Genomic DNA, 57671 nt, shown 5'->3' on the forward strand with positions numbered 1-57671 from the left:
CGGAGACGTCTTACAGCCCGGAGGGGTTGCGGAAGGTCGCGAAGGAGATCCGGGCGTTGGTTCAGGGTGATGCGATGCGCCCGTTCAACAATTTGAAGCGGGTGTTTCCGGAGTGTGGTGATTTTCCGCTGGCGAATTGGCTGGATCGGCGGGTGCTTGACCGGGCGGACGGGTGTGCGTTGCATGCGGAGCGGTTCAAGGCGGCGCTGACGGCGATGGCGGACAGGCTGAGTCTGATTGCCGACGAGTTCGAGCGGGTCGACGGTGAGAATGCCGCGGAGGTCGCCAAGCTGCTGGGCGAGATCAAGGCGACGGCCGAGGACAAGTATCCGACCAGCCTGGTCAGAAACCCTGACGACGAGAAGGACGACGACAAGAAGGACGACGAAGACGACGAGAAGGACGACGACTAGAAGGACGACGAGGACGACGAGAAGGACGACGACGAGAAGAAGGACGACGAGGACGACGAGAAAGACGATGACGACAAGAAGGACGACAGCGACGACGACGAGGATGACGACGAAGACGAGGAGAGTGATGGTCAGGGACTGATCGAGTGTTGTTGTGGTGGCCCCCGGGACGCCATGTGCAGGTGGAGGCGAGAAAGGCGCGACTGCCTTGAATTCGACAACACATGACACGGCCGGCGCATGGATCGTACCCGTATTCTGGCGGCCCGAAGTCATGTCGTCAAATCGGTGAACCGGCCGTTTCCTGCGATGGTCGCGATCGTAAGATGATCGCACTGCCGATGTGCGAAGTAGTGATTCGATATGTCCGCTTTGTCATGCGCTGAGGATCGCTCCTTCTTGTCTTTCTCAACCCCTGTCGGTGGATCTTGCCGGCAAGACCCACCGAACGTCCGGAAGAACGCACCGGAATGAACCAAACGTGATGAGTGCACGTGTTTGCCTGTGAACCCTGGCCCTTGGTGACCTGGGTGGGAAGGCAGCGCAAGGTGACCGACTGACCGAGGTAGAACGATGGCGCGAGACCCAGGATCGTTGAACGAAGTGCCTCCTCAGCTGACGGCTGGGGAGAACGACACGTTCGAGGAACTGACCAGGCTCGTCGCCCGGATCGTGCTGCAGGACGACGGCAGCATCCCGGACTTGTCCAGTCACAAGCTCGCCGAGCAGTGGTACCGCTTGGAGAGCGAGATGAACAAGGCCGTCTCCGCGCTCAACGACATGAACGATGGTTTCGAAAAGGCCATCAAATCCTTGCGCGACCAGTTCTCCGGGGTGTCCGCGGATGCCTTTCATGAATGGGCCAAGGATGTCCTGCGGTCAAGCCAGCAGGTGCACACCACGCTCAAGGAGAACCAGTACCCGCTGACCATCGGCAACGTCGGTCACGCCATGCAGTGGTTCGCCAACGAATGGTGGAAAGCCCTGGACGAGTGGGACAAAGAGGACAAGAATGCGCGCAGCAGGATCGCCGTCAAGTACATGGCGCAAATCGAGCTCGCCCAGACGCAGGACGACATCGACAGCGCCGTCAAGAGCTTTCTCGAAGAGATCGAAGTCGTCGACAAGGAGCTGGAGTGGAAGTACATCCAGCGGTTGCAGGGACTGGTCAACGAGCTGGGCAGGCAGTACACCGAGCGCGGCCAGGACATGGTGCCGTTCGACATCTTGAGGTCGGACAAGATCGGCAGCGGCAGCGGCGGCAACAACAAGGGCACCGGCGGCAACAACAAGGGCACCGGCGGCAACAACAAGGGCAGCGACGACAACAACAAGGACAGCAGCGGCGGCTACCAGCCCAGGGGCGGAGGATCCAACGAAGGCTCCGGCGGCGGTGGCGGNAACAACAAGGGCACCGGCGGCAACAACAAGGGCACCGGCGGCAACAACGAAGAAAGCGGTGGCAACATCGAGGTGCCCGACCTGAGCGGCCTGGCCGGAGGCGGGGGGCCCGACCTGGGCGGTAGCTCGGGCGGTGGCGGCGGAGGCGGCAGGAGTCCCTCGGGCGGCGCCGACTCCGGCGGAGGTGCCGGCGGGGTCAACGGGGCGCTGGACGAAGCGAAGAAGGCCGCCCAGGACGCCATCGACAGCATCAGGAACAACACCGGGGACCCGGAGGCACAGCAAGCGCTCGACGAAGCCAGGCAGAAGGTCGGCGACGCGATCGACCAGCTCAAGAACACGGGCGGCGGCCCCGACCTGTCCGGGCTTGGCGGTGCGGGCTCCGGCGGCGCTCCCGGCGGGCTCGGTGGCCTCGGCGGGCTCGGCGGTGACAGCGGCTCGCGATCCCCGTCGGGGCGGAGCGGCCCGGGCAGCGCCTTCGACCCGGAGGAAGAGAAGCGGCGCGCCCTGGAAGACGCGAAGAAGGCCACGCAGGATGTCCTCGACGACCTGGCGAACAACACCGAGGATCCGGAGGCGAAGCGCGCACTCGAGGAAGCCAAGCAGGCGGCCCAGGACGCGATCGACGGGCTCACCGGCGGAACCGATCCCGGCAACCTGCACAGCCGTGGCAGCGGAGATGCGGAGCAGAAGGAGGCGCTCGACCGGGCACGGCGGGCGACCCAGGACGCGCTGGACAAGATCTCCGAGGCCACCGACAACCCGGCGATCAAGGAGGCGCTGGAGAACGCCAAGAAGGCCGCCCAGGACGCCCTCAACCAGTTCGACCCCGACCTCACCGGGATGCGGGACGCGGCGAAGCAAGAGGCGCTCGACGTGCTCGACGAGCTCGCCGAGAAGGCCGACGACCCGAAGGTCCGGGAGGCGCTGGAAGACGCCAAGGAGCAGGTCAAGAAGGCCATCGAGAACGCCGAGCTGGGCAACACGCCGCAGGAGACGCTGGAGAACGTGCGCGAGGCGGCGCAGCAGGCGCTGGCGGACGCGATCAAGGACAGCGACGACCCGAAGATCGACAAGGCGCTGGAGGACGCCAAGGATCGGCTCGAGGAGGCGCTGGAGGACGTCGAGCTGAAGAACGACGACGTGGTGCAGACCTCCTCCGACGGGCCTGCGGAGGATCCCGAGGCGAAGGAAGCGCTGCGGAACGCCAAGGACCAGGTCAGCAAAGCGCTCGAGGACCTCATCGAGCAGACCGACGACCCGGAGGCGAAGCAGGCCCTGCAAGAGGCCAAGAAGGCAGTCGTCGACGCCATCGACAACGTCGAGGTGCCGCGCACCGGGGCCGGGTCCGACCTGGCGAGATTCCTCGAGGGCGACTCGCCCGGTGGTGCCGGCGGTGGGGACCCGGTCGGTGGCGACGGTCGTCGCCGTGCCCAGTTCGACACCGACGTCGCTCAGCAGCGCGGCTACATCCCGCCGCAGACGGTGAGCAGCGTGCCTTCGGCCATGACCCCGGCCTCGCCGACGCTGCCCTCCATGATGGGCGCCATGGCAGGCAACATGCCGGTCGGAGGCATGCCCATGGGCGGCATGCCGATGGGCATGGGCGGCATGGGCATGGGCCAGCAGAACGGCGAGCGTGAGCCGCAGATCTGGCTCAAGGCGGACAAGGAGGCCTGGGCCGACGGCGACGACGACGCCTCTTCGGTCGTGGGAAGGACGGTGGAGACGTAACAGATGGCGGTCAACACTTCCCCGGACAACCCGCAGCCGAGCACCGGCGATCCCTGGGTGCAGTCCCTGTCGTTCGAGCAGGTCGGTCAGCTGATCCAGCAGGCCCAGCCGGACACGTTCTACCAGCAGGCCGAGGCGTTCGAGCGGGCACGGGGCGGGCTGCAGGATGCATTGGACGACGTCCGAGCCCAGATGAATGTGCTGCGTTCGGAATGGAAAGGCCTGTCCGCGGACGACTTCACGGACATCGTCTCCGGGGTCACCGGCAAGGTCGACTACGTACTCGCGATGTCGTCCAACTACGGAACGGCGCTGCGTGCGGCGGGCGACCTGCTCGCGGAGTACCGGCGGATCTACGACCACCTCGCCAGACAGCGGACGGAGATGCTGAGCCAGGCCAACGAGAAGGTGGCCAAGCAGATCGAGGAGTTCGCCAACCAGGCCGCGCGGCAGATCATGGACGGCCTGCGCACCACCTATTGGCAAATCGGGAATGCGCTGCCGGGGTTCGACTACAAGCTGCCCCCTGGTTTCGACCCCACCATCGTCGACCCCGGGGCGAACGGCGCGAACAACCTGTCGACGAACGGACTGAGTGGACGCCTGAGCAGTCAGCCCGACGGCAGCGGGGATGTGCATGGGGTGGTCGGCGGCGGAAACGGGAGCGGCACCGGGGTCGACAACAGGAGCTTCGTCCCGCACGTGCCCAATCTGTACGAGCTGTCCGGGGGCGACCGATCCCGCACCGGCTTCGGTGGCAATGGAGCAGGCCGTGGGGACAACGGCTCGGGCCTCGACGCGCTCGGCCGGGGCAACGGCAGCGGTGACCGATCCGGCCCGGACGCCAACGGCACCGGAAGCGGCACCGGTGCGGCCGGCCGTTCCGGCAACGGCAGCGGCGACGTGCTCGGACGCAGCGCAGCCGACGACACCGGGGTGAACGTTCCGGCGGGTTTTTTCGCCCCCATGCCCCGGTTCCCGGACGGCCTCGGCGGCCGTGGTCCCGTCACGGCCGCGCAGAACTTCGTGGGTGGCATCGACGGCCTCGACGGGGACCGGAACGGGATCGGATCGAAGAGCTCGTTCGACGTCACCACCGGGATCGACCTACCGGGCGTGCTCGGCAAGAGCGACCCGTCGGACGTCCACGGTGTGATCGGCCCGTTCTGCGGGCCGTTGGGAGCAGGGAACGGTCACGGCACGAACGACCGTCGGCAGACCGACCCCGGCAAGTCGGACTGGCTCGATCTCGACGGCCTGTACGCGATCACCGACGCGCTCGGACGCAACCAGGGCTGCGGCCCGTCGGACCGGCTGCCCGACGACCTGCGCACGTCGACCAAGCATGCACCAGGGACCGGTGGAGCTCGGCCGAACGGCGGCGACGTGCACAGCTCCGAACGACGCGACACCGAGACTCCGGAGACGTTCGAGTTCGGTCAGGACGATCTCGAGCAGATCGATCTGCTCAGCGGGAGTGCAGGGAACTCGTCCGATCAGACCCGCACGACGAAACGGGTGCCGACGGAAATTCTCGACCCCCAGGTGCGGGACAAGGTACGCGACCAGATCGGCGAACTCCGGAACACCGGCAACGGATTGCCGCAGGGTTCGAGCACACAGGGGCCGTCCGGCCCGCCGCGGACCATCAAGACGACGGTCACGCCGCCGTCGTCGTTCGCGCCGCCACCCCCGCCCGGGCCCACGCCTTTCGACCGGGAGCAGCACAAGACCAGTGCGTTCGCGGTGGCCGGGGACGTCGTCTGGCAGCCGGACGAAGACGAGGAGACACGGCTGCCCGCCTCCTCGCCGAGGCCGCCGGCTGACGGGCCGAAGCCGAATTCGCTGCAGTCGTCGAACACGCCGTCCGGCCCGGGAGACGGCTCCCCGTTCGTGCCCGCGGTGAACCAGGGAGACAAGGGCCGGGTGGTGCACGCTTTCACCCCGCACCAGGACCCGCGCGGCCCGGTCGGGCCCGGGGTGCCTCCCGACCCCTGGGGCCCGGTGCCGCACATCCCGTCGGGCACGGGGGTTCCGCATGTCCCGGCGCGTCCCGACGCCTACGGGCCGTCCGGCGGGCACATGCCGATGGCTCCGATGTGGTTCGGCGGAATGGGCGGCTCGAACCCCGTCGGCCGAGTGAGCGGGTTGAACAACGACCGGCCGGAGGTCTGGTCGGGCAAGGCTGACGACGAGTCCGGCGCGCTCGGCAAGCCGGACAAGAAGGACCAGGAAGCCAAACGCAGGCTCGCGGAAGACGCGCTGGCCGGTCGGATGGCCGAGCGGCTCAGCGAGCTCGGCGAGGCGCTCAAGGACCGGGACAGGAGCGGGAGGAAATCATGACCGACTGGAAGGCTGCCGAGCCGGGCGGGGTGCAGGACCCGAGCAAGGCACTCGACGAAGCCTTGGCGTCGTTCCAGCAGGAGGCCAAGAAGCTGGGCGAGCTGACCAAGCTGTGGCAGGAAGGCGAGACGACGGTCCGGGCCAAGGACCACTCGCTGGAGATGACGTTCGACGGCCGCGGCGAGCTGACCGGCTTGACCTTCAACTCGTCGAAGTACCGGAAGCTGCCGCCGGCTCAGCTCGCCTCGGTGATCCTGGAGACCTACCGCGCGGGACGGGCCAAGGCCATGCAGGAGGCCTCGAAGGTCATGGCCGGCTCGGAGATCCCCGGCGTCGACTTCGACGGCTTGCTGACCGGCAAGGTGAAGCCGGACGAGGTGATCGGCTCGCTCATGGCGCCGATGAAGGAGATGTTCGACAGCTTCGGCCTCGACCTGGATTTCCCGATCACCGACGGCGACGGAAAGGAGCGTCGTCGTGGCTGACAGCGGCGATTTCTACCTGGCCGAGGAAGAGGCGGACCGGGCGGCGAAGAAGATCGTCGACGCCGGCAACGAGCTGACCGACGCGTGGGACAAACTGAAGGAGGTGCTCGACGCCCTGTGGGGCTGCTGGGGCACCGACTCGATGGGACAGACGTTCGAGCAGAACTTCGGGCCGAATGCCGTCACGTTCGCGGAAAGCATATCGGACGCCGGGGAGAACATCGCCGAGGCGGGCAAGAGCCTGCGGAAAAGCATCGAGTCCTTCGGCGACCTGGATCGCCAGTCGGCCGCGTACATCGACAAGCACGATGCACCACCGCCGTGGTGGAACAACGACAGCTCCACGACCGGCGACGGTCCGGTCGTCGTCTGGACGGACAGCGGGGGCGGGTACGACGGGAGCGGCAAGCACAAACTTGAGATTCGCGACCCCTCGGAGGTCTACGGCGACCTGGACGCCGCCGACTTTTTCGACCAGCTGGGGTTGTCCGGCGGTGCTGGCCCCGACGGTGGCAGCGGGGGCAGTGCTGGGTCCGAGGGAGGCCGGGTGCCCGTACCCGACCTCGGCGGCCTGGGCGGTGGCGGTGGCACCGGGACAGGCGGCGGCACTGGGACAGGCGGTGGCACTGGGACGGGCGGCGGCACTGGGACAGGTGGCGGTTTCGGTTCACTGACCGGATCGGGCACTGGCGCGGGCTCCGGTGTCGGCCCGGCCGACGGCACCGGCCGTGGACCCGTCGGAGTTCCCGGCCCCGATCTCGGCTCCGGGACAGGGCCAAATGGCTCGGGTTCCGGCGCCTCCGGTGCGCCGGTCGGGAGTTCGGGCAGCAGTTCCGTCGGCGAGCCCGGCTTGGTGGGTTCACCCCAGCCTGGCTCCGGCTCGGGCGGTGGCTTCGGCTCCGGGGAGCCGGTTCCGGTGACGAGCGACCCAGCCGGTTCGCACGCGTCTCCCGCCCAGCTCGATGCGCTCGACCGCGCCAAGCAGGCCGCAAGCGACGCTATCGACCGGGTGGCGGGCGGTGTCGACGACCCGGGGATTCAGCGGTTGCTGCGGGACGTCAAGGACGACGTCGGCGACGCCATCGACGACCTCGCCGATTGGGGTCCGGCCCGCGACGATGCGGCGAACGCCCTGGTGGACCGGGCAGGCGATGTGGCGGCCGACGAGCTCGACGACCTCGCCGAGAGTGCCTCCGATCCGGAGGTACGCGAGGCGCTTGCCAACGTCAAGGAATCCATCAGGGACGCCATCGATGCCGTCGAGCAGGGAGCCACACCGCAGGAGACGCTGCAGGCGGCGCAGGAGGCGGCGGACAAGGCATTCGACGAGGCGATTGCGCACGCGACAGATCCTGAGATCAAGCAGGCGCTCGAGGAAGCCAAGGCCGCGGTGCACGAAGCCCTGGCCGAGATCGACCCGGAGCAGCTCCAGGACGGTGCTGATCGGCAAGACCTCGGTCCGGACGCGCTCGACGCACTCGCCGATGCCCGTGATGCGGTGAGCGCAGAGCTGGACAAGCTGATCGCCGACAGCACCGATCCGGAAGTGCGCGAGCTCCTCCAGGAGGCCAAGGAGGCGGCCATCGCGGAGTTCGGCGGCGAGACCGGCGAGTCCACCGACGACGCCGACGGCAAGGGCGAGGAGGACGAACGGGGTTCCGGTCGCTCCGGCATGCCGAAGGGCGCGGTCGGGGCGTCAGGTGCAGGCAGGAGCGGTTTCGGGGCCGGGAAGCGATCGCCCGGTGGCCGGGGAACCTCTGCGGCAGATGCCGATGATCCGGCAGGGTCAGCCGGCGATTCCGAGGATGAGGCAGTCCGCGGCGGCTAGCGCGAGCTGACATGAACTGCGCCCTCCGACACAGCCGTGTTGGAGGGCGCAGGCACAAGTGCACAAAACGGACGAGTCAGGAAAGGAGGTGAGACGAGATGCCTCCCGGTGCATCGCGTGCACGGCACGGCGGCGGATTCACCGCGGGCGTGCGGGGATCGGCGGTGCAACTCACCGAGCTGCCGGACGACCTGCAGAAGTTCTTGAAGGTCATGGTTGGCATGGAGTGGCCGGAGGGAAACGAGACGCAGCTCCGGCAGATGGCCGGTGCGTACTACACGTACGCCGAGAAGGCACAGGCGATAGCGGAAAAATTGAAAGCGGCCCGCAACGAATTGTCGGGGTCGATGCGCGGGCGAACCGCGGACGAGGCCAAGAAATACCTGGACGAGGTCGTCAAATCGCTGGAAGACGCCGCGACGGCGGCAAACGATCTCGGCGGCGCCTGTCAAACCGCGGCAGCGGACGTTCAAAAGGGCAGGATCATGCTGGTCGCCATGGCCACCATGGTCATGATCATGTACCTGGCGATGCTCAAGTCGATTTTCACAGCTTTTCTGGCGCCGCTGGTGCTGGCGGCGGGCCGTGGTGCTTTGATGGCGCTGCTGAGGGCCTTGGTGGCCAAGCTGGCGTCGCTGATGGCGATGAAGCTGGCCGACGTGGCGCGGCTGATGTTGCAGAAGATCGGAGTTCTCCTCTGGACGGCGGGCAAGTACGCGGCAGGTGGCGCGGCCATCATGGGTGGCCTGGATCTGACGATTCAGCTCGGCCAGATGGCCCACAACAAGATCGCGAACAGTCGGCGCGGGAACGGCCCGCCGGTGACGGCGGGCAGGCAGGACATCGACTGGGGGTCGATCGGGATGATGGCCGGGGCGGCCGCCATCGGCGGTGCCTTCTACGGCGCTGGCCGGGCCTTCACGAAACCTGTCGTGGACACCGCCAGGGGACTCCGCAACCAAGGTGTCTTCTTCGGAAAGGATCTCACGCGGCTGGGTCAGTTCGGGTATGCCAGCTTCCAGAGCGGTTTGGTCATGGCGTCCAACCCGCTCATTTTTGCGGCGACCGGGCACAAGGGGGACTTCTGGGAAGGCGTGTTCTCCGCTTTCGGGCCCTACACCAAGCCGATGATGCCGGGCTTCGACCAGAAGGTCGCCGACTTCTCATTCAGGTTCTTCGACAAGATCGGTATCGACCTGCGCGTGCCCGATCGCTACGAACTGCTCGGGGCCGGGCCCGACGGGCCCCCGAAGGTCGACCCTGGGGGGCCCTCCCACGGCAGTGACGCGGCATCCGGTGGCGGTGGTGGCGGCGGTGACAAGGTCGTCGGCTTGTCCGGATACGGCCGGGATGCCGGCTCGAGCACAGGTTCGAGCAGGGACTCGTTCAGCGACACCGATTCGATCTCCAGCGTCGAATCTTCGTACAGCGACGTCAGTTCCACTGCGCCGCTGCTCGGCGGCACGCGAGGCGGTGACGGTTTCTCGGTCGATTCCGCGACCGTCCGGGACACGGACTCGATCTACAGTGACGTCAGCGACGTCGGCAAAACCCCGTTGGCCGGAGGTGCCTACAACGGGATCGGGAACGGTGCAGGCGCCGGGAACGGCACAGGAGCCGGTGTCGGTGGACGCAACGGCATCGGGGCGACCAACGGCGTCAGCAACGGCGCAGGTGTCAGCAACGGCTCCGCGGCAGGCGGCGGATTCGGCTCGTCGGGCAACGGAAGTGCCGCCGCGAGCAGCACCGATCTGGGCTCGTTCCTCAGCGGAGACGGCCTGGACGGTTCCACCCTGGTCGACGGCGGATTCGGTCGGGACGTGGGTGGCGGTACCGAGTACCGGGTGGGTGACACACCGGCTCGCGCTCCTCTGCAGATCCCGGACGGCGGGGAAACCTCCCAGCCCAGCGCCGTCGGCGACGCATCGACCAGCCGGTCCTTCGGCTCCTTCGGCACGATGTTCACCCCGGGCGAAGCCCCGGCCACCCAGTCCGCCGGTCCGGCCGTGGCCCAGACCCCGGGTGGTGCGATCGGAACCCAGACTCCGGCCGGGACCACCGCCTCCGGCCCGGCCACGACGCAACCCTCCGGACCTGCGACCACGCATTTCGCCGGCCCGGCCACCACGCCGTCCTCCGGCCCGGCTTCTTCGCACAGCGCTGGGCAGACCGGCGGGCCGGTGTCCACCACCAGCCAAGGAACGACCAGCCAAGCCGGCGGCCAGAGCGCGCAATCCACCGCGCCCGGCCGGTCCGATGCGGCCGGGCCTCAGACGACCTCCAGCGGTCCGCAGCAGCAGTCTTCGGCGGGTGGCTCGCAACAAGGTGCCCCGGCCACCGGTCGAACTGGCACCGCACACGCGACGGCCGGGCAGGCCGGCCCGTCGACACCTTCTCCGCAGAGCGGTTCGTCTTCGACCCCACCGCAAGGCGGTCCGCCGACCGGCCGGCCGGCAACGACGTCGAGCGAGCCTTTGCGGCCTGGACCGGACGATGGTCCGACGCCGCCACCGCTGGACGAGCCGTCACCCGACCTGGGCGACCGCTGGCGGCCGTTGGCACCCGAGCGGGCAGGAGACGGCCCGTCGTTGCTCGACGGCCCGCCGCCGGATCTGGGCGAGCGGTGGCAGCCGTTGGTTCCGGAGCGCGACGGCGCCGGTGCTTCGCTGCTCGACGAACCCTCACCGGACCTGCGTGACCGCTGGCAGTCGCTCGCCCCCGCGCGGTCCGATGCCGAACCACCGCTGGTGATCCCGGCCGACGTCAGCACGCCTTCGGCGAACACGGCCAGCTCGTCGACCTCGACGTCGTCGGCCTCGTCGTCGACCCCGAACTCGCAAACCCCGGGCGCAGCGCGAGGCGACGCCACGTCCTCCCCCGCACAGTCGACTGTGCGCGGGGACGCATCCTCGTCGACCGGTACGCAGTCTTCGAGCACGCCGCGCACTGACGCTTCCGGGACGACGCAATCGGCCGGACGTGGTGAGGGAACGACACCACGCACGGAATCGGCCGGGCATCGTCCGGAGTCGTCCGCCCCGCGCACGGATCCGTCCGGCCCGCGCACGCAGTCCACCGGCCCGCGCACGCACGCGCCGGACTCGACGAACGATGGCGCTTCCCCATCACGTACCGACCGGCCCCTCCCACGAGTGGAGTCGCCAGAAGCGTCGGGGTCGTCGCACGGGAAGCGATCCGCATCCGACGCGTTGTCCGACGGCTCCATTGCGCAAGCTGAGGAAACCGCTCGCCGAGGCGATGACGGCGACATCACCGCTGTGCCCGTCGTGATGGAGGAGCCGAGGTTCAAGCGGCCGCGGCTGGCGGGTCCGGACCAGCCCGATGGTGAGAAGCCCGAGGTGCCGCCGCGCGCCCCCGCGGACCGCACCGGTGCGGACGGTGCGGTGCCGGCCGAGGTACCGATCATCGAGGGGGGCATCCGCCGGGATCCGAGCAACCCCGGTTTGTGGGATGTGGCGCGGAACGCCGCACGGCCGGTGCGATACGACGGCAGCATCGACTACCACGGCGACCGCGGCTTGGAACGGACGCTGATTCGTTTCGATGCGCGGCACTTCGAGGTGCCCGGCGGGTGGGTGCTGGAGATCAGCGTCCCGGTGGCGTTGCTGCCCGCGGATTCCGGGCCGCTGCACCCGTCCCGCGAACAACTACGGGAAGTCGCCGAGGTCATCCAACAGCAGCTGGACGAACGGTTCAACTTCCGGTGGAAGTACACCGGCGACGTGGCCCGGTTCCAGGGGAGCCAGCTTCATTTCCGGATCGACGCCGCGTTCCCGGACGAGCCACCGCGGGACTGGCGAAACAACATGCGGGATCCGGTGCCCATCCAGGTGTGGGACCGGAGCAACTGGCGCATCTTCTCCGATGCCGTGCCGCCGGTGGACCAGCGAACCTGGGACAGGTCCGACCCGAGGGCGCTGGTGCACGAATTCTTCCACTTCGTCGGGTTCCGGGACGTCGGGGTGTGGCCGCACCCGGAGGTCGCCCGCGGCAGCGTGATGGAGTCGGTGCACCGTGATTTCCAGCCTCGGCACATCGACCATTTGTCGCGGGAACTGCTCGACCGCACCACGGTCCTGGACGGGCTCGAGTCACGTCCATTGGCCGGGCTGCCTGTTCCCCTCGACGTGCTCAGTCCGGCTCAGCGCGATGAGTTGCGGCGGCAACACCCCGGCGCCGGGGTGACCTTGGCCGAGCGGCCGGAGAATCCGGCGTGGAACTTCTTGGACGCCGTCCGGCAGGCGGCTGAGGGCAGGCAGGGGCCCCGTCTTGCCATCAGCTCGACGGTCCGCTCCATGCTCGACAAGTTCGCCGAGAACGGCACGCCATCCCGTTTCGACATAGGTGAGTTCGTCGAGCAGCTCTCGGCCACGGTGAGAATTCTGGAGCCGGACGGGACCTGGCAGGAGCACACGAACACGAACGGTCGCTTCGGGCCTTTCGACCTCGCCAAGGCGACCGTGGACGGCACCGACCAGTTCGTCGCCGTCCGGCGCAATTCGCTCAGCGACGACTCGGCCGGGCCTCAGGGCGTCGATGGCCGAGACCTGGCATCGCCCGGCTCCAGGTCGGCTGAGCCGGAGTTCGGGCGGGGCGAGGAACGTGAGGAGCCGACACCCGCCGGCTCGTCGCAGCGCGGTGAGGATTCGACGTCCCTGCCGCGTGACGGTGCGCAGACAGGTGGTCGCCAAGGCACGGGCCGAGAGGATGCGGCCGATCGAAGCGGCCGTGAGACGCTCGGCCGGGAGGACTCGACGACAGAGACGGGCGGCCGGCCGCGGACTGGTTCCGACGATCTGCAGCCGACCGGGCAGCCGCCGCAGGAGCCGGCGCACCAGGGGGAGAACTCGGGCCGGAGTGAGTTTCGGAAAGGGCCGGCCCGTGTTTCGCGGTTCGTGGAAATCTTCGCTGACAACGAAGTCCAGCGGTTGGTGAAGGGTGGTTCGACAGCTGGGCAGCGTGGGGGATCGCAGCCGGGTGGGGAGCGGCTGCAGGATCCGGCGCACCAGGGTGGGGGTTCGTCGCCGGTAGATGTGCAGCCCGTGGCGTTGCAGCGGGGAGACGGTCCGTCATCGGAGGGTGACCCGTCCCGGTCTTCGCAGTCGTCCGGTGAGAGTTCCGGGCGTGGAGGGTCGGGGGAAAGGCCGCCCCGTGTTTTGCGGCTTGTCGAGTCGTTCGGCAAAAAGGGAGAAGCTCCGTCGTGGATGTTGCAGGGCGAGGCCCTTGGGCATCCTGCTGGTTCACCGCAGAACGTCGGCAGGCAGGGACCGAACAAGTTGCGGAAACGGCCGACGGTGGACATGGAGGCCGGGAGGTCGGTGGCCAAGACGACGGAAGCCGGATCTTCTGGTGGAGTGCTGCAGCGGGGTGAGGCCGCTGCGGAGGGTGGTGGGCGATCGCGAACCCAGGCCGGTGAGCAGGCGCCGGTCACCCGGACCCCGAACAAGTCGCGGGAACCACGACCGGATGTCAGGTCGCGTGATGTGGAGGGATCGCGGCGACGGGAACCCTCGGAGGGGCCGGCTCCGGGGCGCTCGCGTATTGCCGAATTCTTCGACACCGTGCTCCGGCGGGAGCCACCCAGCGAGCGGTCTGCCCGAGCCGCGGAGCCTGCGGCTGCCCGGACGCCGAACAAGTTGCGGAAACCACCACCGGAGGGGTTGTCCCAGAGACGGTCGGTTCCGGCCAGGTCGACCGGTGCCGACGTGTCCGGTGGCGTGCCGCATCGAGATGCATCGTCGGCCGCAAGTTCCGAGCAAACGCGCTCGCCGGATGGTAGCTCCCGGCTGGCTGGCACCGAGGATTCCGGTGGAACACGCACCGACAGCACGCAAGCCTCCGGCACCGGACGCAGTGGAGAGACACCGCCGCAGGGACGTGATGGTTCGCAGGCGACCGCGACGCCGGGTCACGAAGGAACGCAGCGGCGGGGTGGTGGTGATGGTGAGCGGTTGTCTGATGCGGGGGGTCGGGATTCCGGTGGTGAGTCGGTCGCGCAGCGGCGGGGTGGTGGTGAAGGCGAGCGGTCGACTGGCACGGGGCGGCAGGACACCGGCGGTCAATCCGCGCAGAACGGGCAGCGCCGCGAGGGTTCTGCACAGGACGGTGACAGGGCTACTGAGGCTGTCCCGCCGCAGGACAGCGGCAGGGGTCGTGAGGGATCGGCGCCTGGTGATGCCCGTGGGGTGCCGCGTGATTCGGATTCGGAATCGTCAGGTTTTTCGCGGGACGTTCAGGACTCTACGCCGGAGGATGCCAGCGGGGTGCCGCGTGACCTGAGTTCGGTTTCTGGGGGTGGTGGTGTGGGTTCTGGTGTGCGTGGTTTTGTGGTTGATTTTTTGGGGGAGAATCGTTCGGGTGCGGGGGTGGTTGTTCGGCGGGTGTTGGGGTCGGTGGATTTGTTGGGTGGGGTTGGGCGGTTTGTTCCGGAGTTGGTGGGGAATCGGGATTTGGAGGTGGTGCAGGGTCAGGTGATGGTGAATCCGTTGGAGTTTGTGGGGCGGGATCGGCAGCCTGTGGTGCCGTTGCGGTTGGATGATGGTCGGCATTTTGTGTTGAAGGTGTGGACGGAGGTTGATTGGGAGGGTGCGCGGTTTGTGGGGGGTGAGGGGTCGGGTGCTGGGCGGAAGGTGGAGGCGTCGGGTTATGTGAAGAAGTTTTCGAATGACAAGAATGGTCTTGATCGTCGTTCGCATCGGTTTACTTTTTGGGGTTTGTGGTTGTCGCAGCCGCCGACGGTGACGAGGATTATGGCTCGTTTTCCGGTGAGGCCGACGTGGTTGGTGCAGAAGGTGGGGCAGCGGAAGTCGGCGAGTACGACGTCGGCGGAGATGGGGGAGATGCGGACGGTGCGGGCGCCGGTGCGGGTGGCGTTTGCGTTGTATGACGAGGCGGGGCGGTTGATTACGGAGCCGCCGCCGAGACGGCATCCGGTAGCTCGGTGGTGGGAGCAGTCGTGGTTGCACCGGTGGGGGCGGTCGAAGTTTGGTGCGGGGTGGCCGGATCGGCGGTCGGGTGCGACGTGGGTGCTGGGTAGTGAGGTCGAGTTCGATGTTCCGCCGCGGTTGCCGGGCCGGGTGGCGGAGCTTGATGGGCGGGCGTTGGGGGCGGCTGAGCAGCCGCAGTCGGGTGCGGGTGCTGGTGGGGTGCGGTTGTCGGAGGCGCGGCCGGCACCGGCGGTGGTGTATTCAGTGCCGGATGAGGGGCGGGGGAGTTTCGCTGATCAGGTGTTGCGGTGGTTGTGGCATGGGTTGCGGGATGTGCGGTCGTTTTCCTTCCGGGAGGTGCAGCGGTTCTTCAGTGATGCGGAGTTGCAGAAGCGGTGGCCGGAGATGGCGGTCAGTGAGGAGGAGGCGAGGGCCAATCCGGAGGCGGGGTGGGTGGCCACGGGTGATTTGACCAAGGGTGACGGGCCGGCGTTGCGGAACAAGGGGGACAAGCTGTATGTGCGGGCGGTGATCACCCGGCGGGAGGTGTTCGAGGCGGTTCCGGGCAGTTTCGGGATCGATCAGTTCACCAAGTTCACCGCCCAGGAGATGCGGGGCAGTGACCGGGAATTCCAGCTCGAGGGCATGTCCATCTGGGGGCCGGACGTGGTGCCGGGGGTGTATCTGGGTGCCGGTCCTGTCTTCGACATCAGCTACCGGGAAGGCCACGGCAGCAGCTACAAACTGCGTGAGCTGACCCACCGCACCCTCAACACCGACACCGACATCCACCCCGTACGCGCCCACGCCTACATCGAAGTCAAAAAGCTCGGCCACCCCGCCCGCCGGCTCGACGGCGAACTCATCGCCCTCGAAGGCCACTGGGCCCGCGACCTGGCCACCAACCTCAACCCCACCACCACCACCCACACCACCACCACCACCAGCAGCCAAGCCACCACCACCCACACCACAGACCAAGCCACCACCACCGATCAGGCCACCACCACGGACCCGGCCACCACAAACCAAGCCACCACCGGCCGCACCACCGACCAAGCCCCCACCACGGATCCGGCCACCAGCACCAGCCAGGCCGGCACCTCCCGGAACACCACCACCACGCCGGATCCGGCCAGCAGCACCAGCCGCACCATCGACCAAGCCACCAGCACTGATCAGGCTGGCACCCGCGCCACTGACCAAGCCACCACCGGCCGCGCCACAGATCCGCCCGCCACCACTACCGGTCGCGCCACGGACCCGGCCGCCACGGACCCGGCCACTACCGGCCGCACCACAGACCAAGCCACGGGCCGCACGACGGATCGGGCGACCAGCGCCGGCCGCGATCCGGCGTCTCGGTCGGCGCAAGACCAGGCTGGCACTTCCCGGAACACCAGCGACCCCACCATCACCGACCGCGCTGGCACGTCTCGTACCACCACCGACCAGGCCGCTACCCAGACTCGTGACCTAGCCACTCGGCCGGCGCGCGACGAGGATGGTTCGTCGCGCAGCACCAGCGACCCTGCTACTACCCGTACGGCATCCGACCCGGCCACCCGGCAGGGGCGGGATCCGGCTGGTTCGTCGCGGGGTGCCGGCGATGGCACTACTGCCCCGGATTCGGTGGGGTCGTCTCGGCAGTCTGCTGATGTCGCTGCTTCTTCTAGGGAGGATTCGGCGGTTTCGAGGGATGCGGCGATGTCGAGGACGGAGGAGTCGTCGTCGCGGTCGGAGGATTGGGAGACCGCGCGGGAGGACTGGGAGAGCTCGACGCGTTCGGAGTGGGAGACGGCGAGAGAGGATCGGGACGGATCGGCGTCGGAGGACGGGACCCGGAGTATTTCTGATTCAACGGATTCGGTGGGCCGGTCGAGTGATGCCACCGATGGTGTTGTTCGTTTTGCGCCGTCGTGGGTGGTGGAGGGTCGGGGTGTGGGTCGGGATGTGGTGGTTGATGTGTTGGAGGTGCGGGATCAGGTTTTTCGGGATTTGTTTGGGGCGTTGCGGGATGTTCCGGGGTTGCGTTGGTGGCATTTGACGACGCGGCGTAAGTTGTTGGTGGAGTGGGAGGGTGTGCGGGTGGGGGTGTTGTGGCGGGGGCCTGGGTTGAATGCGCGGGTGCGGGAGCAGTTGGAGGCGCGGGAGGGGTTGCGGGTTGATTTGTCTGATGAGCATTTGGTGCAGTTTTTGGATGGGTTGTTGTCGGGGCGTGGGATTGAGGTTCGGGTGCGTCCGCCGGATGCGGCGTTGCATGAGTTCGTGTTGTCGGTGAGGTTGCGGGGGAAGTTGAGTGTGGAGCCGTCGCGGGCGGGGGTGGAGGAGTTTTCTGTTGTTTATTCGGATAGGGTGAAGGAGACTGTAATGGCGGGTCGGGAGGGGGCGGTGCGGGGTGGTTCTGGGGCGACGGTGATGTTTGCGCGGCCGGTGGGGCCGTTTACTGCGCATTTTGGTAATGCGGGGGTGAGTGGGGGTGGTGTTCGGCGGTCGGGGCATAAGGTTTTGGTGGAGGCGCGGGAGCAGTTTGATCATCGGCGTGGTGATTTGTTGTCGTCGGGGGCGGTGGGGAAGCGGCGGATGGTGCCGTTTGTGGCGCGGTTGGAGATTACTCCGGAGGTGCGGTCGTATCATCGGCATTCGCAGATTCGTCGTCGGATGTTGCCGGGGTTGCCGGGTCGGCAGGCGCCGCGGACGTTTGCGGTGATGCCGGGTGGGGTGGAGGGGTTTGGGCGGTTTGCTGAGGATCGGTGGGTGGAGCCGGATCGGTGGTCGGGGTGGACTCGTGAGTATCCGTTGCGGATATGGGTTCCGGAGAAGTTGACGAGTACGGTGCCGCCGCCGTCGCGGGGGGTGGATCAGGTTTTTTATCAGAGGGATGAGCTGCCGCGGCGGCCGAATGAGTTGGTGCGGCGGGCGTCGCCGGAGTTGGATGGTGTTCAGGTGGTGTTTGTAGGGGGTGTTTCTGATGCGGTGCGGGGGGCGTTGGATGAGTTGGTTGAGCAGGTGACGGGTGGGGATCCGGTGTTCCGGCGGGGGCCGGACGGGGGGCCGTTGGTGCCGCGGGGTGGTCGTCGGGCGGAGTTGGATCAGTTGTTGCCGGATTATGTGGAGCGTAATCCGCATGTGGCGGATCCGGTTCGGGGGAGTGAGGTGTGGCGGCGGCGGGTGTCGATTATGGATGTGGATACGGCGGTGGTGATTACGCCGGTGAATCCGCGTCCGTTTGTCACGGCTGATGGTGTGGTGCCGCATGAGTTTGTGGAGTTGCGGTTTGTGAAGGAGGGGTCGCTGGGTGGGGAGGGGGTGCGTGGTTGGTCGAGGTGGGCGGGTGTGGATGTGTCGCAGGCGATTTGGCAGACGCCGGTGGCTGAGCAGCATCAGGCGTTTGTGCATCAGTGGCGGTGGATGTATTCGGTTGATGGCCCGATTTGGCGGAGGACGTGGTCGCGGGATCGTTATGTGGCCATGTTCGGGACGATCGGCACGGTGGTGAAGATGGCCGAGCCGGATCCGGTGATGTTGGTGCGGGCTGATGCGTTGGCGGATGTGGCGGCGGAGGCCAAGGACGAGGCGAATCGGTTGCAGTGGCGTGATCCGCGGGTGCGGAGTGCGTCGTTGCAGGTGCGGTATCCGGATTCGGTGGTGATGTGGGTGACGCCGCGGCAGGCGGCGGCGATTCCGGTGGAGCCGCATCCGGGGTCGGGGCGGGCTGTTGATGGTCAGGTGGAGCAGGTGGCCGAGTGGGCCCGGCAGTTGATGCAGGTGCATCAGCGTCGGCAGGTGGGGGTGTCTGAGCAGTGGGCGGGCCGGTTCCGGCCGATCGATGTCACCGGGCAGCAGGAGGGGACGGTGCCGCTGGGGTTGGGGGTGGTGACCAATGTGGACGCTCGCGGCCCGGTCGAGGCGTTGCAGCAGCAGTTCCAGCAGTGGCGGCAGGACGTGGCCGAGCAGATCGACAGGCTGGTCAACGAGCGGTCGTGGCGGATCAGGACGGTGGAGGGCAAGGCCGGTGAGGTGATGCCCGAGGGGCTGGGTCACTGGCTGCGGGAGGGTGCGCAGGAGTCGGCGAGCAGGCGTGCGCAGGACGCGGCCGGGCAGCTGCTGCCGGCGTCCCGGCATGATGCGCCGCTGGGTAACTTCGACACCTTCAACATGGTGTTGCAGGACGTGCGTGACTGGGTGACCGCGTTCCTGCAGGGCAAGCTGATCACCCCGCTGCGGTGGGAGGCCGGCCGGCTCAGCGGGCAGACCCACTATCTGGTGGTCAAACCACGCCTGATCGACACTCCCGAATTCGTCGGCATCGAACACGTCGACGAACTCACCGTGAAAAACAACGTGGAAACCGACGTCTACATCACCACCGGCAAAGAGGACGCGGTCCTGCACACCAGCCACGGTGCCCGGATCGGTCACGAACCCAAACACCCCGACGGCGCCACAGGCCCCGATGGCGGCAGCCAGCCCGCCTCAGGCCTGGTCGCCTCCGGTGGCGGGATGGACATCTCCCTGGCCAACACCAAAACCCAGATCCTGCGCGGCGACAAAAAGAACTTCACCCAAACCATGACCACCCACGGCCCGGTCGCCAAATACCGGGCCCGCATCGCCTTCGACATCACCCTCGAACGCGGCCACGGCGTCGACCAGCACGGAAACCTCACCACCACCAGCACCATCCACCTCACCCCCCCACCACCCCAAGACGTCACCTTCTACCGACTCCCCGACGACCTCCCCCTCACACCCACCGACAACCGCACCCGCCTCGGCCAAGCCGACCCCGCCCAACCCCTCCTCACCCGCCACGGCCCCACCATCACCCACCACCCAGCCACCACCCACGACACCACCCACCAGCAACACACCACCACCACCAGCACTGGTCAGCAGAACACCACCACCAGCACTGGTCAGCAGAACACCACCACCACCACCAGCAGCAGCAGTACCGGTGCTGGTCAGGGGTTGGGGGATGGTGGTGGGGGGAGGTTGCGGAAGTCGGTTCTGGCTGTGGTGGCGATGGAGGACGAGTTGGCGGCGTGGCGGATGGCGCCGGGGTTCGTGCCGGTTTTGCCGCCGCGGGCGATGTCGTCTTCGGTGCGGCGTCCGGCGGGGCCGAGTTATTTCTTGGATGAGATCGGGGTCAATGATTACCACGGCAATGTCGAGGACATTCGTAATGCGGTGGTGCAGGGGATCAAGCAGCTGCTGGGTGAGTCGGCGGATTTGTCGAAGATCCTTCCGTATCTGGAGGCGGAGATCAATCCGGCGTCGATTCGGGGTGGGTTCGGGTTGGCGTTGGCCGGTCAGTTCAAGGTCAATTTGCCGGAGAATATTCAGGTTCAGTTGCATGCCCGGTTGCACGACGATCCGCAGCTGGTGTCCGCGTCTGCCCGGGTCAAGCTGGACACCGAGTACGACCGGCGGGTCTTCGACGACTACATGCGCACCGTCGAACCTCACGTGCGGTCCAGGGCGATCAACCACTTGTTCGTTCGCGCGGGCACTGAACATCCTCCGGTGGGTGACGATCCCCGCACGTTCTTCAAAGCGAACATGCCCTATGCGAAAACCGACGACGTCCGCGCCACGCACGCGTCTTTGGAGTCCCGCGTCCCGCGTGACCGGCCCAGGCCCCGCATCACCTACCACAACCTCCCCACCCCCGAGCCCGCCCCCACCACCGACGGGCAGCCCGTGCCCGGCACCGGCAACGGTCACACCTCCAACGGCCAGCCCACCCCCGCGGCGGGGCCGGTTCCGCACGACATCACCCCTGTCTCCCGCCACCACCTCGACTGGCGCATCGTCGTCCACCACCAACACACCGTCCGCCCCGAAAGCACCGCCCACACCACCTTCACCGTCCACGACGCCATCGACATCCGGCACACCCCCGACCCCTATCGGCCCCTGCCCGCCGGCCTCGTCGACGCTGCCCGCGCCGAAGCCGAAGCCGCCAAAGCCTTCACCAAAGCCCAAAAAGAACTCGCCGCTTTCGAACTTCTCCACCACCAACAACTCCGGCCCCACGACCCGAAAGGCAAAACCCCCGAAACCCTCCACCACACCCACCAACAACTCATCCACAACCGCGACACCGCCTACCACAACTGGCTCGACTCCTGGCACACCTACACCCACCAACTCGACCAAGCCAGAAACACCCACCACACCACCCCACCCACCACCACCCACACCACCAGAACCAGCCAACACGACACCCACACCACCGACACGACTCGGCGGACCGAGCAGACACCGGTCCAGCACACACAAGACACCCACACCAGTAGGACCGGACAGCACGACGAGACCACCGCACCCCACGACGCTCGGACCAGTGGGACGGGGCGGCAGGACGAGACTGTCGCGCCTCAGGACACTCGGACCAGCAGGGCCCGGGCCCCGCACGACACCCACACCAGTGGGACCGGACAGCACGACAGGACCACCGCACCCCACGACGCTCGGACCAGTGGGACGGGGCGGCAGGACGAGACTGTCGCGCCTCAGGACACTCGGACCAGCAGGGCCCGGGCCCCGCACGACACCCACACCAGTGGGACCGCACGGCACGGTGAACAGCCCGGCCAGCCTGCGCGCACTGCCCTGCCCACCACTGACTCCAGGACCGTCGCACGGACATCCGGGCAACCGGCCACCCGCCAGGAAGCTGCCCCCTTCGAGCCGAGCGCCGATCCGGCCGCGGTCGGCCTCGGCATTCATGTCCCCTCGCCCGACTCCTCCTCGGTGCCTCGAGCTGGTGAATCGCCGGCCGGTCGAGGCGCCGGACCTGACCGTCAACCGACCATTCCAGAGGCCCCGCCCTTCGAATCGAGGCCCGAGCTTTCCCCCGAAGGCCGTGACGAACGGATCGGGAGCTGGATTCCTCGGATCCTCGAGTCGGCGAGCGGCCGATTCCGCGACCTCGTCATCACCGCAGACATGCTCGGTGGCCGCATGCCGGCGGAACAGATGTTCCAGCACCGCTACGGCCAGCAGCTCGGCGGACTGGCGCGCATTCCTGTCGACAGCGTGACCGATCGGCGAGTTCAGGCGCTGGCAGCCACCACCAGTTTGCTGATGAACTGGTGGCCCCATCAGGGCGTCGACATCAGCTACCTACGCAGCTACTTCGAGCCAGGAGTCGGCGAATTCGAGAAGATGATCGCCGCGACTCCGGACGAGATCTGGGGCCATCTTCGGAACGTTCTGGTATGGGATCCCGTCCTCGGCATGATGAATCGCCCGATGGCGATCATCGAAGTCGTCCGGGACGGTCGGGAAAGCTATCTGATCGCGCATCCGGACCCCGGCCCCGCACTCAATTATCCGGTCGGCGTCAGAAATGTCGCCCTCACGTTCCCGATCAACGTCATCGACGTGGCCAACGGGACGATCGGCCGCGTGCCTCGCGGACAGGCCGTTCGCTTCATGGTCGCGACGCCCGGGCCGCGCTTCGTGCACTACTGGAGCCCTGTGGGGCTGATCGACACGGCTGCACGTACCGGGCCGACGCCGTCTCTCGAGCAGTTCGGCGTGGTGCAGCTGAGAGGGGGACCGGCTGGTCACGCCGGGCATGCCGCTGCCCCTCAAGGCGAAGGGGCACAGGCCGGGCCGGCCGAGGCCGGGGCGTCGCGGTCCGAACCCGCAGGTGGCCAGGACTCGCGGCTTGTCATCCGGGATTCTTTCGCATCGGACGACCATGCGCGGTCGCGCTTCGAGGCGCGCTACGGCAGCTTGTTCGAATTGGTTGCCGGCCCTTCGAGCCGCACCTCCGCCAGCCGCCTGGACATCGCGCGACAGGTTGTCGACCTGGTTCTGTCGCGCGGGCCGTCGGAGAACGTGGCCAGCCTGAGCTGGAACCGGAACGGGCGCGAGAATCTGCTGGCGAAATTCCGCGACGCGCCGCGCATCAAGCCGGACACCATGAGGGACGTTCTGCAGCTGAACGTCAAATACGGGAAGCGGGCTGCAGGAATCGTGGAGGTCCGCTACCGCCGGGGTGCGGACTATTTCGTCGCGGAATTGGACGACTCCGGGCGGATGCATGTCATCGATCCGGTGGGACAACGTTATGCCCAGTTGCACCCCGCCAATGAATATCGCATGGTGCCCTTCGTCTGGCCCGACCCGGGCCGGAAGATCCTGACGCGTGCGGCCTTCGAGTCGGACGACGAAGCGCGATCGCACGCCCAGTTCCGCTACGGCCAATTGCTGGACGTTCGGCCGGGCCTGGTGCCGGAAAGTGCGTGGGGCCGCAGGGTGTGGGCTCGCATGGCTGCCGAATCGCTGTTGCAGGAAAGGCCGATTGCGAACGAGATCGACGATGTGCGCCAACTGCAGCATCGATACGGCGACGCACGGTTCAGCGGTCGCGCAAGGAACCTGGAAGAAATATGGGATCGCCTGCGGAGCAGACCCGGGGACGCGGTAGCCGTCATCCAGCTCGGTCCCGACCGGAACGGTGAGATGCGGGTCGCCCACTGGCAACCGGGCGCCGGGCAGCTGACCGTGATCGACCCGGTGAACGGGCGGATCGGCGATCTGACCCACGAGGTGGGGTATCCGTTCACGGTGCTGCGGCCCGCAGCAGCGGCGACCGAGACCCGGTTCGTCACCCAGGATCGGTTCTCCAGCGAGGAGGACGCCCGGTCGTACTTCCAGAACCGATACGGAGATCTGTTGCGGCCGCTGGCGGACCTTTCGGTGGAGAGCCTGCAGGATCGCCGGGCGCGGGCCATCGCTGCTGCCTACTCGGTGCTGCTGAACAGGGCGTTCCCGAGCGAGCGTGGCGTCGAATACCTGCGGCACTTCGCCAGGCGCGCGGACGCGGACTTCGAACAGATGCGTGTGGGCACGTGGCGGGATGTGGAGAGCTACCTGCGTGCCAGGCCGCGCGGTGGAGCGGTGATTGTCGAGCGCGGCACCGAGCACATCATCGCGCACAGGGGCAACGGTTCACGTCAGTTCGCCGTCTTCGACGTGCACCGGCAAGAGCTCGCTCGACTGCATCCCGATCAGACGGTTCGCTTCACCGAGGTGGAACTGGTCGGTCCGGGCCGGAGTTCGACGCAGCCGGCTCGTCCGACGTCGGCCGAGCCGCCGGACAACGGGGGTTCGGGGCCGAGCGGGGAACGATCCTCGACCCAGCAGAGCGAGCGGGCCTCCGTTCCTGGTGCGGAGGCTGCCCGAGAGACCACGCAGGCCTCGGACGGGGCCGCGGCAGGTACTACGAACGACCGGGGCGGCGCGGCGTCCGGCACGCGATCGATTGAGGGCGTTTCGGTCGTCACCGGGGATTCGCTGCGACCGGGGGAAAGCGCGGAGCTCTTCGATTCCCACTATGCGTGGGCCTTCGATGAGAGGGCGAACGCGGGTGTGGCCGGCTTGCCCTCCGAGCGTCAGCGCGTGCTCGGTGTGGTGGACTCGCTGCTGCTGAACGAACCGTTCTTGTCCAGGAAGCAAGTCAGCCATCTTTTGCAGCAGGCAGAGGTGGATGCGCGGTTCGAGCGCATGCGGGAGGGAACCTGGAAGCAGGTGTGGGACCAGCTGCGCGACGCTCCGCGCCCGCGGGCAGTGATCGTTCCGCATGACGGCAATCACCTGATTTTGCACCGGAACGGTCCTGATTCCCCGGTGCACGTCATCGACGTGGCGAATCGAACGTTCGGCAATCTGCCCACCGGGCAGAACGTTCGGTTCCTGACACACGAGCGGACCGAGTCCGGCGGGATCGACGGATGGCTCACCACGGTCGACACCTGGCACGAGGATGCGGATCTGGCGTTCGCGGAGCATTACGGCAACGTCCTCGGCGAAACCCCGGCGGCAAGGCTGTCCGACGAGCGGGCACGGATTCTCGGGCTGGCGGATTCCGTGCTGCGTCGCGAGCCGTATCGCGCTGAGGAAGACCTCGCCTATCTGGCGCGAGTGAGCGAGAACCGTTTCGCGAACATGCTCTCCGGCACGTGGAGCGAGGTGCTGGGGCAATTGCGTGGCGGCTCGCAACCACGGCTGGCGATCGTTCGCGACGGTCAGCGCTACTTCTTCCTCGACCGTACCGAGGCCGGACAGGTCAGCGTGATCGATCCGATCCGAGGAGGCTACGACCGGCTGCCTGCGGACGCGGCCGACAGGACCGTCGAGTACATGGTTCGCGACCTGGCGCAGGTCGAACATGACCGGGCGGCGCGGCCTGCCGAGTCCCACCAGGCCCTACCGCAGACCGAACCGGTGCCCCCGGCCGAGACCACGCCGCCCGCTGAGCCCGCTTCGCGGACCGAAGCGCGCTCGGACGCTGAGGTCGCTGCCACGAACGAGAGCGACGCCCGCCACCCGGCGTCCGATGACCAGCTGGTGCCCGAGTTCGAGCAAGCGGCCGATGTGTTCGTGACGCGGGACTGGTTCGATTCGGCCGAAGAAGCGCGCGATCATTTCCAGCTCCACTACGGCAACATGTTCCGCCCGTTCGCGGACGTCGACGTGACGAACGTGGCGGACCGGCGGGCGAAAGCGCTGGCGATGGCGGACGCATTGACCCAGCGAAGGCCGATGTGGGAATGGGTCGACACCGATCACGTCCGGCAATGGGCTGGGAATGTGGACGCGAAGTTCGCCAATCTCAGCTCGGGGACCCTGGAGGACATCCTGGGGTACCTGTACGAAAACTCGGACGACGTCACGGGCGTGATCATCGAGGACGGTCAGAACTACGTCATCGCACACTTCAACGGCGAGGACCGGTTGATCAACGTCATCGACGTCGTGACCGGGGAGCTCGGCACCGTGCCGAGAGACCGCGTCGTGAAGTTCATGCCGATGTCCCACGACGGGCGCACCACCCACCGGACCGAACTCTTCGACCCGGTGTCCGACGTCGAGGGATTCGAGGACGTTCGTCAGCAGGGCGAGGCAGTCGGACCCGAGACGGAAGAAGCATCGGCACGGCAGCCTCTCGACAGTTCTGCGCGCCGGTCCGATGCCACATCGGCGGCGTCGGGGCGGGCCGGCACTGTCGGCAGCAGCCGCGGTTCGGAGGCGGCGACGGAAGCGCCGACAACCACGCCGCTGAACTCGTGGAGTTCTCCGGAAGGCTCGGAATCGGCGTTCGAAGCGGCGGCGGTGTGGTCACGTTCAGCGGGCGGTGACGGGCACGAGGGCTCCGGTCAGGTCGCTGGTCCACAGGTCGGGCCGGAGGAATCGTCAAGCGCGGGCGCCGCCGGGAGTTCGCGCGAACCCGCGTCCGGTCACGGGGCTCAGGACCCCGCGCCTCGCCGGCCGGCACTGCGGCAGGGCCCGGCGGCCGGTCCCAAGAAGGCCGTGAGATTCGACCTCCCGGAACCCGCCGCCGCGGGCGAAGATCCGCGCGTGAGCGGAAGTCCGAGCCGGTCCTTCTCGACCGACTCGGCGCAGGCGGGTACGACGGGCGGTCGTCGCGGATTGCGGTCGGCATTCACCGGCACACCCGCCATCACCGAGGAACCCGTCACCGCTTCGCCCGCGCAGGAACGCTTGTCCCCGGCGTCGGCGAGCCAGGGCACCGACACCCGTACCGGACCGTCCGGCGAGCCCACGCCAGAGCCGGAGGACACCGCGGCCGGTCTCGGCATCGCATGGGAGTCCGACGGTTCGTCTGCTGCTCCCTCGGGTGCGGAAGCTCAGGATGGCGCGAGGCCCGGCACTCGTCCGGCCGACCCGGCGGGGCAGGACGCTCCCACGGCCGAGACCGAGGGCGAGCGCCGGGGCGAGCCGTCGGATGAATCGCCCGACTCGGACGACGACCAGTCCGGGCTGGCGAATTCGCCGTTCGTCACGCGGGACCGGCTGGGGACGCAGCAGGCGGCGTCGTACTTCCAGGACCGCTACCGCCGGGTGTTGGAGCAGCTGGAGGACGTCGTGGCTGGGAGCCGGGACGGCCGTACTCAGGTTGCCGCGCTGGCGGAGCTGCTGACTCAGAGATCGGGGGTCGGCAGCCGGGTCGATCTGTCCGGGGTGCGGAGCCGGGTGGCGAATGCCGACGCGTGGTTCGCGCGCATGCGGCCGGGCCAGTTGACCTCGGTATTGGAGGACATCCGAAACGAGTGGAACGACGAGCTGGCCGTCATCCGTTATGGCGAGGGCGCGGAGGAAACCCATCTCGTCCTGCACCGGCTCGGCAACGGAATGATCGACGTCATCGATGTGGCCGGCAGGACGTTGGGCAACCTGCCTGACCGCACGGATGTGTGGGTCATGACGGGCGAACAGCTCGCCGAGCACGGCGACGGCGCCACCTCCACGGAGCCGGGTACCGGGCGTGCACCCGGCGAGGCTCCAACGGGCGGTAGCGGCATCACCGCCCGAGACGGCGCCGACGCGACAGTTGCGAGATCGGCGCCGGAAGTGCCCGCGTCGGCCGGCGGCACGACGCGCCCTGGGCCGGTCACGCACACCGACACGACCACACCACTGACGGGTCAGGAATCCGCTGGATCCGGCTCAGGCGAGCCGGTGCGGTCCACCGGTGATCAGGGGCCGGTCGAGCTGGTGGCGTGGGACTCGCTGTCACCGGAAGAGCGGAAGCCGGTGTTCGACACCCGTTACAAGCAGATGTTCGATACCGAGACGAACGCGGCGGCGAAGCACTTGCCGTTGGGTCGTGCACGGATCTTGGGTCTGGTGGACTCGTTCCTGCTGAACCGGCCATTCCCGTCCGAGCAGTCGGTCGCGCATCTGTTGCGAGCGGTGGAACACGACGCCCGGTTCGAGCGCATGCGGACAGGTTCGTGGGGCGAGGTGTGGGATTTCCTGCGGGGCGGTCACGGGCCACGTGTCGTGGTGGTTCCCGATCGGAACGACTTCCTGCTCTTGCATCGTAAGGATGCTGGTGACCCGGTCCATGTGATCGATCCGACCGGCCGCCGGTTCGGCCGGCTGCCCGAAGGCGAGCCCGTCCACTTCCTGCCCCAGCAACTGACGGAGTCGGGCGCCGTGGAGGGCCTGATAAGGACCCAGGACTCGTTCCTGGACGCCGCATTCGCGAAGGAAGAATTCACGAGCCGCTACGAGTGGGTGTTCGACGAAACCCCCATCACTCGGATTTCGGATGTGCAGCAGCGCGCCCTCGGGGTCGCGGATTCCTTGGTGCAACGCAAGTCGTTCTCGGGGATGGCTGACGTCGGCTATCTCAAGGACGCTGCCGAGCACCGGTTCCAGGGCATGAGCCATGGGCCGTGGAGTGACGTCTGGAACTTCCTGCGGGGCACCGACCGGGGCGCGGTGATCGTCGAGAACGGTCAACAATACGTGGTCTTGCACAAGGACCGTTCCGGACACATCAACGTGATCGACCCCTCGGGAACCGGCGCATTCGGCCGCTTGCCAGTCGATCCGAGCGTGCGTTACCTGACCCGTGACCGGGCACAGTTCGACCACGATCGAACCAGCTACCGCACCACGTCCGGCGACGAACCCGGTGGTCTCCCGACCGGCCGCGACTCTGCGCACGGGGGTGGCGGCACCTCGGCAGGGTCCGGTGCCGGGAGCCGGGGAGAGTCGCCTGCCGGCACGTCGAGTCGTGCTGCGCAGCCCGCGACATCTCCGCAGCGCGGGTTCCGTAGCGAATTTGGCGGCGATTCGGCAACCAGTCGGGAGTCACGAACTGCGGCGATCGTCCAGGAGATCGCCGAACACCGGAACAAGTGGCATCGCCTGTATCTGTGGCCGCGCGACGTGCGCTATGCGGAGCGGTATTACCGCGACAACCCCGGTGAGATGTACGACCGCGAGAAGTCGCGTGGTTTCCAAGCGCGGTTGGAGCGCGCTTACGAGGAGGTCTTGCTCACCGGCGGGGTGACCAAGCTCTCGGTCGACTGGTACAAGCATGCGCACCGTCTGGTCACCGGTGAGTCCGGCGAACAATTGATGTGGAACGAGATTGGTGGAGAATTCCCGGTTTTCGGCACGAAGATTGCGCCGGACGTCTTCGATGAAGTCATTGCCGGTCGGCCATTGGTGTTGCCCGCCGAGGTGTGGGAAAAAAGCGGCGCGTCCAACGTGGTTCCGTTGGTTGTCGCAAGGGAGCAGCAGCCCGGAGAAATCTGGTACGAGGTGAACTACGGCGAACGTGAGGTCGTAACCATTCTCGAGGACTTGTTCGCCGAGTTCAACCGCGGGATCGACGACGCGCGATCGGACTCCGAGCGGTTGCGGGCGATCGCCCAGGTGGTGCGAGCCACGCACATCGTTCATCCCTTCCAGGACACCAACGGCCGGCTCAACTTGCACCTGATGCTGCCGGCGTTGCTCGTCGGGCACGGTTTCCGACCGATGCCGGCGAAGGACCTGGTTGAACTGTTCGACGGTAGCCGGCCGCTCGGTGAGACGGTGCAGGCGCTGGAGAAGGCGCAACACACGGATTTCTGGCATGGCCGGCGAATGCGGGCGAGCAAGAGAGAATACGACTCCGACAGCGACGCCGAAGCGTACCGGGGCGAAGACGCTTCCCACGCCGACCAAGGACGGGACGGCCGGTCGGGGAAGCTGACCCATCCGGAAGTATCCGATGCGAAAGCAGAAGCTGTGCGTATCCTCGAGGGCATCGGATACGCAGCCCCGGTCGCCACCTGGTGGCAGTTCCAGCAATTCCGCGATCTTGTGGCTTATCAGTACCTGTCGAAGGGACGTGACGAAGCAGTCGAGTTGGCCGCCCAGCTGGCCCGCCGGCCCGACATTGCGCCCGATCCTATTGCGGTGCTTCCGTGGGACTTCCTGGTGAAGGCCGCCGTCGACGAGCTCGAGGCGATCAGCGAAATGACCCGGCGGATCGTGGAGGGGCCAGCTTCAGAAGCAATTGCCGCGGCGATCGATGAGCGCGGTGCTCCGCGTATTCCTGAGGACGACCCGAGGCGTGCAGGCCTCACGAAAGTAATAGCGTCCGCGCTCAGGTTCGGTGCGGTCGAGTTCACGTTCGAGGACTTCGTTTCGGGCAGGCGTGCGGCCAGGAACATCACCACGATGATCATGTCGGATACGGATGTGTCGGCGGCCGTGCTGCTGAGGGAACTCGCGTCTGCGCCTGAGCACGAGTGGCCGCACCGTCAAGCGGACCTCTCGCGCTGGACGAAGTACGCCGCGGCCGAGGGTTCGAGTGCCGGGGGCGAGCGCGGGGCATCAGGTGTCGGTGGTGGGCCCGGCGCGTCCTTGCCGGGTGGAGCTGGAGGGCCCACGCACGCTGAGCCCGCAGCCGTGTTGTCGGCGGAGGACACCGGTGGGCCGGCACCCGCAGAGGTGGTCTCGTCCGACTCGTCCGCCCTGGATGTTCGACGAGGCGAACAGTTCCACGCGGCCGACCCCGTCCCCGGCTCGGGAGTCGAAGACGCGCATGCCTCGCCGGCAGGCGGCTCACCGCGGATCGAGGTGGTGTCGTGGGATTCGGTGCCGGAGGGTGACCGGGCGGAGCTGTTCAACGAGCGATACGGGTGGGCGTTCGATGAAGAGTCGAATGTCGCCGCAAGGCTGTACCCGGACGTCGCCAGGGCCTTCGGTCTCGTGGACTCCTTGTTGCTGGAGCGGCCCCTCTCACCGGAGGGGCTGTCGCATCTGGTCCGCAAGGCGGAGATCCACGCGCGGCGGGAACGCATGCGGGAGGGCACTTGGGACCAGGTGTGGGAGTTCTTGCGGGGTGGTTCGGGACCGCGCGCCGTGGTGGCCGCCCAGGGCAAGAACTATCTGATCTTGCATCGCAAGGATGCCGGTGGCCCGGTTCACGTGATCGATCCGAAGGGTCCTGGGTTCGGTCGGCTGCCTGCTGGGGAGAACGTGCGGTTCAGCACGCATCAGGTGACCGCGTCGGGTGCGGTGGACGGCTGGCTGACGACGAGGGACTTGTTCGTGAGCGACAGCCACGCGGAGTTGGCTTTCGATCTGCGTTACGGGTGGGCGTTCGACGGGAATGCCGCCGCACAGCTGGAAGGTGCCGCGCGGGCGTTGGGGATCGCGGACTCGCTGGCCCGGCGCACGGCCTTCCGGGAGAGGAGCGAGGTCGAGCGCTACGAGGCGTTGGCCGCTGACCGTTTCGCGGCGATGACCAATGGGCCGTGGGCCGACGTCTGGCCGCACTTGACCGACACCCGGAGTGCGGTGATCGTCCGGAACGGCGAAGGTTACGTGATCCTCCATCGAGAGCGTTCCGGGCGCATCGACGTGATCGACCCGGAGGCCGGTGGTTTCGGCCGGCTGCCCCTCAGTTCGCGGGTCGAATTCCTGGCTCGCACGCCGACGCAGGTGGAGCAGGACCGCGCCGGACATGGGGGCGTCTCCGGCCGAGCGTCCGATGGGCAGACCGCTGACGTCAGCGTCCGTCCGGATCTCGGTGAGTCCGCGGCAGCCGGTGACGAGGCGCCCGGCCGGGACGGTGCGGATGCGCCGTCGTCCCAGGGCTTGGGCGGTGGGGTCGGTGTCGGTTTGCAGGGAGGGGTCGCCGGGTTGCAGTACGGGGAGCCGGCGGGTGTGCTGTCGGCGGAGCGGGCAGGTGGGCTGGGTGCGGGTGAGGTGGTGGTGTGGGAGCGGTTTGCCTCGCGGGAGGCGGCGCAGCGGTTCTTCAGTGATGTGTACGGCGAGCTGCTGGCTGGGTTGCGGTCGCGGGTCGGCGAGTCGCTGCAGGACTGCCTGGAGAGGGTGGTGCAGGCGGCGTTCGCGCTGTGGGAGGGCAGGCCGTATCTGGCCAGTGGTGAGGGTGTGGCCCAGGCGGTGGGGGACGTCAATCAGCTGCTCGGCGAGACGATGCGATGGGTGGAGGGTGACGACCCGGCTCGGGTGATTGTCGACGAGCTGCAGCGCCAGCCGGGTGAGCAGGCGATGGGGGTCGCCTACTACGCGCCTGCCGATCCCGGCCAGGTCGGGCATTTCGTGCTGGCGCACCGCGACCCGCAGGGGCGGGTGGTGATCGTGGACGTGGCCAACCAGCAGATCGGCACCCTCGACACCGCGGCCAACACCACCGCGAACTGGTTGTCCGGCCGCATCGGATATGCCCCCATCGACCCCGACTTCTTCGGTGGTCCGCATGCCGCCACCCCACCCACGCACCCTTCACCACCCACCGGCCAACCGGGGCATCCCGTCGACGCCCCCAACCTCCGCGGCGGAGCAGACACCTCGGGCACGCAGCCCGCCGACGTCGTCGACGCACAGACCGGTGACGTCACCTCAGCGGCCGAGAACACTTCGGCCGGTGAGGTGCCGTCGGCGGATCGGTCTGAGGCGGACGGGTCGGGTTCTGGTGGGGAGCGGTCGGGCGACCCGTCGCCGGAGGAGCAGGGCGACGGGGCCTCGGCAGTCGACCACGGCAACCAGGAGCCAGCCGGCGCGCACGACACCGAGCAGGCTGCGCCCGCGCAGCATCCGGCAGACGGTCCGGCCGTGGGGCAGACCTCGCCTCAGCTGCCGTGGCGCCGGTTGCCCGTGTGGATGGACGACGTGTCCGAGATCCTGGACGCGCGCATCCGATGGGGGGATCTGGAAAGCTCGCGGATCTTCAACCGGGTGATGTCGGACTGGCGGCTGGTCAGGTTCCCCGAACCCCAGGTGTTCGCGCCGGTCCGTGACATCGAGGAGGTCTACGGCGTGCTGCGGCAGCAGCCGGACAAAGTCGGCGGAGCGATCGTGCTGACGGCCAAGCCGGCTGGCCAACTGCGGGCGTTGATGGTGTTCCAGAACGCGTTCGGGGAGATCACGACACATCCTGAAGGCGTCAGGCCCGATTTCGGGGGGCCCGGCGACCTCTACGCGTACGTGGTACGCGATTGGGATGACGTTGTCGGCTCACGTGACGCGAATGCGTACCAGGTGCCGGACGTGTGGAGCGAGGAGTATCACTCCATCGGTGTGGTGGACGTGCTCGACTACGGCACGAATCAGGACGTGGACAACCGTGGTCCGTTGCGCAGCCAGTTGACCCGGATCGTCGGCGAATCCGCAGTGCGCGCCCTGGAAGGACAGCGGGTGCCGTTGCTTTCGGTGGCTCCGTCGGACGTGGTCTCGAGCCTGCACCAGCTGAACGAACGGGATTTCAAGGTCGCTGTGGTCGCCGGGTTGCGCACCGACGTGTGGGACCGGTCGTTCGTCGACACCTGGACCATCCGGCCTGGCGACGATCTGCCGACGGCGACCGAGCTCGGTGGCGAAGCCGAGTGGTTCTACGTGTTCGCGCTGGATTCCTCGGGTGAATCCATCCCGATGGAGCACTACACGGCGCAGATCGACCACGGTGAAACGGCACCAACCGCCACCGGCCAGGCGCCGGTTCGCTGGCGGGAGCCGATCACCGACGCGACGCTCGAACGCGCAACCACGGACGAGGCCAGCCGGGTGAGCCTTGAGCGAGCTCAGCGCGTCTGGGCCCTTAGCGGCAGACCCTGGCCCAGCGAATTCGCCCCAGTGGGTGAAGGCGCCTCGCCGGTTGACCGAACGGCCATCGAACGGTCCATACGCGCCGGGCTCACCGAGAGCTCCGGTGGGGTGGTTGCCGGAGTCGCGGTCGGTGTCTACGGCGGCGGCGTGACGCGCACGTGGGTGATCAAAGGCATGGCGGCCGGCGATTCCCTCGAGATGGCGGTGATCTTCGCCGACGGCACCGAGCGGAGCCTCAGCGAGGTCGACTTCGGTGAGCCACAGGGGATCTACCTTTACGCAGCTGTGGCCGGGGTGACCGCTGTGGGGGCGATGAATCACGGCGCGAATGATCGGTTGCCACCGTGGCATCCCTCGATCCGCTCGCTGGGGGTGATGTCCGTGGCCAATGACGGCACCCACCCCGAGGTGGCCCACTGGATTCACCGGACGCTGGGCGACCGCGCTACGCCTGAGGTCCTGGCGGCCACCGAAGCACACCTCTTTGCCACCGAGCGGGCCGACGCCGACGCTGTGCTGCAGAATCTGGTCGATCGGGAGGACTTCGGTGGCGCATTGCTCGCGCGGGTGCGGGTCGACGATTGGAACCGGTGGTTCGCCGACAGCTGGTTGATCGAACCCGGTCAGGATCGACCGCGGTTGCGAGAGCTCGCCGAGGACGGCGCGTTCTTCGCGTTCGCGGTCGACGACCGGGGGAACCCGTTACCCCTCGACGCCCTCACGTTGCCTGCGGACCACAGTGCGTCGGCAACCGTGGCCGGCGCGCGCGGCGATGAGCAGCAGGTGGTGATGCGGGGGCCGGTCACCGCCGACATGCTGCAGTGGGCGGCCGACACCAACCCCGCCAGCGCCAGGAATCTGGAGCGTGCCCAGTCATGGTGGCGGCTGACCGGGGCGCCGTGGCCGGTGGAGTTCGGTCCGGTCCACGGCAAGGAGGCGATCAGCCGCTTCCTGGAGAGCGGAGGGCCGCGCGTCGCGAAAGAGACCACCGCCATCGTGGTGAGCATCGACGGGGACACCGTCGGCGCGTGGCTCGTCGGCGCACGGGTCGACGCCAACACGGTGGAGCCGCAGGTGTACTTCCCGGACGGCACCGCGCGCCCGCTGGCAGAAGTCGACATGGGGGAACCGCACCAGCTTTACATGTATGCGCACACCGGCGGCAAGACCAGCTGGGGTGGGGCCGAGTCCCAGCAGCCGCGCCCTGATCTGTTCACCGTCAACCCCGATTCGCCGGATGCGCCACCTCGCTATGGCGACGGTCTCTCGCTTGGGCTGCGCGATGTGCTCGCGTTCGGCAGCAACCGGGAAAGGGTCGAAGAGGCACTGGCCGCCGTGCACGGGGATCTTTCGGCCATCCGGGACAGCGACGCCTTCCGAGCCGACTTCGTGTCGGTGGACCCGAGCGCTGTTCACGAGGTTTTACGCGGCCTGGCGGAAGACTCCGCTGTCGCGGTCGTCGTGCGCGATTGGATCGACCATTGGAATCGCCGATACCTCGACGCGTGGGCCGTCACGTCGGAGGACATCGCCTCGGGCACATTGCCGCAGCTGCACGATCTCAGCCGGCCGGGCGGGTACTACCTGTACGCGGCAGACCACAGCGGGGAGCCCATTTCCATCGAACTGCTGAATCCGCCGCCGTACGGGCGGTCGTGGTCGGTCCCGTTGCGGCGGTTCCCGATCAGCGCCGAGATGGTGGATGCGGCCAACAAGCAGTTCGACCCCGCGCAGCGGACCACCACACCGAGGGAGTTCTCTCGCGTCAATCTCGAGCTCGTCAAACGGCAGTGGCAGGAGCCCGAGAGGGCGCAGCAGTCGTCGTGGCCTGCCCGGTTCGATCCGGTGTACGACCTGGACCGGATCGAATTCCTGCTGAACGGTCGGGAACGCTCGTCGTTCCTGCCGGAATTCCACTCGACCCGAGCCGTCGTGCTCAGTGTGACCGGTCAGACCCGCGCGTGGATCCTCACGCGCCATCCCTTCTCCCGGGGCATCGACGTGTTCTTCGCCGATGGCAGCGACGCACACGGGACCTCCCGCAAGGTTCAGCAGCTAGCGGACGTCGCCGAGATCGTCAATGCGAACGACCTCTACTGGTACGCCGAACGAGGCGGACGTACCCTTGCCGGATCGCTGGTGCCGGCCCATCCGGCATCGCTACAGCGGATCGGGACGTCGATCGATCTCGCGTGGGCGCTCGACCGTTCGTCGGGTGGCGACACGGCCACCTACCTTCTGAACCGCATTTCTCACGGTCCGGACGCGGTACCTTTCTACGACGATCACACGCTGGATTTCGTCACCAACAATCGCTACGCCCTGATCAAGGTTCTGGAGCACCTGGCCGACGAGGCTTTCCAACAGCGGACCGGTTTCGCTCTCGCGGTGATCGCTCGCGTCACCACCAACCCATGGGCGGCCAGCGCCGACGTGTTGACCATGACCCGTGGCGAGCCGGTGCCGAACCCGCACGATCTCGGCTCGGGCCGGTTCTATCTGTACGCGGTCGACTCCGAAGGGAACCAGATCCCCCGCGCGCTTCTCGTGCCACCACCTTCGTACGCCGACACCATCGCCGAACAGCCACCGGCGAGCGAGGGCGGGGCCCGATGACGCAGCCGGCTTCGTGTGCCACGGCGCACGAGTGAGCAAGGGCTTCACCGGACCCGGCACGTGGCGGCCCCGGACGGGGAGAACGAACCACGACGGGCCAGCTCGACGTGGTGAGAGATGGAGCCGCGCACGAGCGGCGACGGTGCATCGTCCGACACGGCCGCCCGGCCAGGTGCATGACGTCAGCCGCGGCGAACCCAGGTGCGTAGCGAGATCGCAGAAAGGCGGGCGAGCATGGCCGACGAACCGGTGAAGCGGGCCCGGGAATGGCTGGACCGCACCTACGGCGGGCTTGTCGTGGTGAGCGATCAGCCGTCGGTGGAGTCCACCTGGGCGACGTACTTCAGCTGTGCGTACGCCGATGCCAAGCCGGACGACAAGCTTCTTGCCGTCACGCTGGCGGTCCCGAAGGACGGCTCGGAGCCGTTCCCCTTGCCGAACGCTCGCCCGTTCGGCGACATCGAGGACATCGACGTCGTCAACTGGCGCTGGGGGCTCAACGCTCGCGGGAGCCTCGTCGCCGCGCATGCGGAGCTGAGCAACCGGCCGGCTTCTGCGCTGGGGTGGCGCCCGGAGGACGAGGCGCCCGGCTGGTGGCAGCGGCTGCTCGACCAGCACTTCCCGGACGCCGAAGTCGCTACCTGCGCGACGTGGGACGAGGTGCGGTCCGCCGTCCTGGACGGCGGACCGGACACCCGCGGTGTGGTGTGGCTGCGCAGGCGGTTCGCCGGCATGGACTTCACTGGGCATCTGCTGTACGCCTGCTACGACAACGGCGAGGCGATGCTGCTCGATCCGCAGCTCGGGGACATCGCGCTGGTCGACGACGACGTGGTCGACAGCCTGGTGCTGGCCCGCTTCACCGGCAAGGAACCGTTGTGGGCGGAGCCGGTGATGCCCACCCTGGTGTCCGCGCCCGACCTGGAGTCGGCGGTGCGGAAAGCGGAAAGCTGGCTCACCGTCCACTACGGCGACGCGATGCAACTGGTCGATCCGCACGAAGACGACGAGATGGAGCGGGGCTGGTTGTTCGCCTGCGCGACGAAGCGGTACCTGGACAGCGGCGACTGGCGGCACCAGACGCTGCACGCCGCGGTGGTGGTCCCCAAGGAACCCGGTGAGGAGCCGTTCGGCCTGCCGCTGGACGACCCGTGGGGCTGGGTGCACGCGTGGGACCACGGTGTGGAGAACCTGCGGGAACCGCCGCCACCGGACCCTGCGGAGCTGCACTGGCTCGAAGAACTGGCCATGGACCTCGACGTCCCGTACGAGGCGAGCACCCACCACAGCTGGGACGACGTGCTCGAGGAGATTGCCGAGCTACCGGCGGGACAGCGCGTGGTGGTGTGGGCGCGGCGGCGGGATCACCGCGACCGGGAAACCGTGGGCAACGTGTTCATCGGGTTCGTCGACGAGGACGGGGAGGCGTTGCTGCTCGATGCCGAAACCGGCGAACCGATGAACGAGCCGGAGCCGCTGGCCGTGCATGTAATCAGATTCGACCTTCCGGCGCCGACCGACGAGAACGAGCAGGAAGACGCGAACGAGGCAGGACAGGACGCCGAGAACGAGACGGACACGGCGCAGGACCGGACGGAAGGCGCACCGAAGGTCGAAACGGCCGCGTGAAGGCGACCCGGGTGGGCGGTGCCCTCCGCCGCACGGTCCGGCCCCGGCAGCGGAGCCCGGGCAGTGGCGCAGCGGCCGATGACCAGGACGGAGAGGAGGCCGATGTCGCTGCCGAGGTCGCTCACCAAGAGCCTCCGCAAGGGGTATGCCGCCACCCGGATCGGGCACACGCTGGTGGTCCACGCCGATGCGCAGGTCAGCACGGGTGTCCGGGTGCTCGCCGAGTCGCTGCCCCCGGACCCGACGGCCGACGTGGTCGTGGCGGACATCCCGCTGCGCTCGCCGACGCAGGTGTGGCGGCGGTTCGCCAGCGCGGTGCCCCGCAGCCCCCGTCCGATGCGGATCGTTCCTGGGCAGGAGCCGTTCGAGGCTTCCGGTGAGCTCTGGCCGTGGCTGGCCAACGAAGTCGGCCGGGTGGTCATCGCGCCGTGCGGGAAGGTGCACTACGGCCGCGGCTGGCTGTTCGTGCACGCCGACGCGCGAAGCGGCTGGGTCGCCTTCCCACCCGGCGGACAGCCGATGTGGGACGGCAAACGGTTTCCGCGGCCCGTGTGGGACACGATGGAACTCGCCCAGGGCAGGCTGGTCGGTCCGCGCTGCGTGGCGGAACCGGTGCCGGCCGGGGCCTGGGTGCGGCCGGACGTCGACGAGCGTTTGCTGGCCGCGTCACGCGCGATGCTGACCGGCATGGTGCCGTGCCTGCCGCAGTCTCCGACGATCATGCTCGGCGCCGCTGGCCTGCCCGGTATCCAGCTGACGGACGTCGTCGGCTACTGGAGCACGTTGCCGCGGCCGATCGCGACCGCGGCGCGGTTCGTGCGCTGCGGGGCGGTGGACCAGGTCGGCGACGAATTCTTCGGGCGGACCCTCGCCGAGGCGTTGGGCACGGAGATCACCTGTTACACCGGCATTCCCGCGGGGTCGCCGGTGGCCTTGGACGTGATCACGCTCCGGCCCGACGGCTCCCCCGGCTGGCGTCCTTTCGTCCAAGTCGTCACCCATCGCCCCGACGGGTCCGCGCCGCTGGTCAGGAAGTGGCGCGCGCCGCTGATGGGGGCCGTCCAGACCGGACCGGGGGTGTATTCGCTGGGGCCGGGAACCGTGGTGGAAGTGATCCAGGCCGGGCTGTGGATCCGCCCGGAGAACTTCGCGGCCGACCCGGCGGGCGTGCGCACCGTGCCCCTGAATCCCGAGCGTTGCCTGCTGGTCTACCAGGAAAGCGACGACGGCCCGGCCCATCTGCTGCGCGCCGTCGCCGAGCAGCTTGCCGAGCGGCTGGACGTGGCGACCCGGTCCGCGGCGCGGCTGGTGTCGAGCGCCGAGCTGGCCGACGGACGGCCAGGCCATCCGCTGGCCGAGGAGCCGGTGCAGACCGACGTCATGGCCCGACCGAGCGTTCCGCCGGAAGCCGCGGAGGCCTCCGGGCCGGATGCCGGCGACGGAACCGAGCTGCCGTGGTTGTCCCGCATGATCGACACCATTGCTCTCCCTCGTGTGGAGTGACTTGAGACAGGGCGTGCGTCATGACCACATCACCCGCTGACGAGACCCGGAAGACGTCGGGCAAGGCGACCAAGAAGACATCGAGCAGGGCGGCCGCTCGGCGTACCAGGCAATCGTCCGAGACCCAGGCGGATGCTCCGACGAAGAAGGCGTCGACGTCCCGGAAGTCGGCGGCGACCAAGAAGGCGGCGACCACCGCGAAACCGGCCGATGCCGAAGTGGCCACCTCGGCCACGAAGACGTCGGCAGCGAAGAAGCCGGCCGCCACGAAGAAGGCTGCGGGGCCCGCGACCACCAGGAAAGCCACCACCAGGAAGACGAGCAAGGCGAAGAAGGCCGCTGCGGTCGCGGCCGAGGACCACCAGGCCGAATCGACGAAGCAGCTGCAGACCGATGCCGCCGGTTCTGGCGCCGAGCAGCCTGCCACCCCTTCGGCCGGATCCGAGCAGCCGGGTGAAGCCTCGCCCGCCCCCGGTGGAAACGCGTCCGCGCAGTCCACCGCTGGCGAGGGCGGACAGGAGTTCGGCCCCGACGACGGGGTCATGTTCCTCATCGACAAGGCCTGGAGACCGACCGAGGAACAGCCCAAGCCGCCGTTGACCGCCGTCGTCGGCGCCTGGCGGGTGCGGCGGGGAGAGCCGTACGGCAAGTTCGAGCCCAACCCGATCTACCAGCCCTGCTCACCGGATTCCCCGCTCGACCCGGTCGACGACGCGCTGACCAGGCTGCAGCGAGGCGAAGCCAACCCCGACGAGTTGGTCAGAGCTTTGGCCAACACGCTGGTCGGTATCGCCGTGGACGACAGCGGTGTCGCGGTTGTCCGGCGCGCCCCGGACGGTGTGCCGTCGGTGCTGATCGCGTCGTCGTACCGCGTCCGGGACACCATCGACGTGCCGAACTGGCGGGACGTGACGATCGAGGAGCTGATCGAGGCGATGCCGGACAGCGGGATCGACCTGCTGCTCAACCCTGGGGCGAAGGCGTCCATGCGGGTCAGCTGGGGTGCGATCAAATCGGCGCTGGCCACCGCGCAGGCATGAGCAACCGTCGTCGAGCAGCAGTGTGTCGCCCGGCCTGCCGAGCGACGGTGCGGCACGGGTGAGCAAGCGACTCGACGACAGGACGCTGCGTACATCCCCCGCCGCTGGCCGGGCACGGCCATCGCAACCCGGTGACGTGAGCGGCTGCGCCAGGTCGTCCGCGCCGTGCTCCGAGGTGGCACGGCCGGTCGCCGGGGTAGCTGAAGCCGCCGCGCATGGCTCGTTGCCCAAGCTGGCTTGTTCCGGTTCGACGACCGGGCGCATGCGCGGCTGGCGATCGATCGTCAACCCGCAGCGTGAATCTTCTGCCCGCGCGTACACCTGTGCCGGTCTCGTGCGTCTACCTAGGTGAGTAGCCTCTCCATGTCGAAGGCCAGGTCGGAGGACGCCAGTGATCAGGGTGATGTTCGCGGACGACGAGGAAATCGTCCGCTCGAGTTTGCGCACGATGCTGTCCGGTGCCGAGGACATGGAGGTCGTCGGCGAGGCAGCCGATGGACGATCGGCGGTGGAGGTCGCTCGTCGGCACCATCCGGACGTCGCGCTGCTGGACATCAAGATGGCAGGCGAGGAAGACGGCCTGGAGGCGTTGCACGGCATCCTCGCGCTGGCCGAGCCGCCCGCGGTGGCCATGCTGACTACGTTCGACATCGACAGCTACGTCTCCCGTGCGTTGAGCGCCGGGGCACAAGGGTTCCTGCTCAAGGACATCCGCCCCGCCCAGCTGGCGCAGGCGGTTCGTGACCTGGCGCGCGGCGGTGCGGTGCTCGACCCCGGCGTGGCGGCGCGGATCATCCGTGCACAGCGTGACGAGCAGCGTGCCGCGGCCCCGGCGCGTGAGCTGCTGGCGTCGCTGTCGGAGCGGGAACGCGAAGTGGTCACCCTGATCGCCAAGGGAATGTCCAATTCCGAGATCGGGTCGACGTTGTTCCTCTCCGAGGCCACGGTGAAGGGCTACGTGTCGTCGGTGCTGGCCAAGATCGGCGCAGCCAACCGGGTGCAGGCGGCGCTGCTGGCCTATCGGGGCGGCCTGCTCGACGACTGATGCTCCTGGCGCTCGAGCTGATCGGCGTGGTGGCCTTCGCCGCGTCCGGCGCTCTTGCGGCCGTCCACGCCCGGCTCGACTTGTTCGGTGTCGCCGTGCTGGCCACGACCACCGGACTCGGCGGCGGGATCATGCGTGACGTGCTGCTCGGGATCCATCCGCCGATGACGTTGCGGACGTGGCAGTTCCTGACCGTCTGTGCGGTGACCGCGCTGGTGGTGTTCTTCTTCCATCCGCAGGTCGCCCGGCTCCGGCGGCCCGTGCTGGTCGCCGACGCGGTCGGGCTCGGTGTCTTCGCGACGTCGGGCACGGCGATCGCCCTCGATGCCCAAGCCCCCGTCTACACGGCGTGTTTGATCGGGATGACCACCGGGATCGGCGGTGGTGCGGCGCGCGACTTGTTGTTGCGGGAGATCCCGGTGGTGCTGCGGCGGGAGATCTACGCGCTCGCTGCCTTGGTCGGCGCCGTGGTGGTCGGCGTGGGGCACGCGCTGCAGCTTCCGCAAGGGCCGGTCACGGTCGTCGCCGCCGCGCTGGTGATCGCAGTCCGGCTGCTGGCGCTGTGGCGGAAATGGCACGCACCGGTACCACGGAAGCCCGACTGACCCCGCCGTTCTCAGCGGAGGCTCAGCCTGGGGAGTAAGACTGTGCGCATGCGCATTCTTGTCGTCGACGACGACCGGGCGGTGCGGGAGTCGCTGCGCCGATCACTGGAGTTCAACGGCTATTCCGTCGACCTGGCCAGCGACGGTGCCCAGGCACTCGAGGCCATCGAGGCCAACCGGCCGGACGCCATGGTGCTCGACGTGATGATGCCGCGCGTGGACGGGCTCGAAGTGGCTCGCAGGCTGCGCAGCAGGGGAGACGACCTGCCGATCCTGGTGCTGACCGCGCGGGACGCGGTGTCGGACCGGGTGGCCGGGTTGGACGCGGGAGCCGACGACTACCTGCCCAAGCCGTTCGCGTTGGAGGAGCTGCTTGCCCGGTTGCGCGCGCTGTTGCGCCGTGCGTCTGCCGAGCCGGCGGGTGGTGGGCAGGCATCCGTGCTGCAGTTCGCCGACCTCACGTTGAATCCGGCGACCAGGGAGGTGACCCGCGGGGAGCGGAGCATCAGCCTCACGCGTACCGAGTTCGCGCTGCTCGAGCTGCTGATGACATACCCGAAGCACGTGCTGACGCGGAGCCGGATCCTGGAAGAGGTGTGGGGCTACGACTTCCCGACGTCCGGCAACGCCCTCGAGGTCTACATCGGATACCTGCGACGTAAGACGGAGGCCGGTGGCGAGCCCCGCTTGATCCACACCGTGCGCGGTGTCGGGTACGTGCTGCGGGAGACCCCTCCGTGACCCGACCTGCTCCCGGGAGCACCTGGGTGACCGAGTCCGACGGTGGCGGAGGGGACGTCGACCCCGGTCCGGCGCGCTGGCGGATGTCGCTGCGCAAGCGGGTGTCGCTGCTGGCCGCCAGCTGTGTGGCGGTCACGGTCGCGTTGGTCTCGCTCGGCGCCTACTTCACCATGCGGGCGAATCTGTACGAGACGCTGGACGAGCAGCTGATCGAACGCGCGCAGAACGCCGTGCAGGCGCCGCCGGTGACCAACCGCGTGGAGCAGATTCCCGCGGCTTTCCTGGCCTCGACCGACATCGAGATCGGTGTGCTGTCGTTGTCCGCGACCGGGGTGGCGCAGATGCGCAACCCGGTCGGCCACGCTCCGCCGTGGGGAGAGCCGGAGCTGCGGGTGGCCACCGGTGACAGCTCGTTCTCGCTGCGGACCGAGCCGAAATCGAACTCGCGCGTGATCGCGCTGCCGTCCGGCCCGGGTGAGGCGATGGTGCTGGCTCAGCCGCTCGAGCCGACCCAGAACATCCTGCGCAGGCTGGCCGTCGTGTTGTTCGTCATCGGCGGTGCGGGTGTCGTGGTCGCCGCCGGTGCGGGCACCGCGGTGGCCAGGGGGAGCCTGCGGCCGGTGGAGAACCTGACGGCGGCGACCGAGCGGGTGTCGGCCACCGGCGACCTGCGGCCGATTCCGGTTTCCGGTGACGACGAGCTGGCCCGTCTGACGTTCAGCTTCAACCGGATGCTGGCCGCGGTGGCCGACGCCCAGGAAAAGCAGCGCCAACTGGTCGCCGACGCCGGGCACGAACTGCGCACCCCGTTGACGTCCATGCGGACCAACTTGGAGCTGCTCCTGGCGGCCGACAAGCCCGGTGCCCGGCGGCTGTCCGACCAGGACCGCGCGGAGATCGCGCGTGACATCACCGGGCAGCTCGACGAGATCACGCAGTTGATCGGCGATCTGTCGCTGCTGGCTCGCGGTGACGCTCCGCCCCCGGAGCCGGATCAGGTCGACATGGTCGACGTCGTCGAGCGTGCGCTGGAACGTGCTCGCCGGCGGGCCGGAAGTGTGGAATTCGACGTGTCGCTGCAGCCGTGGACACTGTACGGGGACTCCACCGAGCTGGAGCGTGCGGTGTTGAACCTGCTGGACAACGCGGTGAAGTTCTCGCCGGAGGGCGGTACGGTCGAGGTGCGGCTGCGTCCGCTCGGCGACGGCACCGCGGTGGTGGAGGTCGCCGACGAAGGACCGGGCATCGCTGACGAGGACATTCCCCACGTCTTCGACCGGTTCTACCGCTCGGTGAGTGCCCGCGGGCTGCCCGGTTCCGGCCTGGGTCTGGCCATCGTCAAGCAGGCCGCGTTGCGGCACGGCGGCACCGTGTACGCCGGCCGGTCGGCTCGTGGCGGCGCGTTGCTCACCATCCGGCTGCCGGGCGAGCCCGGCTAGTCTTGAAGTGAGCCCACAGGGTGGCCTCAGCCCCTTCTCAGGACCGCAGCGCACGGTGGAGACATGCAGCACAACGACGAGCCGACGTCAGCGAACCGGGTGTGGTCGATCGAGGAAATGCAGCGGGCGGCCCACCATGCCGGGACACCGACGTATCCACCGATGGGATACCCCCAGGCGCCGTCCGGAGAGCGCAAGCGGCGCGGCGGGTTGATCGCCGGGGTGGCGGTGCTGTCGTTGCTGGTCGGCGCCGGGGCAGGCGGGGTGAGCGGGTACCTCGCGGCCGAGCGTGTCGACCCCGGGCCGACGATCAACGCGCTGGAGCAGGAGCGGCCGGCGCGGCAGACGGGCAGCGCGCCCAAGGGCAGTATCGAGGCGGTCGCCGAGAAGGTCTCGCCCAGCGTGGTGCAGCTGGAGGTCAGCGGTCCCGGGTCGGTCGGGGAGGGCTCCGGTTTCATCCTGACCGACGACGGCTACATCATGACCAACAACCACGTGGTCGAGGCCGCCGCCGAAGGGCGGGGTCATATCCGGGTGGTGTTCCACGACGGCCAGGACGCCAAGGCGTCGGTGGTCGGGCGCAACCCGACCACCGACATCGCGGTGGTCAAAGCCGAGGGTGTGAAGGGGTTGCAGCCGGTCGAGCTGGGCAGGTCGGACGATCTGCGGGTCGGCCAGACCGTGGTGGCCATCGGCTCCCCGTACGATCTGTCCGGAACGGTGACGGCGGGCATCATCAGCGCGCTGAACCGTCCGGTGACCGCGGGAGGCCGTGGTGACCAGGCGACCGCGATGGACGCGATCCAGACCGACGCGGCCATCAACCCGGGGAACTCCGGCGGCCCGCTGGTGGACATGAACGGCCGGGTGATCGGCATCAACTCGGCCATCTACAGCCCGTCGAGCTCCAGCGACGGGGGCCGGGTCGGCAACATCGGCATCGGCTTCGCCATCCCGATCGACCAGGCGCGCCGCACCGCGGACGAGATCATCGAGACCGGTAAGGCGACGCAGACCTACATCGGCACGATGGTCGGCGACGCCCCGAACGGCGGGGCGCAGATCGTCCGCGTGCTGCAGGACTCCCCGGCGGCGAAGGCTGGGCTCAAGGAGGGCGACGTGGTGGTGAAGATCGGTGACCGCCGGGTCGAGGACGCCGACGAGCTGGTGGCCGCGGTGCGGACCCGGGCGCCAGGGGAGAAGGTCGTCCTGACCTTGCAGAGCGGCCGCACGGTCGAGGTCACGCTGGGGGCCGAGCCCGTGCCGGGCAACTGACGACACCGGACGCAACGTCCAGAGTGCGTACCGGACGCAAGCGACCTGCACCGATCGCCTTCCTTCCGCCGAACCCTGGTAACGAGCGCGGGGAGCCACGGATGGCGGTGCTGGGCGGCGGGCGGAGGCCGACACGGATCGCGTCGGGAGAACCTCACTGCGCGTGGCGGCTCGGCCACCGACTAACGTAACGGCCATGGAACGCAGTGCGGCGCAACGGTTGGGGAGAGCGTTGGTCGTCGTCGTCGACGATCGAGTCGCCAACGGCGAGGTCGAGGACACCACGGGTCCGCTGGTCACCGAGCTGTTGAAGGAGGTCGGCTTCATCGTCGACGGCACGGTCAGCGTCCCCGGCGACACGGTCTCCATCCGCAATGCCTTGAACACCGCGGTGATCGGCGGGGCGGACCTGGTGATCACGGTCGGTGGCACCGGTGTGTCGCCGCGCGACGTGACGCCGGAGGCGACCCAGGGCGTGCTCGACCAGACCATCCCGGGCATCGCCGAGGCACTGCGTTCCTCCGGGCTGTCGGCGGGTGCGGTGGATGCCGGCATCTCCCGGGGCCTGGTCGGTATCTCGGGCAGCACGCTGGTGGTCAACCTGGCGGGCTCCCGGGCTGCGGTGCGTGACGGCATGGCCACGCTGGCCTCGCTCGTGCCGCACGTCATCTCCGAATTGTCCGGCGCCCTCGAGCCCGAGCCCTGATCCCGGCTGGAGGTAATGCTGATCTCGGCTGGTGGCAGGCTGCGCTGGGGTAATGCTGCTCCCGGTCGGCGGCAACGCTCCCCCGCCGGATCTGTCGGCCGGGCGTGCCATGATGGCACCATGTCCGAGCTCGACCGGGACCACGGCGACACCGGTGGTGAGCAGCGCGATCCCGCGCGGCCTGCCGCGGATCACCTCGGCAGCGGTTCCGGGGCGGGTCAGTCCGGCATCGCTCCTGCGTCGGATCAGTCCGCCACCGGTCCTGAGTCGGATCAGTCCGGTACCGGCGCGGCGGAGCCACCCCGCAAGCAGAGCGCTCGGCGGGCGGCCGTCTCCGCTCGGCGGATCCACGAGGTGTTCGGCGATGTCCTCCCGGAGACCACCTCCGACGAGCGGGATTTCTCGCCGCGGGAGGGTGACCGGGACGAGTGGTATTTGGCCAATCGCCCACCGCACCACTGACCAATCGCCCCTGCACCACCAGCCAATCGCCCGCCGCGTCACTGAGCTTCGGGCATGGCCACACTGCGGCGTCCATTGCCTCACCGGCATTGGCCCAGGGGCGCGCCGAGGCCGCTCATTCCCGGGCACGCCGCCTCTCGCAGGTGTTCGCCGAGATTGGCTATGTCCCACGGGGAGGCCTCGGCACTCGCGTTCGTTCAGAAGCAGGCTGCTTCCCTCAGCAGCTGGCCACTTCGCTCAGTAACCGGCGGTTTCGCTCGGCATCCGGACGCTCTGTTCAGCAATGGAGTCGCTTCGCTTACGGGTTGGTTGCCTCGCTCAGTAGTTGGTGGTTTCGCTCAGCACCCGGACGCCGGATCGACGAAACGTCGGCCGATCTCCGGAATGTGTCTCGTCGTGACGTGCGTGCCGGCCGTCGATGGTCGCTGGCGGCCGTCCGCGGCGGCGAAGGACACCCGTGAACCCATCCGGGCGCGGTGAGCCGTTGGCAAGCTCATGGAGTTGCCTGCGCGCCGAGCGCCATGCGGGGTCGAGCGCCCAGGTATGCCCTGCCCGTCCAGCGTCACCCTCAGCCGGGGCGCCGCACCACGGCCTCGCAACAGGCTCGGCGCCCCGGCGTCACCTCGCTCTGTCAGTGGTTGGCCTGAGCTTTCAGCAAGTCCCTGATCTCGATCAGCAGTTCGTTGTCGCTCGGCGGCTCCTCCTGCTGCGGGATGCCGCGGCGTGCCTTGATCCGCGCCTGGATCTTGTTGAACGGCAGCACGACCAGGAAGTACACCACCGCCGCGGTCAGCAGGAACGTCACCGCACCGTTGATCACTGCGCCGAAGTCCAGCACGGACTTCGGGTTTCCGTCGACCAGCTGAATCGCCAGGCCCACGTTGCTGCTGCCACCGAAGGAGGCGATCAGCGGGTTGATGATGCTGTTGGTGAAGATCGTCACGAGGTCGACGAACGCGGTTCCCACGACGACCGCGACCGCGAGTTCAACGATGTTCCCCCGCATGATGAACTCTTTGAACCCCTTGAGCATGACGTGCCCTCCTTGACTGCTCCTGCGAGCGGCCCTTCCGTCCCGCCTGTCACTCGTTCGTGTGATGGATGCCACAGCGACAGGGGCTAACGAAGCGTAACGGTCACCGGTCGACTCAGCGACACGGCTGCCACCCGGTTCGCCCTCGCAGTGGGCAATTCCAGGAGCACCAGGCGCGCATCGTGCTCGCCGGGCCCGGCATCTCCACTTTCGGTCACAGCCACGACGCTCGCGCCGCTGGCGAGCGTGCGGACACCCTCCTCGGAATCAGTCACCGTGACGACGTCGACGAGGGCACCTGGCCTCAACAACGCCGCGACGGCGCCATCGGCAAGCCGAATCGGCACAGTCGCCGTGTCCCCGGCGCCGGACGTGGTGCTCTGCACCCGGCTGACGAGCCGCGCGTCGGTCAGTGGTTCTCCGCGCCGGGCAGGGCCGGACAGCATCCTGCCGACGGCGGCTTCGGGCCTGGTCAGTACGCCGTCAGGAAGTGCGCTGCGCGGCAGCCGCACGACACGCAGGTCGGGAGGCTCGAGCTTGCGCCACGGGGCGACGTCGCGACTTGTCACGACGGCCGGGGAGCGTGGCTCACCCGCACTGGACGCAGGCCGGACAGCCAGCACCGCTGCCGCTGCCATCAGCAGCACCGCGAGGACGCGACGGACGCCGGTGGCCGTCAGGATTCCTCGGCCGATGTGACGGCGGGGCCGAGGACGGCGGGAAAGCCACGGAACAAGGGAGCGAAGCACACGGGCGATGTCAGGCATGCCTCGAACGCTACGGTTCGCAGCGTGCGCCTCCCACCTGCCGCAACGCCGCCTGTGGACAACTCGGCCCTTGTGGACAACTTGCCGCTCCGGGCACGTGGGCAGGCGAAATCGTCGGACTCGCGTGCGATGGTCAGGATGTCTCGGCGGATCCGACGACGGTGATCACGAATGGCCGGGTGGATCCGAGCGCGCTCAGGACGCCTTGGCGGTCGCGCTCGAGCTGGACGAGGAGCTGGACGACGAACTCGACTTGTCGCCGGAACCGTTGGAGCTGGACGAGCCGTTCGAGCTGGACGCAGCGCGGGAGTCGGTGCGGTAGAAGCCGCTGCCCTTGAAGATCACGCCGACCGAGCCGAACAGTTTGCGCAGCGGACCGGAACACTCCGGGCACTCGGTCAAGCTCGCGTCGCTGAACGACTGGACCGCCTCGAACCGGTGGTCACATTCCTTGCAGGCGTACTGATAGGTGGGCACCGAAGACTCCTCATCGGCAGAGTTCTGGCACTCGAGCGGCTCGAGTGCCAATCCCATTGTGCGGCATGCGTTTTCCGGCTGGCAAACAGGTCTAGCTCACACGCAGTCGAGCAGGGGCACCGGTGCCCATGCCTGCGTCGGCACAGGGGCCACGTCGGGCTCCGCCGGCTGCCGGGCAGAAGCCGTGGCAGACGGCAGGTCGACATCGACGCCGAGGCCTGGGCTGGGAGAGGGCCGATGTCGGCGCAGACGCGCATGATCAGCGGATCACGGTGTCCTCAACGGGATCGGCGCGAAGGCCGCAGTCATCGGTGAGTCTCGGAGCCGCGGGCGGCGGTGTCTGCCGGGGACTTTGTGTCCGGCGCATGGGCCCGTCACTGCGGGCGCGGGAGCTGTCCACCGCAGTCTCCTGTCCGGACTGCTCGGCGCCGAGACCCGATGTCAACGGTGGGTCGCTGGACCCCGACCGTGCCGACGTCGCGGATGTCCGACAGCACCCCCCAGCCGCTGTCGGTCGCGGTCTGCTGTCTGGACTGGGTACTCGGCGCGAGATGCGACCTCAACACTGGTTTGCCGAGTTGTCGGCCGCGGTGCTCGCGCAGGACTTGGCAACGGCGCACGGTGCCAGCCGATCACTGCCGCCACGATCGGCGAGGACGACGAGCCCGACCAGTCGTACCAGTCTCACAGCCGTCGATAGCCCGCACGCGGCGTAAGCACCGATGTCAACCGTGCGTCGTGCGGCTCGTCAGGCAGATACGGCACGAACTCGTCGTCCCGCACCACCCCGACCAAATCCGCGTCGGGGTCCACCAGCGGCAGGCTCCGGTCGTAGTACCCGGCTCCACGCCCGAGGCGGACGCCACGGCTGTCCACGGCCAGCGCGGGCACGAAGATCACCCCCGCCTCGGCGATCGTCTCCGGCGGCAACCGGTCGCCGGCAGGTTCCAGCAACCCGGGCAGCGGACCCTCCGCCAGGCTGTCGTGCCCCTCGTACACCGTCCACAACAAGGGGGCACGCTTCTTCGGCACCACTGGCAGCAGCACCCGTACACCGAGATCGCGCAGCCCGTCGACCAGATCGAGCGAGCCCGGTTCGGTGTCGAACGGCACGTAACAGGCCACCGTGCCCGTGCCGTGCCCCGCCGCGACGTCGACGACGGCCGTGGCCAGTTGCTCGGCCTCGCGTTGGTGTTCCTCGGCCGACAGGGCTTTCCGTGCGGAGAGCACATGAGCGCGCCAGTCGTCCTTGCCCCACGCGCGCTGCGCGCCACGGGCCGGTTCGTTCCCGGACACGATCACCACCTCACGTTAGGCTCATGACCATGACGGCCAGCGCTGAGCACCAGACGTTCACCACCGCCATCGTGCCCGCAGCCGGCCTGGGCACACGCTTCCTCCCCACGACCAAATCGGTCCCCAAAGAGCTGCTGCCGGTCGTGGACACCCCGGCGATCGAGCTGGTCGCCGACGAAGCCAGGCAAGCAGGTGCCGAGCGTCTGGTCATCGTCACCTCCCCGGCGAAACAGTCCATCGCCGCCTACTTCCGGCCCGCACCGGAATTGGAACGGTCACTGGAGGAGAAAGGCAAGACCGGCCAACTGGCCAAGATCCGCCGGGCCCCGGAACTGCTCGAGGTCGAAGTCGCCATCCAGGAACAGGCACTCGGCCTCGGCCACGCGGTGGCGTGCGCCGAGCCGAACCTCGGGCCGGAGGACGACGTGGTGGCCGTACTGCTGCCGGACGACCTCGTGCTGCCCCACGGGATCCTGGAGCGGATGGCCAAGGTACGCGCCGAGCACGGCGGCAGCGTCCTGTGTGCTTTCGACATCCCGAAGGAGGAAATCTCCGCCTACGGAGTCTTCGACGTCAGCGACACCGACGACGCCGACGTCAAGCGGGTCCACGGCATGGTGGAGAAGCCGCCTGCCGAGCAAGCCCCCTCGACGTTCGCCGCGGCCGGCCGTTACCTGCTCGACCGGGCGATCTTCGACGCGCTGCGCCGGATCGAGCCGGGCGCCGGGGGCGAGCTCCAGCTCACCGACGCGGTGGCGCTGTTGATCCAGGAAGGGCATCCGGTGCACGTGGTGGTGCACCGCGGTGACCGTCACGACTTGGGCAACCCCGGCGGCTTCCTGCGTGCCGCGGTCGACTTCGCCCTGCAGGATCCGGACTATGGGCCGGAACTGCGCGCCTGGTTGACGGACAGAATCGCACGACCATGACCACACCCGAGCAGCAGCACGACGACCACGTCGGAGCCGACATCGCGGCGACGGCGGTGTCCGACGCGGTCGAGCAGCCCACACCGGACGACGACTACCGGTCGGTGGACGACCAGCTCGCCAGGGTACTGGCCGCCGCGGTCCGGCCACGCCCCGTGCGGGTGGCGATCTCGGAATCACAGGGTCTGCTGTGCGCGGAGGAAGTGGTCGCCCAGCAGGCGCTCCCCGGCTTCGACCAGGCCGCGGTCGACGGCTACGCGGTGCGCAGCGTCGACGTGCGCGAAGCGACGGAGGAGAACCCGATCGAGATGCCGGTGGTCGGGGAGATCCACGCCGGCTCGCTCCAGCCGCGCCGCCTCCAGCCCGGACAGGCCGTCCGCGTGGCTGCCGGGGCACCCCTGCCGACGCTGGCGGACGCGGTCGTCCCGCTGAAGTACACCAACAACCACCCGGCGCGGGTGCAGATCCACCGAAGCGTGCCGTCCGCGGCCTATCTGCGGCGGATGGGTGAGGACGTGCAGATCGGCGACGTCGCCGTCCGCAAGGGCGACATCATCGGCGCCGCTCAGGTCGGCCTGCTGGCCGCCGTGGGACGCTCCAAGGTCCTGGTCTACCCCCGGCCCAGGGTGTCGATCATCTCCGTCGGCGACGAGCTGGTCGACGTCGACCGCACCCCCACGGTGGGCCAGGTCTACGACGTGAACTCCTACGCCCTGGCCGCCGCCGCGCGGGACGCAGGCGCGGAGGTCAGCCGGGTCGGCATCGTCTCCACCGAGCCGAGCAGGCTGCGCGAGATCGTCGAGGGGCGTCTGCTGATGTCGGAGATCGTGGTCATCGCGGGCGGTGCCGGTGGCAGCGCCGGGGAGGACGTGTGCGCCGCGCTGTCCGACTTCGGGCACATCGAACAGACCCGCGTGGCCATGCACCCCGGCTCGACCCAGGGATTCGGCAGGCTCGGGCCGGACGCCGTGCCGACGTTCCTGCTGCCCAGCAACCCGATGAGCGCGCTGGTGGTCTTCGAGGTGTTCGTGCGCCCGTTGATCAAGGCTGCGCGTGGTTCCCGCTACCCACACCGGCGGGTGGTCACCGCTCGCCTGTTGTCGCCGGTGACGTCCGTCCAGGGCCGCCGCGGCTACCTGCGCGGGCAACTGCTGCGCGACGAGAGCAACGGCGAGTACCTGGTGCAGCCGCTCGGCCTGTCGGGCACGAACCTGCTGTCGTCGCTTGCCGAGGCGAATTGCTTGATCACGGTGGGTGAATTGCAGACCGAGATCACCGCGGGCGAAGAAGTGCAGGTCGCCTTCCTGGCGCAGCGCGGCTAACGTGCGGCTCATGTCTCGGCCGCAGCAGCTCACCGGCGTGGTCGCGCAGCCGGAAGGGAAGCACCCCGGCTGGCCGGCGCAGCTCGGGCCGCTGCGGGTGCGCGCCGGGGTCGTCGCGTTACGCCCGGTTCGGCTGCGGGACGGCAGGGCATGGCGGCGGATCCGCCTCCGCGACCGTGACTATCTGGAACGCTGGGAGCCCTCGGCGCCCGGCACATGGCCGGAACGGCACAGCGGATTGGCCTGGCATGCGCAGTGGGCCGGACTGCGCACGCTGGCCCGGCGCGGCGTCTGTTTGCCCTTCGCGATCACCGTCGACGGGGCCTTCGCCGGGCAGGTGACCATCGGCAACATCGTGCGAGGGGCGTTGCAGTCGGCATGGATCGGCTACTGGGTGGACTCGGAGCAGGCGTCGCAGGGCGTCGCCACTGCCGCCGTAGCGCTCGCAGTCGACCACGCCTTCGGCGAGGCCGGTCTGCACCGTCTGGAGGCGACGGTGCGTCCGGACAACGCCGCGAGCCTGCGTGTGCTGGCCAAGCACGGCTTCCGCAAAGAGGGCATGTTCGAGCGGTACTTGCACGTCGACGGCGATTGGCGCGACCACCTGTGCTTCGCGCTCACCGCGGAGGAGACGGGTAAGGGTTTGGTCGCCCGCCTGCTGGCGTCCGGCGGCGCCGAGCGCGCCTGATCCGAAGATCCCACGAGATGCCCCGATCCGGTGACGACTTTCCGTGACCGATTACGGCGAGCCTCCAAGCGATCTGTTACTGGTGTGACTAGCGTGACGAGAACATGGAGTAGTGCAGCGGGGAGCCGAGATGCCCAGCTCGTTGATCATCGTCGCGCTTGCGGTGGCGTGGCTTGTCGTGCTCGTACCGATGGTCGTCCGCAAACGCCAGGAAATCGCCGAGACAGGCGAGGACGCGCTGGCATCCCGCGTGGTGCGCGCCGGCAGCGACCACGACGAGGAGGGCACGACCGAGCCCACCGAGCGCGATGAGGACCACCACGAAGAGCACGACGAGGACGCCGAGGCCGACGGCCGTCGCTCCGAGGCCGACGACCGGGGCGAGTTCGGTGATGAGCGTCTCACTCGGGCGGATGTCATGGCGCACGACTACTCCGTCGACGACTACGAAGAGCCACTGCCGCGCCCGCAGCGGCGCTACCGGCCCGGCCGGGGCGGGTTCGACCCGCACGCCGCGGAGCTGGCCGCGCGGGCGAAGTACGCCTTCCGGCAGCGGGTCGTGCTGACCCTGCTGCTGATCACCGCGCTGTCGGCGATCGTGGCGGCCGTGCTGTTCGCCCCGCTGTGGTGGCTGACCGGCACTTCCGGCACGCTGCTGGCCGGCTACCTGGTCTACCTGCGCAGGCAGGTGCGGATCGAGAACGAGATCCGGCAGCGCAGGATGGCCCGGCTGGCCGGGCAACGCTCGGCGAAGCGCCGTCGCCTGCGGGAAGAGGAGCTCGACCGCATCTACGACCGCAGATTCGAGCGCGACCTGCGGGCCGAGTACCACGAGGAAAGCGCGGAGTACCACGAGGACTACGACGACCACTACGCCGACGACTACGAAGTGGCGGACGAGCACGTGGCGCCCGCACGTCCGCAGCGGCGGCCGCGCCCCGAGCCGCGCGAGATCCCGCGCAACGCGGTGGTGGTCGACGTCTACGACGAGGACCCGGCGTTCCACGAGCTGGCCGAGCCGGACGAGCGCCCGTTCTACCGCCGTGCGGTGGGAGAGTAACCCCTGCTGCACGGGGTGATCGAGCGGCTTGCTATGCTCATCGCGCCGCAAGGGGCTGTAGCGCAGTTGGTAGCGCGCCTCGTTCGCATCGAGGAGGTCAGGGGTTCGATTCCCCTCAGCTCCACCAACCGAAGGAAGCCGTTTCCGCAGGTCGAGCGGAAGCGGCTTTCGTCGTTTCTCGGCAGGTTCGGCAGCGACGGCGGTGCCACGTCCTCTCGTCCTCCTTTGCGCGTCACCGCGACCATGGCGAGCGGAGCGACCACTGCCAGCCGAACACGCTGCTCAGCGACCATCCAGCCAGAGGAACGGCGGACGGGTGTGTGCAGCAGGGGCCGTCTCGAATCGGCGCGGCCCGCTTGGCCCTGGGGTACGACAGTGGCGTGAACAAGGGACGCCCCGGATGGCCACCGCGCCACGCTGAGGCTTCCGCGGCCGTGGCCGCCACGCGCCGACGCCGTGATGAGCCAGGACGACATCCGGCCGGGCGGCCACGCCCCGAGTTGCCAAGCCGCTTGTCATGCAGCCGTCGGCGCAAGTGCGCCGGCGGTCGTCACATGCGCTCGGGAGCGCTGATGCCGAGCAGACCGAGCCCGTGGTGCAGCGTCCGCGCGGTCAGCCGGCAGAGCGCCAGCCGGTTGCTCCGCACCGGCTCCTCGGCGTTGAGCACCGGGCAGGCCTCGTAGAAGGCGGTGAAGTCGCGTGCCAGGTCGTAGAGGTAGCCGCACAGCTTGTGCGGTTCCAGGCTCTCGGCGACCGCGGCAAGCGTCGCCCCGTAGTCGTCCAGCTCGAGCGCCAGCGCCCGCTCCGCCGGATGCAGTTCCACCGCCGGGTCGATCGTGGTCTCGGGGTCGCCTGCTTTCCGCAGAATCGAGCGGATGCGAGTGTGCGCGTACTGCAGGTAGACCCCGGTGTTGCCGGTGAACGACACCATGCGGTCGACGTCGAAGACGTAGTCCTTGATCCGTGATGTCGACAAATCGGCGTACTTGACCGCGCCGATCCCGGCCTGCTCGGCGATCCGGTCCAGCTCCTCGGCGGGCAGCTCCGGATTCTTCTCGTGCACGACCTGGCGCGCCCGGGCCACCGCGTCGTCGAGCAGATCCATCAACCGCACCGTGCCGCCGGAACGCGTCTTGAACGGGCGGCCGTCCCGGCCGAGCACCGTGCCGTACGGCACGTGGGTGGCCTCGATGTCGTCGGTCAGCCACCCGGCGCGCCGCGCGGCTTCGAAAATCAGCTGGAAGTGCAGCGCCTGCCGGTAGTCGGTGACGTACAGCAGCCGGTCGGCCTTCAGCTGCTGGATCCGGTAGCGGATGGTCGCCAGGTCCGTGGTGTCGTAGCCGTAGCCGCCGTCGCGCTTGCGCACCATCAACGGCGCGGGCTTGCCGTCCGGCCCGGTCACCTCGTCGGAGAAGATCACCAGCGCGCCGTCGTCCTCCACGGCGATCCCGGCATCGGTGAGCTCGGCGACCACGTCGGCGAGCATCGGGTTGTAGAACGACTCGCCGACCGAGTCCTCCGGGGTGAGCAGCACCCCCAGCCGGTCGTAGATCTCTCGGAACGCCTTCTCGGACTCGGCGACGATCTCCTTCCAGCGCGCGACCGTGTCCGGGTCGCCGGACTGCAGCGCGACCACCCGCTTGCGGGACCGCTCGGCGAACTCGGGGTCGGCGTCGAAAGCCGCCCGGGCGGCCCGATACAGCTCGTCGAGCGCGGAGACAGCCGAGGTGCCCGCCGCCAGTTCGTCGTGGTGCCACGCGGCGTCCGGGTGCTCGTCGAGGTACTAGAGGAAGGAAACCGAGCCCCCGCGCCAGACTGTCGCCGATGATCGTGGTGCGCAGGTGACCGACGTGCATCTCCTTGGCGATGTTCGGTGCGGAGTAGTCGATCACGATGCGCTGCCCCGCGGTGGGCGTGCCGACGCCGAGGCGGGGACTGGCCAGCCGAGCGGCGACCTGGCCCCAGATCAGCTGGTCGGGCACCGTGATGTTGAGAAAGCCGGGACCGGAGACCTCGACACGCTCGACCCGCTCCCCGGCCATCGCCGAGGTGAGCGTGTGGGCGAGGTCGGTCGGTTTGCTGCGGGCGCGTTTGGCCAGCGCGAGCGCCGCGTTCGACTGGAAGTCGGCGTGCTCGCTTCGGCGCACCAACGGATCGGCCCCGGCCAGCTCGGGGTAGGCATGCGCGATCGCTTGCGACACGCTGTCGGCGACCTGGCCGAGCAGCGGCCGGACTTCGTGGTTCGACTCGCGATGGGACACGGAATCAAGCCCTCCTTCGAGGCCTTCAGTGTCCCAGGCGCCGTTGTGCTCGCCGAACCGCGGTGCCCGTCGAGACGCCGAATGCAGCGGCCGCGGCTTGCCGGCGCGGCGTGCTGAACCCACCGGTCCGCTCCCCGCGTGAGGGGAATGACCGCTGTCGCCGGCAAAGGTGGGAGACCGCGGGCGACGGCCGCTCGCTGCCGCTTTCGGCTGCACCCGAGAGCTCGACCAGGTGGTAACCGGCGCGTCCGGTTGTGGTGGCACAGCCGGTGCCACCATGGTTGCTCGTCGAGCCCACCATGATCGGTGCCTGCCGTGCCGGTCCTCGCCGAATCCGAGAGAAGAAGACGGAATGCCTCACGACCCATCAGCTGACCGTGCTCGCGACGTAGCGCTTCCGGCGCGCAGCGCACCCGGCAGGGCCTCTGTGCCGTTCGTGCTTTTCCTGCTCGGTTTTCTCGTCTTGTATCTGCTGGCTGTCTGCACCCCGATCGGGCAGCGCATCGAGAACGCCGTGTTGTCGAGCGAGAACGGGAGCAAGCCGGCCTGGATACACGAGTTCTCGGGTGCCTATTCCGCTACCGGGCCGACGCTTCCCCCGCTGGGTGAGCTCGCGCTGCCGACAGCGGCGGTGGGGCTGCTCGTGCTTGTGCTGCTCACCCTGGTGCGGCGGTGCTGGTGGCAGGGAGCGGCCGCGGTCTGTGTCGCGGGTGCCGCGATCGGGGCCGCCGAAGTGCTCGGACAAGTTCTGCCCCGGCCGGATCTGGTGAACGCACCGGTTTACTTCGTCGAGCCGAGTTTCCCCAGCGGTCATGCCGCGGTGGCGTCCGCGCTGGTTGTGGCGGCCTTGTTCGCCGTGCCGGAACGACTGCGGCCGTGGCTTCTGGTAGTCGGGGCGGCTTGGCTGGCCATGGTCGCCGGCGCCGTGCAAGCCACCCTCCACCATCGGCCCAGCGACGTGGTGGGCTCCACCCTGCTGGTGTGCATCGCGTACCGGCTCGCGCTGTGGCTGCGGCCCACCGTGGCGCCGACGTTCGCTGCTCGTCCCGCCACCGTGGCGGCGGCATCCGCGTGTGCTGTCGTCGGCGCGGTGATAGGTGGCTCGCGGTCGGACTCCTTGGGGCAGTCGGCGGTCTTCGCCGCGGTCGCGGTCGGGTGCGCGGCACTGGCATGGCTCGCGGTGAAGGACCAGGTGGTGTCGCGGGCACAATCCGACTAGGT

At 68.5% G+C, this 57671-nt stretch carries 25 protein-coding genes, 1 tRNA gene and 1 pseudogene; 21 read left to right on the forward strand and 6 right to left on the reverse strand.

Annotated elements, in window-relative coordinates; genetic code table 11:
- From YWY_RS24105 to YWY_RS21420, 15 genes are all read left to right on the forward strand, one after another.
- Positions 1-413 (forward strand): hypothetical protein (locus YWY_RS24105; RefSeq protein WP_051310139.1); only part of this gene is annotated, 413 nt, incomplete at its 5' end.
- Between the two features lie 3138 nt (positions 414-3551).
- Positions 3552-5891: a WXG100 family type VII secretion target gene (locus YWY_RS0110335; RefSeq protein WP_028847537.1), complete on the forward strand. Its 2340-nt coding sequence runs from the start codon at positions 3552-3554 to the stop codon at positions 5889-5891.
- The gene (locus tag YWY_RS23245) at positions 5888-6376 is read left to right on the forward strand and encodes a YbaB/EbfC family nucleoid-associated protein (RefSeq protein ID WP_051310140.1); all 489 of its coding nucleotides are present in this window, start codon (positions 5888-5890) and stop codon (positions 6374-6376) included. The genes YWY_RS0110335 and YWY_RS23245 overlap by 4 nt, the downstream gene beginning before the upstream one ends.
- Positions 6369-8204, forward strand: a complete 1836-nt coding sequence (locus YWY_RS23250; protein ID WP_051310141.1) for a hypothetical protein — start codon at positions 6369-6371, stop codon at positions 8202-8204. The genes YWY_RS23245 and YWY_RS23250 overlap by 8 nt, the downstream gene beginning before the upstream one ends.
- A gap of 164 nt (positions 8205-8368) precedes the next feature.
- Positions 8369-36172: a WXG100-like domain-containing protein gene (locus YWY_RS24110; RefSeq protein ID WP_156899194.1), complete on the forward strand. Its 27804-nt coding sequence runs from the start codon at positions 8369-8371 to the stop codon at positions 36170-36172.
- 234 nt (positions 36173-36406) lie between these two features.
- On the forward strand, positions 36407-37801 hold the full coding sequence (locus YWY_RS21410; RefSeq protein WP_051310142.1) for a YrhB domain-containing protein: 1395 nt from the start codon (positions 36407-36409) through the stop codon (positions 37799-37801).
- 102 nt (positions 37802-37903) lie between these two features.
- Positions 37904-39304 (forward strand): hypothetical protein, encoded by a 1401-nt coding sequence (locus YWY_RS0110405; RefSeq protein ID WP_028847544.1) that lies wholly within the window; start codon positions 37904-37906, stop codon positions 39302-39304.
- 20 nt (positions 39305-39324) lie between these two features.
- Entirely contained in the window at positions 39325-40344 is a 1020-nt protein-coding gene (locus tag YWY_RS23260) for a type VII secretion system-associated protein (protein WP_051310143.1), read from the forward strand.
- Positions 40345-40735: 391 nt separating this feature from the next.
- Positions 40736-41389 carry a response regulator gene (locus YWY_RS0110415; RefSeq protein WP_028847545.1) on the forward strand — a complete coding sequence of 218 codons (654 nt, stop codon included), beginning with the start codon at positions 40736-40738 and terminating at the stop codon, positions 41387-41389.
- Complete coding sequence (locus tag YWY_RS0110420) at positions 41386-41994, forward strand: trimeric intracellular cation channel family protein (RefSeq protein WP_028847546.1); 609 nt, start codon at positions 41386-41388, stop codon at positions 41992-41994. Before YWY_RS0110415 ends, YWY_RS0110420 begins: the two co-directional genes overlap by 4 nt.
- Before the next feature lie 48 nt (positions 41995-42042).
- Positions 42043-42735 carry a response regulator transcription factor gene (locus tag YWY_RS0110425; protein WP_028847547.1) on the forward strand — a complete coding sequence of 231 codons (693 nt, stop codon included), beginning with the start codon at positions 42043-42045 and terminating at the stop codon, positions 42733-42735.
- Positions 42736-42818: 83 nt separating this feature from the next.
- Positions 42819-44174: a sensor histidine kinase gene (locus YWY_RS0110430; protein ID WP_051310243.1), complete on the forward strand. Its 1356-nt coding sequence runs from the start codon at positions 42819-42821 to the stop codon at positions 44172-44174.
- Between the two features lie 162 nt (positions 44175-44336).
- Complete coding sequence (locus YWY_RS0110435; RefSeq protein ID WP_051310244.1) at positions 44337-45449, forward strand: S1C family serine protease; 1113 nt, start codon at positions 44337-44339, stop codon at positions 45447-45449.
- 196 nt (positions 45450-45645) lie between these two features.
- The gene (locus YWY_RS0110440; RefSeq protein ID WP_028847550.1) at positions 45646-46155 is read left to right on the forward strand and encodes a MogA/MoaB family molybdenum cofactor biosynthesis protein; all 510 of its coding nucleotides are present in this window, start codon (positions 45646-45648) and stop codon (positions 46153-46155) included.
- 120 nt (positions 46156-46275) lie between these two features.
- Positions 46276-46617: a hypothetical protein gene (locus YWY_RS21420; protein ID WP_038044998.1), complete on the forward strand. Its 342-nt coding sequence runs from the start codon at positions 46276-46278 to the stop codon at positions 46615-46617.
- Between the two features lie 631 nt (positions 46618-47248).
- On the opposite strand, the gene mscL is transcribed toward YWY_RS21420, so the two are convergent.
- The 4 genes from mscL to YWY_RS0110470 all read right to left on the reverse strand — a co-directional run bounded on the left by mscL (position 47249) and on the right by YWY_RS0110470 (position 50190).
- Positions 47249-47650, reverse strand: coding sequence for a large conductance mechanosensitive channel protein MscL (gene mscL / locus YWY_RS0110450; protein WP_028847551.1), 402 nt, complete (start codon positions 47648-47650; stop codon positions 47249-47251).
- 86 nt (positions 47651-47736) lie between these two features.
- Positions 47737-48417 (reverse strand): SAF domain-containing protein, encoded by a 681-nt coding sequence (locus YWY_RS23725; RefSeq protein ID WP_084609182.1) that lies wholly within the window; start codon positions 48415-48417, stop codon positions 47737-47739.
- A gap of 195 nt (positions 48418-48612) precedes the next feature.
- On the reverse strand, positions 48613-48894 hold the full coding sequence (locus tag YWY_RS21425) for an FmdB family zinc ribbon protein (protein WP_038044999.1): 282 nt from the start codon (positions 48892-48894) through the stop codon (positions 48613-48615).
- Positions 48895-49578: 684 nt separating this feature from the next.
- Complete coding sequence (locus YWY_RS0110470; RefSeq protein WP_084609267.1) at positions 49579-50190, reverse strand: 5-formyltetrahydrofolate cyclo-ligase; 612 nt, start codon at positions 50188-50190, stop codon at positions 49579-49581.
- A gap of 29 nt (positions 50191-50219) precedes the next feature.
- On the opposite strand from YWY_RS0110470, the gene YWY_RS0110475 reads away from it, so the two are divergent.
- The 5 genes from YWY_RS0110475 (at position 50220) to YWY_RS0110495 (ending at position 54316) form a co-directional block, all read left to right on the forward strand.
- Positions 50220-51119: a UTP--glucose-1-phosphate uridylyltransferase gene (locus YWY_RS0110475; protein ID WP_028847555.1), complete on the forward strand. Its 900-nt coding sequence runs from the start codon at positions 50220-50222 to the stop codon at positions 51117-51119.
- Complete coding sequence (gene glp / locus YWY_RS0110480) at positions 51116-52441, forward strand: molybdotransferase-like divisome protein Glp (RefSeq protein ID WP_084609184.1); 1326 nt, start codon at positions 51116-51118, stop codon at positions 52439-52441. The genes YWY_RS0110475 and glp overlap by 4 nt, the downstream gene beginning before the upstream one ends.
- A gap of 10 nt (positions 52442-52451) precedes the next feature.
- Positions 52452-53129: a GNAT family N-acetyltransferase gene (locus tag YWY_RS0110485; protein ID WP_051310145.1), complete on the forward strand. Its 678-nt coding sequence runs from the start codon at positions 52452-52454 to the stop codon at positions 53127-53129.
- A 130-nt stretch (positions 53130-53259) separates the two neighbouring features.
- Entirely contained in the window at positions 53260-54189 is a 930-nt protein-coding gene (sepX, locus tag YWY_RS0110490; protein ID WP_028847558.1) for a divisome protein SepX/GlpR, read from the forward strand.
- A gap of 51 nt (positions 54190-54240) precedes the next feature.
- Positions 54241-54316: transfer RNA gene (locus YWY_RS0110495), tRNA-Ala, on the forward strand.
- A gap of 423 nt (positions 54317-54739) precedes the next feature.
- Here YWY_RS0110495 and argS read toward each other — a convergent pair.
- Both argS and YWY_RS24785 read right to left on the reverse strand, forming a co-directional pair.
- Positions 54740-55930 (reverse strand): arginine--tRNA ligase, encoded by a 1191-nt coding sequence (argS, locus tag YWY_RS24780; RefSeq protein ID WP_342665119.1) that lies wholly within the window; start codon positions 55928-55930, stop codon positions 54740-54742.
- A gap of 106 nt (positions 55931-56036) precedes the next feature.
- Positions 56037-56729: pseudogene (locus YWY_RS24785) on the reverse strand (hypothetical protein); the annotation flags it as partial.
- 148 nt (positions 56730-56877) lie between these two features.
- On the opposite strand from YWY_RS24785, the gene YWY_RS21435 reads away from it, so the two are divergent.
- Entirely contained in the window at positions 56878-57669 is a 792-nt protein-coding gene (locus YWY_RS21435; protein WP_156899195.1) for a phosphatase PAP2 family protein, read from the forward strand.
- Positions 57670-57671 lie beyond the last annotated feature (2 nt).

This window comes from Thermocrispum agreste DSM 44070 (genome assembly GCF_000427905.1).
Lineage (GTDB): Bacteria > Actinomycetota > Actinomycetes > Mycobacteriales > Pseudonocardiaceae > Thermocrispum > Thermocrispum agreste.

What these genes read in the sequence shown, in the direction of transcription:
- YWY_RS0110335 (WP_028847537.1), top strand. Translation starts at nt 3,552, where the DNA reads ATGGCGGTCAACACTTCCCCGGACAACCCGCAGCCGAGCACCGGCGAT.
- YWY_RS23245 (WP_051310140.1), top strand. Translation starts at nt 5,888, where the DNA reads ATGACCGACTGGAAGGCTGCCGAGCCGGGCGGGGTGCAGGACCCGAGC.
- YWY_RS21410 (WP_051310142.1), top strand. Translation starts at nt 36,407, where the DNA reads ATGGCCGACGAACCGGTGAAGCGGGCCCGGGAATGGCTGGACCGCACC.
- YWY_RS0110405 (WP_028847544.1), top strand. Translation starts at nt 37,904, where the DNA reads ATGTCGCTGCCGAGGTCGCTCACCAAGAGCCTCCGCAAGGGGTATGCC.
- YWY_RS23260 (WP_051310143.1), top strand. Translation starts at nt 39,325, where the DNA reads ATGACCACATCACCCGCTGACGAGACCCGGAAGACGTCGGGCAAGGCG.
- YWY_RS0110425 (WP_028847547.1), top strand. Translation starts at nt 42,043, where the DNA reads ATGCGCATTCTTGTCGTCGACGACGACCGGGCGGTGCGGGAGTCGCTG.
- YWY_RS0110430 (WP_051310243.1), top strand. Translation starts at nt 42,819, where the DNA reads ATGTCGCTGCGCAAGCGGGTGTCGCTGCTGGCCGCCAGCTGTGTGGCG.
- YWY_RS0110435 (WP_051310244.1), top strand. Translation starts at nt 44,337, where the DNA reads ATGGGATACCCCCAGGCGCCGTCCGGAGAGCGCAAGCGGCGCGGCGGG.
- YWY_RS0110440 (WP_028847550.1), top strand. Translation starts at nt 45,646, where the DNA reads ATGGAACGCAGTGCGGCGCAACGGTTGGGGAGAGCGTTGGTCGTCGTC.
- YWY_RS21420 (WP_038044998.1), top strand. Translation starts at nt 46,276, where the DNA reads ATGTCCGAGCTCGACCGGGACCACGGCGACACCGGTGGTGAGCAGCGC.
- mscL (WP_028847551.1), bottom strand. Translation starts at nt 47,650, where the DNA reads ATGCTCAAGGGGTTCAAAGAGTTCATCATGCGGGGGAACATCGTTGAA.
- YWY_RS23725 (WP_084609182.1), bottom strand. Translation starts at nt 48,417, where the DNA reads ATGCCTGACATCGCCCGTGTGCTTCGCTCCCTTGTTCCGTGGCTTTCC.
- YWY_RS0110475 (WP_028847555.1), top strand. Translation starts at nt 50,220, where the DNA reads ATGACGGCCAGCGCTGAGCACCAGACGTTCACCACCGCCATCGTGCCC.
- glp (WP_084609184.1), top strand. Translation starts at nt 51,116, where the DNA reads ATGACCACACCCGAGCAGCAGCACGACGACCACGTCGGAGCCGACATC.
- YWY_RS0110485 (WP_051310145.1), top strand. Translation starts at nt 52,452, where the DNA reads ATGTCTCGGCCGCAGCAGCTCACCGGCGTGGTCGCGCAGCCGGAAGGG.
- sepX (WP_028847558.1), top strand. Translation starts at nt 53,260, where the DNA reads ATGCCCAGCTCGTTGATCATCGTCGCGCTTGCGGTGGCGTGGCTTGTC.